We start from the raw sequence: 49017 nt of genomic DNA, 5'->3' as shown, positions 1-49017 counted from the left end.
AGGAGACCCTACACATTTGATTCGTCGAAACTTTGTTCAGTTTTCAAAGATCTACATTTTTAATGCCGCATCAATGCGACTTCTTAAGTTTATCACACTCGCAAAAGAAAGTCAAGAACTTTTTTGAAGCAACTTTATTTCTTTAAACGAGACAACTTTATCAGTTTACTTAATTATCAAGCAAAAGTCAAGAATTTTTTTTACATCCTGCAAATCAAATCTGAGTAAATGTGACAACGGATATTACTATACACGCACTTAAGACCTCCGTCAAGAACTTTTTTAAAAAAATTCTTTTTTTCAAAGCCAGCCAAAACAATTGTTCTTAAATATATCAAAAAGCTTCATCAGAAAAGTAATATTTTTTCCGGTGAAGCTCTTCATTTCTAGGACTTATCAAGAAGTACTATCGTACATTTCGCAGAAAAAGCATAAAATTAGTTGCGTAATGACAATTAAGTTATACATTGGATTTTTTTGTCAATTTTCCTTTTATTGTTCCGAAAAGCCATTTTAAATTTCGTCTAAGAACCTGAAAAAAGGTCAACGAACGTACAATATGGTTTGGCTCTACATATACACGAACAGCGCGCAAAACTTTCTTAGGATCCTTAGATGAAAACTTGTACATTCCATTATGTTTTGTTTGAATAGCGTAACGTGGGATCCACTTACCCTTAAACATAATAGATGCAATAACTAAATCTACTTCTTCCCATGGTATCTGTATAAACTTGTTTACATCACGATCATTATAAAACTCAAACCCTTTGTCACCTACCATAATTTTCCCGTAGTCACCTAAGCCCAAGTATGATGTAGCGTCAATTGCTAGATCAACTTTGGAATTAATTGATTCAACCATACCATCACCTCCTACGCTTTAACCTTTTACAGGTACTTTGGCAAAAATAAAAATCAGTTTAAAGAAGCCCTACGACATGTCCTACGACCCCAACAACAAAGATTCCGATGATAATGACGATTGGGGAAACTTTCTTTTTAAGGAGCCACATACAAAGGAAAGTCAAAAGTAGTGGAACTAATCCAGGTATTAAGGAATCAAGATTATCTTGTAAAGTTGTAACCTTAATTTTTGATAATGAAAGTCCACTAGCCTGTTGCTGCAAAGCTGATTGAATTCCTTTAGCACCTTTAGGAAGCTTGTCCCAATCAATATAAGCTCCTGCCTGCTGCTTGATCCTTGAAACGACGGGTGTAAACTTGATTGTTACCCAGCGCTCAATTAAGGCTGCAATAACAAACATACCCATCATTGAAGCAACTCTAGTAACACTCTGTAGCAAACCTCCAGATAAATCTTCTGTAATCTTACTACCTGCACGATAGCCGAATTCTTGTGTATACCACATAAATCCCCAACGAATAATGTTCCAAATAACAAAGAACAGGATCGGACCCAAAATATTGCCGCTAAGTGCAAGTGATGCTCCTAAAGCCCCTACGATAGGGCGAACAGTATACCAGAAAACAGGATCACCAACACCGGCAAGAGGACCCATCATTCCGACCTTAACCCCTTGAATTGCAACATCGTCAACAGGCGCTCCGTTAGCTCTCTCTTCTTCCAGTGCCAAAGTAACACCAATAACTGGTGAAGCTACATACGGATGAGTATTGAAAAATTCCAAATGCCTTTGATATGCAGCAATGCGATCTTCTTTCTTCTTATATAACTTATTAATGGCTGGAATCATCGAATAACACCAACCACCGTTTTGCATACGTTCATAGTTCCATGAACCTTGAATAAAAGTTGAACGCCATGCAACATGTAATCGATCACTTTTTGTTAAACTGACTTTCTTTTCTTGCATCTTGCTTACCCCCTTCGAATTTAATAGTCATCCAAGATATCGCCTAGTGGATCACCAGTGTTACCGTTACCACCATTGCCACTATTACCTGAACCACCCTTATCGAGTTGGAGGTACATCAAAGCAAGCGACAAGCCGACAGCACCAATAGCAATCAGCGTTAAGTCAGAAATTGCAGCTACGACAAAACCAATTGCAAAGAAAGGCCATACTTCACGCGAAGCCATCATATTGATAACCATTGCATAACCAACAGCAACGACCATTCCACCACCGATAGTCATCCCATCGCTCAACCAGCTTGGCATTGCATTAAGCAGATCACGAACGCTTGAAGCAGGGATGATCAGTAAGAGAGCAGCAGGAATCGCAATCCGCAACCCCTGTAGGCAAATACATACCATTTGCCAAAAATCAATTTTGCGAGAATTTCCTTGTGCAGCAGCAGCATCCATAAAATGAACAATAGCAACAGTAATCGTACGTACAATCATCGTTAAGAATAAACCTGCAACCGCCAATGGGATTGCAAAAGCAATAGCTGACCCTAAACCATGAGTCCCTTGACCACCTTGAACCAAAATAATTGCCGATGCAGTAGCAGCTAAAGCAATATCAGGAGCAACAGCAGCTCCAATATTCGCCCATCCTAAAGCGATCATTTGTAATGAACCGCCTAACATAATGCCAAGTGTCAAGTGACCAGTTACTAAACCTATTAGTGTGCAAGATACTAATGGCTGATGAAATTGGAATTCGTCCAAAATACCTTCCATTCCTGCAAAAAAAGCAACGATCACAACTAAAATCATTGATATAGCAGACATTTGATAATCCTCCTTTTTTAACTTTTATTACTTGTTTTCCGCAAGTCCTTGACGTGCCTTATTGATAATTTGATCCATATTTCCTTTAGAATCATCTGGAACCTTGCGAACATCAAACTTAACACCCAATTTTTCAAGTTCCTCAAAAGCTTTAACATCTTCACCATCTAAAGAAAGAACCTTGCTGACAGCAACTTTACCGACAGAATGTGCCATCGAACCAATATTAAGTTCTTTGATATCGACTCCAGCTTTAATAACAGTGAGTGCATCTTCGGGATTTTCAAAAAGAATTAAGGCTTTAGTATTTCCAAAACGAGTATCTTTTGCTACGTCAATCATTTTTTTGACTGGAATCACGTTAGCATGTACTCCAGGGGGCGCAGCCTCTACAATCATACTCTTACGAAGTTTGTCTTTGGCAACCTTATCGGAAACAACAATAATTCGATTAGGATTAGTTGACCTTGTCCAAGCTGTTGCGACTTGACCATGTAAAAGGCGTGAATCTACACGCGCCAAGACATATTTGATTTTGCCATCCCCAACCACTGTTCCAGGCGATAATGAGCCTTTAGGTTGATCGTCTTCTGATACAGTTTCCGTTTTCTTTTTTGGTTGAAGTCCTTCAGGTTTAACTTTTACACCATCTTTAGCGGTTTCAATAATATGTGCAGCAATTTCATGTGCCGATTCCATTGACAAACGAGATGCATATGCCTCGATTACCATTGGTAAGTTCATACCGGCAACAATTGCCCACTTATCTTTATGTGCCTCTAAAATGGTATTAGCTTGGTTGAAAGGCGTTCCACCCCACAAATCGATAAGAAATAGGACTTCATCTTTATTTTCAAAAGAATCAATCGCTTTTTCCATTTTAGCTCTTACATCATCCGGACCTTCGTTCGGCATTAAGGTGACAGCTTTAACATTGTCCTGTTCGCCAAAAATCATCGAAGCAGATTGGAAAATGCCTTCAGCAAAGCCACCATGGCTTGCTAGGATAATACCTACCATTGTTTAATACCTCCTATTATGAGAGTTTTTTGCTTTAGTTAACTGCTAAAGCATCCGATTTCACTGTCATTTTATGAAAATGACGCAAAATTACGGATTATTTCATCACGTCAAAAACTTTTCTCACCACCTTTCAGTGAATTCTTGAAAATGCACAGACAAGTTAAATTTACCAACTCAAAGTTCAGTCGTTTTTCACCAACCCTTTTTCCAAAAGTGATTTCCAAAGATTTTTTGAGCTGTCATTGGCAACCTTACGGACGTCAAGACGAATATTATGAGCATGAAGCCATATGAGAGCCTTTACATCTTTAGGCCCAACAGCGATTGTATCAGTAACCATGACTCTTGTGCTGTCGAAACTGATTGCACCAATATTAACCGAAGAGACTTTGATACCTCCTTCAACAAGACGCTTAGCATCAATGGGATCTTCAACTAAAATCATCGGCTTAACCGAAACAAAACGCAGGTCATGATAGATACGTATCATTTTTTCTACTGTGATAACATTTGCCCTGAGTCCAGGAGGCGCAGCCTGTATAATCAACGTTTTGCGCATCATGTCTTGAGCAACTCGATCTGAAACAACTAAAATTCGATTGACGCTAATCGCCTTCGCCCAATTAGTAGCAACCTGTCCATGCAGTAAACGACTGTCAATTCGCAACAAACGGACATCCATCACTATAACCACTCACCATCATTTCTATTGCAATGCAGATCTTTGAATTTAAAAATGTACCCACACTTTAGTATAAGCAATTTGCATGCCATTTTTTGTGTATCAGCTAAAAGCGCTATCATAAAGGGGCCCAGTGATTAAAAAATAATAAAAAGCAATACACTAAAAAGTGTATTACTTTTTTAGTGTATTGCTTTTTTCATTTTCTGTATTAAATAACTCAATAATGTAATAAGTTTCAACATCTGAGAGTCTAATATTCAGAGTCCCATCCAGCAGCTCATTTGCTTGTTTAATGATCGGATACAATTTATCCGATCTAACGGCAGATAAATTCTCCTTGTCAGCACTCATTTCCGCCCGTGTTAAATATCTTTCAAGTGCACCGGATAAGTGCATGATCAAGCTTATTCTGAAAGAATTCGATATTTGGAAACGACTGCGCTCCTGAATAAAGTCACAATAATCCCATAATATTTTAGTAATTTTTATAGGATTGATGAAAGTAAAATACTGACTGAGATATTTCTGAGTTGTTTCTTCAGTCAATTGCTCTGAATTCTCCAGCGAGTCCATATTATGCGTGCTACTATCATTTACTTGTTCTATTAAGCTGACGAAACTTTCTCCCCCACCTTGCAGCAAATTTTCTAATGAGATAAAAGGAACTGTAATTTGGGGCTTAATAATTCCCGTAGCCGCCACGATTTGATATTTTTGCTGCACCTCTGCAATTTTCTCTTTCATCCCGACAACAGAAATTGTGATGACCGTAATATCATCAATTAGATTATTAATTAAGATTTTATCCAATAATTCTTTGATTTTCTTGGCTGTACCTTCACCTGTGGAGCATATTGCAATTATGGCTTTGTTTTTTTGATGCGGAATCTCTGATAAATAATCAACTTTTTTCTGTACTTTTCCAAGCGTACGCGAATAACCTGCAAACTCGTGCAATTCCCGATAAACAGTATCAAGATCACTGTCAATTAAGGCTGTTTTACGCGCAGCTTCTAAAACCATTGCAGTTGTCACCATATCAATTGTTTTAACGTTTATATTAGTCTGTTCACTCAATTTGCTGCTAAAAGTACTAAGTGAACCCATGTCTACCAGCAATAGTACGCCGTTCCCCCGATCAATTTTTTTGACCTGTGCGGCGATCCCATTCAATGCAATTTTTGGGCTCATTTCAAGCGGCATATCATATGCGACAATATTATCTACAGACAGTAATTGTGAAACAACTTGAGCCATTGACGAAGCTGTGCTATTTCCATGAGCAGCGACTACAATTCCAACTTTTCCTGTCTTGGGCTCTGAACGCAAAGATACCAATAAAATCGCCATGTAGTATACTTCAGACCGCGGTATTGGGAAGCGATAATGCTCTTCAATCAATTCTTTGATTTTCCCCGCAATTTTTAATTCATTTGGATAATCATGCACCATGGATATTAAATCTGCCGACATATTGCGAAGTGCTTTGCCTGATTGAACTCTTTTAATAAATGAACTGATATGTAGGCTCATCGCATAGATAAAACTGTCCCTCAATGGATAATTTTCTTTTTCTTGCAGGAGTTGCTGGATTTTTTTTGTCAGATCGATAATTTCCTGGTCAACTATTTCATTCAAACTGTTAACAGTTTTATCCAACTTGCCTTGACGATAGAACGACTTAAAGTGCAGATTAATATCTGTCATTATAAAGTTATTGATCGAGGATTGATCCAATCCCTCATCTTTCAACAGCGCCGCTTTGTCTCCAATAATTTCGTACAAATTATACGGGAGTTCATAACTATCTATCTCTGTCATTCCACGATTAAAATCGGGTTTGATAATCATTACTGGTTCTAACAAACGTGTCAGCTTGCCAAGTTCATGCCGATTATTCGCCAAAAGCGATAAACCTTCCTTGATATTGGGCGGTAACTGGTTAAACTTCAAGCTAATTTCTTCCTTGTTCTGCATGCTATTTAAAAATCCCTGAGCACAAACTAGTTGCACATTAGATTTAAGCTGCCCGACATTCCCGTATGTGACACTTCCTAACAGAGCCTGGACCACATCTTCGCTTAAGCGAATATCCTTATGGATACGATTAGCTTCAAGCGTGAGCAAGTGCTGCAACAATTGCAGTTTCTCACGTGCGCTTCTTTGAACGAAGGCAGGCAGTTGAATTGTAACTGGAATTCTACGTACAAATGTCTGCAACAATGAACTCTCAGGATCTTCTGTCGTTGCACAAATCAATCTCACATCTGCATGATGCGTCTTAGCTGTTTCACCTAGGCGGCTGTATTTTCCATGATCCATGAAATAAAAAATCATTTCTTGCCCTTCCGGTGGTAACCGATGTACCTCGTCTAAAAAAAGCATTCCACCGTCAGCTTCTTGAATAAGGCCATCCTTATCTTCATCGGCCCCCGTAAATGCCCCCTTGACATATCCGAACAAATGCGACATCAGCAATTGTGGATTGTGAGCATAGTCTGCACAGTTAAAAGTTGTGAAACCCTTCTTTGCAATAATTTCTTTTGCTAAAGCGAAACGATACATATTGTTGGCAAAGTAAGTTTTTCCTGATCCAGTTGGGCCAATAATCAACGTATTCAACCCATGCGGTGGATAAAGCAGCGCTGCTTTCGCCTGTTCGGCCTGATTTTTCAAACTATCATGTGATCCGATCATATTTGCAAAAACATCACCTGTCCCTGTCATCTCTGAAAATAATTTGCCAGTTTCTGTAGCACTCGCAATTGCAGTACTGCCCGCAAAACCAATGGTTGGTTTCCGTTCCATGGACACAGCTTTCTTAATTTCATTTGCGCTGAGTATAAAATATCGAACTGGCCGGCCGTTCATTTTTTCAACCTTGCCTTCTCTAACAAGTAGGTTAAGCTCCTTGCTGACATTAGGCCGCAGAATCCCCAGCATTTCAGCAATTTCCTTAGTTGTTGCACTTTTTGACTTACCCGTTGTATACTTCTCCAAATATTTCAAAATTTTCTCACGCCTTGTCACACGCGTCACTCCCCCGTTCAGCCTTGTGTATCACCAGTGTATCACTTTCAGTCGAAGTAAGCGAATTCAAAGATACTTAAAAAATGTTCACCTTTGAATGTTAACAAAGACATTCATTCTAATAGATAATTATTTTTAATCAGCCAGTTTTGTAACCGATTTCTTCTTAACTTTAAGTGCTCAAGTTGGATACAATCGGTTATTAATTATTATTTTTAAGCTTTTTTTTAAAAAAAAATTTTTTTTAATTAAAATTTCCTTGTCTTCTCAGAAAATGCGTGCTATATTTCTATTGTTATCAACAATTAACTTTTTATTTTTTAATTAAAAAAGGAGAGGTTTTTTATGTTAAAAAAAATAATGGCTATCTCCGGGATCACCTTAAGTGCCTTACTTATGTTGAACCTCGGAACAGCCAAAGCAGACAACTCCAGTAATTCGAGTTCTTCGAGCACCTCTAGTCAAGCCGCAGCCAACAGTACACAAGCCACCTTTAAAGTGTCAGCTGGGGATGGAACTCCAAATAATCCTAACGGTCTTGCGCTTACAAGCGCACCCGGTTTCACTTTCAAAGATACAAACGTGAAAGACATCAGCAAAGGAACAGATATTGGCTTGAACAAAGCAGATGCCCCATTAACGATTGAAGATTATCGCGGCAGTAATGTAGCTAAAGGCTGGTCAGTCAGTGCTCAATTATCTCAATTCCAAAATAAAAGTGATCCTGATTCTAGTTTGACTGGTGTAATCACCTTCCAAGCTACAAGTCAAAACACTGCCGCTGCCAGCGATATCAACGGTGTTTCTATCGGAAACAATTATCAAGCAGTCTGGAATTCTGCCACAAATAACAAGGGGGTCAACACAGCAACTGCTACCACTGATACAACAAACACAAAGCTTCATTTTGACCCATCCGCTAACGTTAGCCCTGGAACCTACTCCGCCACTATAAATTGGACTTTAAACGATACCGCTTCAAATTAAGCAGTCTGCTAGCGATAGGTAAGAGCTAGGATAACCACACGGGTCCTAGCTTTTGTAGTCCCATCAGAATATTGCAATCAAAACTACCACCGAATATGTGAATCGTACAGGGAGAACAAGTGTTGAACACAAAAAAAAGACTTTTTACCATGATTTTATCTCTAATAACGTGCCTCATCCCAATAATATGGCTAAAAGTACCCACAGCTCATGCTGAGGGTGCCGGCTTTACTGTCACTGCTGTCACACCTGCTAATCAATTCGACAAAAATGCTTCCTATTTTGACTTAAAGGTCGTGCCAGGACAAACACAAAACATCAATGTTCAGATTCAGAATTTGACCAATGCTCAAAAAAAAATTACGGCTTATCCCAACACGGCTTACACCAGCAATGCTGGTGTTGAGGCGTATGATAAAAACAACCTCAAACATCTCAGCCGTGCGCCATTTTTCTTATCAGAGATATTAGGCCGCCCGCAAAAGATCATTTTAGCACCGCGTGAGAGTAAAACCTTGACGTTCACGCTTAAAATGCCGCAACAAAAATTCCGCGGCATACTTGAAGGTGCTTTGTATTTTCTAGACAATCAAACCTCAAACACACAGCAAACTAATCAAAAAGGCATGATCATTAAAAACCGCTATGCTTTAGCATTGGGAGTTGTCTTACGTGAGGATACCCAAGCAACTGTAGCCCCCAAGATGAAAATGAATAAAATTTCTGCTGGGATCGAAGACACAGCCAATTTCAGTGCAGCCACAAAAATCAATTTAGAAAATACACGCCCGGTAATGATAAAAAAATTAACCCTAACAGGTGAAATCTCTAAACTGGCAGGCAGCAAGGTTCTCTATCGTTCAACGCAGAAGAATCTTGGTATGGCACCCAACTCAAACTTTGATTATTCTATCAATTGGCATAATAAGGCAATGAAGTCTGGAAAATATCATATGCACGTCATTGCAACTTCAGGAAAATATAAATGGATTTTTGATCGCAATTTCACTATCACTCGTTCTGACGCAGGAAAGATCAATAAAAAAGCTAACATTAATCGTAACTGGACATGGTTGTGGATCTTGCTAGGTGTTTTACTCGTGCTCTTGGTTTTCATGCTCGCATTCTTTATCGGACGACGCTCAGCAAATAAAAAGTCAACTGAGGATTCACTTACTGCAAAAGAGCCCAAAAAATAAGTATCTCAAAAAATATTTTATTCTTTCAACATGTTCTTTCGCAGCCCACCTTAAGCTTATCTTGTAACATTTTTACTAGCAGTCGTGCTATAATCACATATTTTGAGGTGAAAAAAATGTTTGTTTGCAATTTGCACAAAAATAAAATAACGTATCTGATTATGTTTTTGTGTGCTTTTCTTTTCGCAAGCAGCAGTTTGTTCTGTGCACATGTTAGTGCGGACTCAGTTTGCGCAACTACCCCAGCTGGTGATCTTGATAAGGGCAAAGCTGGCTTCACTACTCAGCCGTATACTGTCTTGGAAAATGGTCAAACATACTTAAAATTTAACGTTGTCATCAGTTATCAAAATGTTAAGTTCAACAACAAAATTGATATCACAATTTTTACAGCCTATGATAATTTTCAGAATGCTACTTGGGTGACCGATCAAGCAAGTTACACACATAAAGAAAAGGGCGATTATTCAGAACTATCCTACACTGTGAACCTTTCAAAATACAAAGACAGCACTTGGCTAATGGACAGTATGCATAAAGGATATGTTGTCGGAGTGAACACTTACAATAATCCCTGGTGTCAACCAACAACTTACTATTCAAACAAACTTTCTGGGCAGGTTTCTTCTACCCAGATACATATAACATCTGCTCCCAACAGTATTTTTGCGTCAAATGACCAATACAATTCAGCTACCGCTCAAGTTATACCAGCCAACACCACGGATTCTGTTCAATGGTCTGCTTCATCAGCAAGCCTTGCTGGTCTCACTGCATCTTTTCTAAATAACGGTAAATCAGATGTTGATTCATCTGGCAAGGCCGTAACTAAATTCAATGTACCGTTTCAAAATCTTTTGACAAAAGTCAATACAGATCCAAAAAGTTATGGTTTCCCTCTCAGAATAAGCGCTCAAGCCGGTAATAACAGAGATAATAAGGACCTGTATATAGGTGGTTTAAAAGCTATTGAATGTTCTGAATCTGACATCCAATCAACCGGTTTGGTTAAAGATAATACTTGGCAAAATATTATCGACCAAAATGCGTTTTCACAGTTATTGAACAGCCTAAATAAGTCCAAACATTATTGGTATGCATGGTTCTACTGGCCAGAGAATGCCACTAGTCCTGCATACCTGGGACGTGTCTCTGGTGTAACTAACGCAGGCGGCATACTACAAAGCAGTTTAGCACCTGCGAACCTTACAATTAAAAATACAGGTGATAATAATTTTATTACCCAGGCAGTGAAGGCAACTAAAGACAGCAAACCCTTATCAATTCAGCTTGTCGTCTGCTCTAGCAGCTGTCAAAGTTGGCAGCCATGGAGTATTGCAGCAGCCTCAAATAGAGCACAAGTTAAAATTTCGCCAGCACCATCAGCACCTGAGCTGGTCAGTGTACCAGAAGCTTTTAATTTCGGTACTATTCCGGTAAGTGTTATCGCAAAGGGTGATTCAACAAAGAATTACACTGCGGAGGGGGAAGTATCTGTCAAAAATGCCAATCATTCATGGCAACTAACGGCTAATCAGACTCGTTCTTTCTCTGATATTGACGGCAATAATTTGAATGCTAACTTATCACTAAATGGCATTCAACTGGGAAAGGAGCCGCAAATCGTTTACTCTGGCAGCTCCACTACACCAGCTGCTTTTTCCGATACGATTCAGGGAAGGCTGCAGTTTCCAAGCGGTGCTCAGAATCAGTCCGTCAACGCTAATGAAAATTATAGTACAACAATTTCATGGAATCTGACGGTTACCGATCCCACGCTTCCCAGTGCCCATTAATCATATATTGGATACGGAAACTTCAGAACACCAGCTTTAAGCAAGGAGAGCTCTTCTATGAAAAAAAGCAACATGGTCATACTAGCTTGGCTGACCTTACTTTTTTACCTATCTATTAATCTAGCAACCGGACGGGCGGATAGCATCAGTCCAACCTTAAATTCAGAGGCCAACTTTACCGTCTATCCAGGAGACACAACTGACGCGGGTAGCGTACAACAAAAAAGTACGCAACCAGCTTCAAAATACTCGAATATACCGCAAAAGAGATCCTCCAACACAGGTTCATTAAAACTGAATGCGGTACCTAACTTAAATTTTGGCAAGATTAGCCTCAACACTATTTATAACGGCGCAAGGATTCACCTATATCGTGGTGACTCACGGAAAAATAACCCACTTACCGTCGCTGACTATCGCGGATATAGCGAGACACAGCGCGGCTGGAGTGTAAATGCTATTATCACTCCTCTTGTAAACGGTCCTTTTTCTATCGCTCCTACTGTCACGTTAAGGCTACGCTCTGATAACAAATATTATAAAACGGCCGGCTCAGTCACTTTGACAACTAAAACTACTACACCCGTTTTAACATCGTTGGAACTTCCAACCCACGGCGTTAAGTCAGTCACTATCTTGGCAGGGAATTCCTCTACTCTGAATTTTAATAGTTTAACTCGCAAACAAAGAAATAATTTTCAACCCGGAAAATATCACGGACGTATCATTTGGACACTCAACAACACTGCCAGTAATGATTGAGCCTCAGATTAATTTTCATTAACCGCCAGAAAGTAGCTTGATAAAATGACTATAAATTTAAAATCTTTTAAAAACCCACTATTTCTCATAATATTATTAACCCTTTTTTGCATTTTTCAAACAAAAGTGGTTTACGCTAAAGGAGCTACTACCAGCAACACCAATGCCCAGTTCTCTATTACGCCGCAATTTACCAACGGCCAAACTAATCTTCGACTAGGTTACTATCATATGCAAGTAAAAAAGGGGGGAAGCTACCGTCTGCGCGTCCGCATCTTCAATCACAATCAATATTCATCTGTTTATTTTCAAGCTCAACTGCGCAATGCTGCCACTACCACTCAAGGTCAAATTAACTATGCAGCTTCTCAACATCTCCACCATATTCCACGCAATTATAAGCCTTTGCCTATTTTAAGTATTAATGGGACAAAGAAAAGAATACTGGTTCAAGCTCATTCATATAAAAACGTGGTCTTCAAACTCAAAGTACCCACTGCAGGTTTCAGGGGAACAGTAGTTGGCGGAATCTATGTTACTCGACAGAATACCCCCACAGGTACCGCCCAGACAAAAGATTACGATGAAATTAACAACATTTTTTCAATGACGCTGCCCGTTTTTCTCTCACAAAACTTCAACTCAAAATATTCGCCCAAATTAGTGCTAAGTAAGATAAGTAGTACTTCTCGAAATAGCAGGCATGCCGTCTTGTCCGTTAAAGTTCTAAATACTTCCCCGGTTGTTTTTGGAGCCATGCGTTTAAACATCAAACTACTTTCTCAAAAAAAAGTTCTCTATAAGAAAAAGTTAACCAACCTTCAAATGGCACCTTATTCAAAACTCCCATTATCACTAAGATTGCTTAACACACCTAAATTAAAGGGAACATACTCACTGACCGTAGTAATACACTCGGGGAACTTCAATAAAAAAATAATTCAAAAATTCAAGATTGATGCACATGGAATTGTTCACTAATTAATTTGCTGCTGTATTTATTAGCATCCAAGTTACAGTTCCTATTTGTTTTTTTGCAGACAATTCTTTTTTACCGGGATCTAGCCGACTGCTTGTTAGCTTAGTCGTTGTCTTGCCTGACTTTGCAGATTCATGCATGACTTCAGCCGGTTCATTTGATATAGTTAGTTTTTCTTTAACGTCTTTTCCAGAACTTGTAGTATAAAACTTGACTTCACTATGGATTACCCCCGCATTTTTCGAAGACAGTTGAGCACAGATTGTCCAAGGTGTTGCCTCGTTTCCTCGATAGTCTTCAATTACCAGTTTTTTGTCAGAACTGCTCGCTGTTTTAAAAGTGCTTGAACGCTTACCAAAGCTTAGCACCCCTCCTGTTCCTTTTTCTCCCGTTGAAACAAAGTTAAGCTCGGGAGTAGAAGTCAATGACAGTCCCCCCGATGTAACAGTGAAGGAGATCGTTGACGTTGTGTCTGCCTTGACCGTTTCAGCAAACATAATATTTCTTAGAATTAGAGCCAGCATTAGTGCAACTGCATATCTTTTTCGCATATTACTTCCTCCATTCATTTTTAGATACTTTAAAAACCATGAACGAAATAGAATTATTATTGTGCTACTATCTTGATCTTTTATGATATGACCTGACATAATATCTGGAGCAATAAAACTTCTCTTACATAAATACTCTTTTCAATACGTAAATCGGACAAAAAAGCAAAAAATTAATACTCTTTCCTTAATTCATCTTGATTTTTGCCTTAGCCTCTGAACATGCTGTATCAAACTATACTTTCAATCAAAAACTCCACAGCAGGCGCTTTTAATTTAAAAATTTATTGATATTACAAAAAGCCTGTGAATCAGCCGTTTGTTCGACTATCCACAGGAAACTTTTTTCACTGTCTTTTAAATTAATTGCAAAAAAATAGCGCCTGCCTTCCGTCGCAGACGCTTCACCGTATAATAGAAACTTAAGTATAGCATTTGGTATGTTTAACTGTCAATATTTTTTGACATATAAATTTCAATTTTTTGCAAATATTGATTCATTTTAATTGCAATTTGACCAATTTTGATTATTATAATAATTGAAAGAAAAAAAGAAAGGATGTCTTTAATTATGGCAAATGAATTAACAAATCGTTTCAATAACTTGATGAAGCAAGATGATTTCTTCGGAAATCTAGGTCGTTCGTTCTTTGATTTTGACAATTCAGTTAATCGTGCCTTGAAGACGGACGTTAAGGAAACCGATAAAGCTTACGATGTTCAAATCGATGTCCCTGGAATTGACAAGAAAGATATTACCGTTGATTATCGTGATGGTGTTCTGTCAGTTAGTGCTAAACGTGATTCTTTCAGTGATAAAAGTGATGATAAGGGAAATGTAATCGCAAGCGAACGTAGTTACGGTCGCTTCGCACGTCAATACAGTTTACCGAATGTTGATGAAAATGGAATTAAGGCAAAATGTGAAGCTGGAGTTCTAAAACTCACTCTGCCTAAACTCGCAGAAGAAAAAGTTACTGGAAACCATATTGAAATCGAGTAAGTATCTTAAAAAAAGCGAAAAGCTGGAGCAAAGTGTGCCCCAGCTTTTTTTATATCTAAAATTCGTTTTATCATCAAATTAAACTGTTTAAATCCTTTAAAAAGTATGATATCATCCTAATATACCAACAATAGTTGTGCACAACATTTAAATTGTTCGTATAATATCAAGATGGAGGAATTGATGTTGAAAACAAATCGCTACGTTGTCGCGTTTGCAGGTGTTATGTTTCATTTAATGATTGGTTCTGTTTATGCTTGGAGCGTTTTTACCAATCCAATTGCAAAGCAGAATGGATGGACAGAATCTTCAGTCGCTATTGCATTTAGTATCGCTATTTTCTTCTTGGGAATGTCAGCTGCTTTTATGGGGAAAGTCGTTGAGAAAATTGGTCCTAGGCTAACAGGAACAATCGCTAGTTTTCTATATGGAACTGGAACTATTATGACTGGCTGGGCCATCCATCAAAACTCGATTTGGCTTTTATATCTCTCATATGGTGTCATCGGTGGCTTAGGTTTAGGTGCAGGATATGTTACTCCTGTCTCAACGATTATTAAGTGGTTCCCAGACAAGCGCGGTTTAGCAACAGGGTTGGCTATAATGGGATTTGGTTTTGCAGCAATGCTGACTGGTCCAGTTGCTCAACAGTTAATGGCTAGTGTCGGTCTTGAGCAAACGTTCTACTTGTTGGGAGCATTTTATTTTGTCATTATGTTGCTGGCAGCACAGTTTATTGTACGCCCCAATAAGGTACTACTGAGCGAAAATTCTAATATACCCTCTGTGGGCACACGCTTGACAAAAGGACCAGAACTGACCGCTAACCAAGCTCTTAAAACAAAATCCTTCGCTTTCCTATGGATAATGTTCTTTATTAATATTACCTGCGGAATCGGTCTGGTCTCAGCTGCATCTCCGATGGCTCAAAGCATGACTGGCATGTCCGTCGAAACAGCTGCAGTTATGGTCGGAATCATTGGCCTTTTTAATGGATTCGGACGTTTAATATGGGCAACATTGTCCGATTATATTGGACGCCCTGCTACTTTCAGTGCTATTTTCATTCTTGATATTGTGATGTTGTCAGCCATGCTCATCTTCAAGCTACCGCTTCTATTCGTAATTGCGTTGTGCTTGCTGATGTCTTGTTACGGGGCCGGTTTTTCTGTCATTCCAGCTTACCTAGGTGATGTTTTCGGCACTAAAGAATTAGGAGCAGTCCATGGTTACGTACTCACAGCATGGGCAGCAGCTGGGATTGTTGGTCCATTGTTATTGTCATTAACACATCAGCTGTTCCATAACTATACTTTGACATTGATTGCTTTTATTCTGATTGATTTATTAGCTCTGCTGATTTCATTCCTGATCCAGCGCGATTTCATTAAAGTCAGCAAATTAGTAAAAAATAAATCTTAAACAAACTTTTTAGTTTACAAAACAAATATTAAGGGTTAGGGCAAAGGCATGCCGCATTTCGCGTGGCGTAACTTTATCTTGATCCTATTTTTTGTTCTCCAACAATTTAATAATGAAATGCCCTGCTTCACTGCTGTAAAAAAATAAAGTTTCTTATTTTTTTCAAGAGCTTTTAGCGTATAGCTTTTTATCAGTCTGACTGATTTAGGACTGCTGACTTGCTACAATTTATTAATGCCATTATCATAGTGAATAATGAATAAGTTTGGTGCCATCAAGTTATTTTCATCACTGTGCTGGTTCATTTTTTTAGAAAGGATGATTGATCTATATGAAAATTGGTTTTATCGGAACAGGAGTTATGGGTGCTGCCATCATCAAAAACTTCATGGCTGCAGGTCATACGTTAACCGTTTTTAACCGAACTAAAAGCAAAGCAGATAAACTCATAGCTGCTGGCGCAACATGGGCGCCAAGTCCACGTGCAGTTGCTGCCCAAAGCGATGTCGTGTTCACGATGGTTGGCTTCCCGCAAGATGTCGAACAAGTTTATTTTGGAAAGGATGGCATTTTTGCCGGACTTAACAAGAACGCAACAGCAATTGATATGACAACTAGCCGCCCTAGCTTGGCAGCTAAGCTTGCCGCTTATGGAAGCAACCATAATTTCAATATCCTCGATGCGCCTGTTTCAGGAGGAGATATCGGAGCTAAGAACGCAACTTTAACAATTATGGTCGGCGGTGATGAAGAAACTTATCACACCATGCTGCCTTTATTTAAGGAGATCGGAAAAAAAACCAATTACTTTGGCCCTGCAGGTTCAGGTCAGCACGCCAAAATGGCAAATCAGATCATGATCGCAGGTACGATGACGGGGCTGACAGAGATGTTACTTTACACTCGCAAAGCTGGGCTCAATGAACAAAAAATCCTAGAGACGTTGTCGAGCGGTGGTGCAGATAACTGGAGCATGGATAACTATGTACCTCGCATTTTAAAAAACGACTATACTCCAGGTTTCTTTGCACGTCATTTTTTAAAAGATTTACGTATTGCACTTGAGGAAGCAGATCAAATGGGACTGGGCCTAAGAGCGACTACCGAGGCCAAGCGTCTCTACGAAATTATGGTGGACGTTAAAGGCTTAGGGGATCAGGGAACTCAAGGGTTAATCAATATTTATATTTAACTAGTAAATAATGATAGATGATCATGCTGTGCCTATCGTTTTAACTGCCAATAAGCTACACTTACGAACATCTTCCCAGCTCTCCTCGCTGCACAAGCACTTCAAAGTTAAGCAAAGAAAGATTTCTGTGCTGTATTAAAAAAGGACTGGCCCAAAATTCACGTTTTTGGGCCAGTCCTTTATTTTAACTTTGTATTACATGAAATAATTTGTTTCAATAGTCAAGTTTTTTTACCTAGTTGTGAGCCTATCATAAACAAACTAAGCTTATATTCACAGTTAAGTCTCCAAAACTAACGCCTATTCGGCTTATTGTCCTGATCTTAGCTTACCTTTTTAAAACTATAGTACTTCAAAACAAAAACTACACTGGTTTCTAATGATAGAGATCAAAACGTCCCTTAGCCAGCATCTCTTTGACACCACCTGTTTCGAGCAGCGATTTATCCATAATCATTTTTTTAACAAATGAAGCAGGGTATCCCTTGACAGCTGACTTGCCAACTAACCCAAAAGCATGTGTATTACCTATCGATGCTACCGAACCCAATGATTTGAAAGTAAACGGAGTTGTTGCCGCTCTATTAATCTGCGCGAGAATATTCCGAGCTGCATGTTCACCCATACTCAACGCAATTTGCGCTGTTGTTGGATAAGGACGATTATTTTCAGTATTCATAACCGCTGAAACATCCCCAATAATATAGACATTGCTAAAATCTGGATCTGTCAAATCCGCTGACACCATTACACGCCCACGACGTTGTGAAAAGCCTGATGCTTCCATAACTTTGCTGCCGCTGACACCAGTCGTCCAAATAATCGTTCTTGCAGTTAATTCTTTAGTTTCTCCAGTCTCTTTGTTTTCTTGATAAATAACAGTATTTGGTTTAATTTCTTTGATCGGTTTACCGGTCAAAAATTTAATTCCCCATTTTTTCAGAGTAGATATTCCATAATCTGCTAATTTTTCATCAAACATCGGCAACAAACGTGTTACTGCTTCGACACAATAGAACTCAAGTTTCTGCGGTTCGACCCCAGCTGCTGCAGCAAACCTTTTGCGGTTGTCCTCCAAAGCACCCAATAATTCAATCCCAGTAAAGCCTGCACCACAGACAACAATCTTTAAATCATCTTGGTTCTTAGTTTTAGTATAATCCTTCATCTGCTGCATAATATGCTGATAGACGTTTTCTGCTGAAACAACATCAACCATCTCTAAAGCATTTTCTGCAACTCCCGCTATCCCAAAGGACTCTGATCTAAAGCCTAATGAAACTATTAGATAATCATATGCTAAACTTTTTCCGTTAGTTAATTGAACTTTTTGTTTCGTACGATCAATCAACTTTACTTCAGCTTGTTCAAAAGTAGTCGATGCCTTAACAACGTCTGCGATTGGGAATGTTATTTTTCCCTTTGGCTGTGTTCCAGCTGCAACTTCATGCAGATCTGTCGCCTCGTAGTGATACTTATTACGATCCACTAACGTGATATGAAAATCACCTTTATTAGCTTGCAAACGACGTAAGGCTTTCAAGCCTGCATATCCTGCCCCTAAAATAACGATTTCCTTCATTACCAATACATCTCCTTAGTTATTTAAATAAATGGTATATAAATCATAAACGATACTGTCTGACTCAACGCACCCACAGCTAATATCCGAATCGCACAAACAAAAGTCTTGCTCTTATTTTGCTCCTTCAAAAAAACAGCTATTTGTTTAATAATGAAGGGAAGCGTGAGTAGTGATAACAGCACTGTCCACGGCGCAATTTTAAAACCAACGGAAGCAATAATTGCAAGAATAGCTATAATATTCATTACGCTGAATAATTGTAATGATTGCGACTTTCCAAGATAATGAACAAGTGTATAGCGGTTATTCTTTTCATCTTCATCAAGGTCGCAAATATTGTTCGCTAGCATTAAATTTGAGATCCACAATGTGTTGGGCAAAGAAATAAGCAAAATCTTCGCTAAAGTCTCTACGTCCCAAGTAAAAACCTGATATGTATTAATATAAACACATATTAACGTTATCATAAATCCCATGGTTGGCCCAGAAAAAAGCTCACCCAACGGCAAGCTAGAAAGCGGTCGTGGGCCAGAGGAATAGAAAATCCCCACCAAATAGCACAGTCCTCCCATGACAAGCAGCGGCCACCCAACAACGTATGCCAAAATGAAACCGATCACTGCAGACACACTGATCATCACGGCCATCAACGTAAAAATTAGTTTAAGCGATAAATGTTCACGTCCAATAATGTTCGTTTTTCGCTTATACTCGTGCGTTTCGGTAGCATGTCGATAATCATTGTAATTATCTAAAATATCAACTGACATATTGAAAATAAACATTGCTGCAAAAAAAAGTATCAAAAGCCCTAGATGAACTGAACGATAATTGAACCAACTATAACAAGCACCTAGTAAAAAGGGGAAAACACTTGCTGTCTTGGCTTTAATTTCGACCAGTTCCAAGAATATTGGAATTGTCAATCTCTACTCCTCCTGTTTTAGTTTTTATACATAAACTAGCTAATATGGTTTAATATGGTGTAAAATATATCATGTCTATTACGAGTTGGAAAGGAATTCAATATGCTAGATCTATGGAACCACTACCCAATAATTGCGCGCAAGCTTGAAGCCGTAAATTCACTAATAAATCAACGACTTACTACCCAAAATAGTGATATTCAAAACCTGCTGGCAGCTTGTGCACAGAAACAGGGCAAATTGTTACGGCCTGGATTATTTCTACTATTTTCACAATTAGGAGATCCACAGCAGCAAGACGAAACGCAGTTGTTTAAAATAGCTGCCTCTCTCGAGTTGCTTCATCGAGCTTCACTAATTCATGATGACATTATTGATGACTCGCCTCTTAGGCATGGAACTATCACTATTCAAGCAAACTATGGCAAGGATGTTGCCGTCTATGCCGGTGACTTGTTGTTCACCGTCTTCTTTCAAATACTGATCGAAACGATGAATGGCACACCATATATGGAATACAATGCATCTTCAATGAAAAAATTGCTTTTGGGCGAATTAAGTCAAATGCATGCACGTTTCAACAAAACTCAAACAATTGATGAATACTTAGAAAACATTAAGGGAAAAACCGCTGCTTTATTTAAACTCGCCTGTACTGAAGGAGCACACTTTGGACATGCTGATAAAAACACTGTCACATTAGCCGCCCAAATAGGTGAAAACATTGGAATTTCCTTCCAGATATTCGATGATATTCTAGATTATGATTCAAACATAAAAATTCTAAAAAAACCAGTGCTCGAAGATATTGGTCAAGGCGTCTATACTTCACCACTGCTTTTTGCAATTGCTAACCATCCAGAGAAATTCGCACCTTATCTCGATAAAAAGCAAGATATCACTCCACAAGAGACAAAACAGGTCGCAAAACTGGTACATAAATACGATGGCATAAGTCAGGCAAAACAGCTAGCTCAAACTTATACCGAAAAAGCACTATCAGATATTGATCAACTTCCCCACAGCGAAACAACTAACAAAATTCGTAAAATTGCGCTTGTGTTACTTAAACGAAGCTTTTAATTAGAATTAAAATGACAATTGTTTCATTATGGGGCAACATTCCAACTCAGGCGGGGGCACAACCATATATTTTGGTTCAGCCCTACTTTTTCTGTGTTGTAATAGCTGCATCAACCTGCCGCAGTAATCCTTACTTTTTTCGGCACATTTCTTAATTCAGCGCGCAAGTTTATATTGATCCTCCCTGATCAATTGCCAGCAATTTGCGATAATGCTTATTGTTCTGAGCTAATTCTTGTGGGCTTCCGCTTATTTGCAGACGCCCATTCTCAAGAAAGACAACCTGATCCATCAGTGCTAGGCCCTGCAGATGATGAGTTATCCAAATCAAGGTCTTACCCTGCAATTCCTTGACAAATGTTTCGATGACCTCTTGTTCCGTTAGTGGATCGAGACTCACTGTAGGTTCATCTAGAATAATGATCGGCACATCTTTTAGGAGAATGCGCGCAAGTGCTAAGCGATGCCGTTCCCCGCCAGAAAAGCGCAATCCTGCTTCGTCGACAAGGGTATCAAGTTTATCAGGCAATTTTAAAACTAGTTTTTTCAGCCCTACCCGTTCTAAAACATCCCAAAGGTTCTGCTCAGATGCACTTTCATTGCCTATACTGAGATTATTCCGAATCGATGTGTTAAACAGATATGGTGCTTGGTGGATCACCCCAATGTAATTACTGATCTCATCTCCAAATTTATACGTTTCTTTCTGATTCAAGCACACCGTGCCTTCAGTCGGAATCAAATCACCTCGTATCAAATTAGCTAGCGTACTCTTCCCAGAACCGCTTTTACCTAAAATTGCAATCTTTTCACCACCAGTAATCTCTAAATCAAGATTCTTGATAAGTACTTTGCTGCTATCCGTGTACTTGAATTTTAAATGTTTGATTTCCACGCTATAAGGAGCAGTTACTTCCTCTGCATTTTTTTCTGTATCAAGCTTTCTTTTTGCTTGTTTATCTTGAAGATGATTAAGCCTGCTAAGGGAATCCTGATAGATATTAGTTTCCTGTGCAGCATCCGACAGGGGCGCAAAAGCATCGATCAAGGGGAAAATAGCGAGTACAAAAGCAGCAATCCAGTTGGCTTGCCCACCGTGACTGCCTGGAAAGTATTGACTTGTCCAGATTAAAAGCGCAATCGCAATCACACAAAAAACAAGTTGTGCTAAAAAATTCCGCTTATGATCGAAGTCTCTGATAGTCTGGGTAACCTCTTGAAACTTTTGTTCAAAAAGTATATGCCGGTCTGCGTATTCCAAACTGCGTTGACTGAAGATCCAATCAGAAATCCCCAAAACATTATCAGTTAACTCTGTATACAATATATTGCGCATTTGTTTTTGTTGTTCTTGTCTTGCGCCATTGATGATAATAGACCAGATGGGGAGCAAAATGATTAGGACCGCAAACAATAGCAGCATCACCAGTGCAAACCATAATGAGAAATAACCCAATCCGATAACAATAAAAATATACAGTAGCCAAGCAATTACTGTTGGAAAGACCGTTCTTAAATATAAATTTTGAATGTGGTTAATATCCTCAGACAGCAACCCTAAAATATTTCCAGTCTGATAATCATTTTTAAAAAACACTGCATCCTTTTCTAAAACATTATATAATTTAAGTCTCAGTTCAGAAGTTAATTTAAGCACCCAATTATGACTCGTCAAACGTTCTAAATACTTAAAAACTGGTCTGCCTATTCCAAAAGCACGAGTCAAAACAATTGGCACATATACTAGCAAGATATTTTCAGGAAGCGAGGCCGAACGACTTATCAGGTAACCAGAGTTAAACATCAGCGCCCCTGCGCAAAAAAAAGTAATAAAGCCCAAGGCTAAAGCCCAAAACAGAGATTTTCGATACTTGCCTAAAAAAGGTTTTACCCAGCTGTCGGTCCTAAATATTTTAAATATCCTCATCTCAAAGCCTCCCCACTGAACTGCTCAAATGTACAAATGAACCGTTTTTTTCTTTCAAATTTTCTAGTGCTCCTTGTTCAGCTATCTTTCCATGATCCATCACAACAACTTGGTCCATTTCTTGCATCCAGTGTAATCGATGTGTCGCAAAGAAAACTAGATGTCCTTCCATCAAGGGGAGCATTCTTTCCTTCAACTCAACTTCCGTTTCAATATCCAAATGAGCTGTTGGCTCATCAAACAAGAGTATCTTGCGCTTTTTATCAAGAAAAGCTCTTGCTAAAGCGATACGCTGTGCTTGCCCACCACTTAAAGAGCGCGATCCCTCTCCAATAATTGTATCTATCCCTTGATCTAGCTCGCTCACTAACTGTTCAAGGCCTACTACCCTAACCGCTTCATCTATCTGTTCCACTGTTGCATTCGGTTGATAGAAAGCAATATTATCTCGCAGCGTCGCTCTAAAGATATATGGATTTTGCGGAATATAAATTATTTGTTTTTGCCAATCATTCTGTGAAAAAGATGGTATCTCAATTCCGTTTAAACTGATCTGACCAGCTTTCGGTATCAAAAAGCCGCTCAGAAGATTGATCAGTGTTGATTTACCTGAACCACTCAACCCAATAATTCCAATTTTTTGATAGCCCTTTACCGTTAATGAAACTTCTGATATTGCCGGTTCGTCTTCATAGCTAAAAGCTAAATCATGAACTTTCAAACAGCTTTGTGAACTCCAGATTGGCAGAGCCTGCTGCTTTACTTGCTCTTCTTTGATAGCCAATATTTCACTGATTGCACTCATCGAATTCTTGCCATTAAGAGTTGCATGATAATCGCTCGAAAAATCACGAATAGGCAAAAAATACTCTGGGCTTAAGATTAAAACTGTCAAAGCTGGATAAAGCAGCATATGCCCATCTATCAACCTCAATCCCAACATAACAGCTACAACTGCAATTGATAAAGTTGTGAAGAAATCCAAGGCAAAAGTCGACAGAATCGCTATCTTTAATGTATTAAGCGTTGCCTTACGAAATCGTTCACTGGTTTTAAAAATACTTTTTCCGTATTTTTTACTCAGCCCAAAAAATTTCAATGTGTCAATTCCTCTCAAGGAATCGACAAAATGGTTAGAAAGAAGTTGATACGTCTTGTATTGACGATCAGCTTTCGATTGTGCTGCATAGCCTAAAACAATCATAAAAATAATAATGACAGGAAAAATAATCAATAAAAATGCAGCTGATTTCCAATCAAAAAAGACAATACTCAATAAAACAACCCACGGAATAATCATCAGATTGACAATCTTAGACAAAATAAGATGAAGATAATTTTCAACCTGATCAATGCCTTCAAGAAGCATTGTGATCACATTACCCGTTCCATTTTGCTGAATAACTCGCGGCCCCACACGAAAAACCTTTGTTAATAATTGCTTGCGTAATAAACTAGCTTGCTCAGCTGCATACCTGTCAAGTATCCTTTCTCTAAAAAAGATGACCACATGTCGGGTACAAAAACAAACTGCAAAAAGAAGTATCCTCGCTAGTTGGTTGTTTAAAGGCTGTCCATTCCAAAGCCCTACAATTGCTGCAGCTAAAAAACACGCTTGCCCTACAATCGCAAATGCCTGCAATAAGGTCATACTTATCAGTAAAAATAATATCTTTTTGATGTTTGGAAACTTCAAAATGTTTTTATCGATCATTCCTAATACTCCGTATATCGATCATGTCCGATTCGTTTTCTAAAAATATAATATGTCCACGCAATGTACGCCAAAACAAAAGGCAAGAACGTCAACGCAATATAACTCATTACTTTTAATGTGTAAGGGCTAGAAGAAGCATTGGTGATCAGCAAATCGTACTTGCGTGTGATCGAACTGATCATTACACGTGGAAAGAGTCCTGTAAACAATAGCGCCACTAAAGAAATAAGTGTCAAGCCGCTCGCCAAAAAAGAAACAATTTCCTTTCCCATCATCACAGCAGTATTCGCAACCAACGTTAAAACCACAATCACTGCTAATAGTATGAGAGTTGAGATCAGATGAAGGCTAAAAAAGTCTGTTCTTAAATATAGCAAAACTGCAAAAGCTACTAAGCCAATATACAGAATACCATATAAAAATTTAGCATAATTTTTAGCACGGTCACGGATTGGTCCAAGTGTTTTTAACGCAATGTAGTTTAATCCATGCAGATAACTTAACAATGTTAGTGCGACACCTCCGACAACTGAAAATAAATTAAAATAATCTGTAAAACCAGCTGCCATATTCCCGTTTTCATCGATTGGCATCCCTTGGATCATACTAATAAACAAAATTCCAAAAAAGAAGGGCACGATAAAACTTCCAAGTGCAAGTGTCCAGTTCCAGATGTTTTTCTGTCTAGCTGCTACTCGCTGTCTAAATTCAAATGAGACCCCGCGGATAATCAGGCCTACAAGAATAATAAACAAAATTAGATAGTATCCGCTAAACAGCGCTGAATACCAAAAAGGATAAGATGCAAACATCGCTCCGCCAGCCGTTATCAGCCAAACCTCGTTTCCATCCCAAACAGGGCCAATCGTTGCTACCAACTGATCTTTTTCCTTTTCATCATGTGCCAATGTTTGAAGTGACATACCCACTCCAAAATCAAATCCTTCTAGGAAGAAAAAACCTGCAAACAGCACTCCTATCAGAACAAACCAGAGAAGTTGTAGTGAACTCATTATTCAAACGCCTCCTTGTCAAAAGGATCTGACGATGTTTTTTGATCTTGGTGCAGCATCTTTTCTTCATAATCCGGTCCCATTTTCAACTCACGAACTATTAAAGCAACCATCGTTGCTGCCAAACCAAAGAATAATAAGAAATAAACAATATTTGAAATCAAAAGTGAAGCAACAGAAACATTAGGTGAAACACTTTGTTTAATTGTAAATAATCCATAAACGGTCCACGGGTATCTTCCAAGCTCAGTCACCAGCCAACCAGCAGTATTCGCTAAAAATGGTGCAAAAGTACATAATCCCAATATCCATAGCATCCATTTCTGACGATACAATAGCTGATTTTTCTTGCTAGTGAAAAACAAACCTAAGATGGCAACCAGCAGCATTAACATTCCAAATCCAGCCATAATTCTAAAACTCCAAAAAAGGGTATTCACTGGCGGATAATAATTTCGCTGACCATATTTTTTAACTAACTGCTTATTAATATTATTCATTCCCTGAATCGAACCGGAAAGCTTATCATAAGCTAAAATGCTCAGCACATAAGGAACTTCAACACCAAAAACACGTTTATGCTGGTTTTCATTTGCCCATGCAATCAAAGTCAATGCTGCCGGATCAGTTGTATCATCATATTCTCCTTCAGCGGCCGCAAACTTCATGGGTTGCTCTCTGACTAGGGCTTTCATCTGCAAATCTCCGGCCATTACCACTGCCAACGAACCAAATAAAGTTATCCAAAGACCGATTCTCATCGATTTTTTGTAAAAATCCGGTTCATTAATTTTACGTCTCAGTAACTGAAAAGCTGACAGCCCAGCAAGGATCATCCCACCCATTGTGATCGCTCCCGCAATAACATGTGAAAATTCATACCATAGCTGAGAATTAGTCAATAAGGCACCAAAATCTGTCATTACCGCATGGCCGTCCTTAATCGTATATCCGGTTGGATGCTGCATAAAACTATTCGCTGCCAATATCCAAAATGCTGAAACCGATGAAGCAAAGGTTACTAGCCAGAAAAAAACCACATGCAGTTTAGGGCTAACCATCTTCCATGTAAATATCCATAAACCTAGGAAAGTCGATTCCATAAAAAAAGCTAGTAATGCTTCAACAGCAAGAGGTGCACCGAAAATATCACCGACAAACCTTGAATAATCAGACCAGTTCATTCCAAATTGAAATTCTTGAATGATTCCAGTAACAACTCCTACTGCAAAACTTAACAAAAAAATGTTTCCCCAGAATTTTGTCATTCTGAGATACTGTTTCTTTTTAGTAACAACATACATTGTTTCCATAATTGCAACGACTAAAGCCATTCCGATTGAGAATGGAACAAAAAAGAAATGAAAGATAGTCGTCATTGCAAACTGAAAACGAGCTAATGTAACAATGCTCATTTTTTACTCCCCCCTCCAGTTCTTAACTATGTAGCAAAAAAATATTATTATATTTTCCGCAACTTAAAAGTAATCCTCAATACCCTAAATATACTACTCTGACGGCTAAAAACCAATCTTACAACCCAATAAATATTGTAAAAAACCTATTTTTTTATTCTTTTTTAATCAACTTAGTTTTGCCTCTGAATACGAAAAAGATCCATGCCAGATTTCTCAAAGAAATTTGGCATGGATCTTTTTAAAAATTTTTATACCTAACTCATTTATTCAACAGTTACACTTTTAGCAAGATTACGTGGCTTATCAACATCATATCCACGTTGCAAACTTGTATAGTATGCTAACAATTGACAAGGTATGATCGCTAACAATGGTGTCAACAAAGGATGTACCTCCGGCAGAACAATTTGATCGCCAGCTACTGCCAGTTGACGGCTCGCAATATAAATCACGCGTGCTCCACGTGCAAGTACTTCTTGTGTATTACTACGTGTATGTTTAGCAGTCTTTTCATCAGTAATGATTGCAATAACAGGTGTATCCTTCTCAATCAATGCAATTGTTCCGTGTTTTAATTCACCGGAAGCAAAACCTTCTGTTTGCACATAAGATACTTCTTTAAGCTTAAGAGCAGCCTCTTGTGCAATATCATAATCGATTGAGCGACCAATATAGAAGGCATTGCGTGTTGTTGCCAGCACATCTTTAGCGATCTCTTCGATCTCTGCTTTCCCATCAACCAGTGCCTGCATCCCATTAGCAACGAACGTTAATTCTTTGGCAACGTCAAATTCCTTAGCTTTATCTATGTCTTTCCTTTCACCCATCGCTTTAGCCAAAATAGCTTCTAAAGCAATCTGACCCGTGTAGGCTTTTGTTGAAGCAACTGCAATCTCTGGTCCTGCATACAACAAAAGCGTATATGTAGCCTCACGTGATAGCGTTGAATTGGCAACATTTGTTATTGTTAAACTTGGGTAACCCCATTCATTAACCTGTGAAAGTACTTGGCGACTATCAGCTGTTTCACCACTTTGAGTTAAGAAAATAAAGAATGGGCGTTCTGCCAACAAAGGTGGATTATATGCAAATTCAGATGCAACGTGAACCTCTGTTGGTGTATTAGTAACTCTCTCAAATAATTCCTTTCCAACTAAACCTGCGTGGTAACTTGTACCTGCAGCAACAATATATAAACGCTGTGCTTGGTTAAGGCCTTTGAGAAGTTTTTCATCAATCTTGATCGAACCATCATCCGCAATGTAATGCTCTATTAAATTGCGCATAACACCTGGTTGTTCATCGATTTCTTTCAGCATGTAGTATGGATATGCGCCTTTCTCAGCTTCAGATGCATCTGTATCAACATGGAAAGGTTTACGGTTGATTTGATTGCCCTCCATATTTTCAATTGTGACACTTTGTGGCTTAACAACGACTATTTCACCATCTACAAGTTCTACAAAGTCATGCGTCTGATCAAGCATTGCAATTGCATCACTGCAGACAACGTTAAAGCCGTCCCCTACTCCAATGAGTAACGGGCTTTTGTTCTTAGCCACATATAATGTATCCGGTTCCTTATGGTCAACCAATAAGAACGAATAAGATGAGCTGTCATCAATCAATGTCAGTGTCTTTTTAAAAGCTTCTTTTGTAGAAAGTCCTTCTTGTGCAAACTTAGCAATCAACTGAACAACGACCTCAGTATCAGTATCACTAACGAATGTAACGTCAGCTAAATATTCTTCCTTTAATTGTGCAAAGTTTCCGATAACTCCGTTGTGAACAAGATAGTAACGGCCATCAGCTGACACGTGCGGATGTGCGTTTTCTTTACTAGGAACACCATGAGTTGCCCAACGTGTATGACCGATCCCCGTTGTCCCATGAACATCAGGTGTTATCTCTTTCTTAAGGTCAGCAATACGTCCTTTTTCTTTAACCAAGTATTCCTTACCATTTTGGTCATTTACATAAATACCAGCAGAATCATATCCGCGATATTCAAGACGCCCCAAACCATTCAACAAAATGTTAACCGCATTTTCTTTTCCTGTAACTCCAACTATACCGCACATAAAAAGAACCGACCTTTCGCTTTTATTAGCATCAATTTTTAAATTTCAATCATAATTGGTATAGATGTTTAAAATCTATTAACCAATTCATTAACCACCAATAAATATAACCTAGACACAGTTAAGTGTCAATAGAAAATATAAATGGTATAGTCATTTTAAAAAAATTAAATTGCTGAGATATGCCCCTTTTGGCCGGCGTTCAAGAAAAGGCCTCTTCAAATCTCAAGCTTAATCTTTCAAGCCAATCAAAAAAGCTTGATAAAATTCGTTTGCGAATTTTATCGAGCCTTTTTTTAAATCATATTCAAACCAACCTGAGTTCATTTCTTATATGTTCGATACTAAGTGTTCACTGCTTCTCTTTACAAATTAATTTTATACCTGATACTCTTTGGCAGCTTTTTTATAAGATTGTATTACCTCTTGAATTAGGCCTTCATCCTTCAGCCCAGTTGTTTCTTTTACAATATCCTCGATTGGACGTTCCTTCAACATTTTCTGCAGCTTTCGACTTTCATCATCTTTTGATTCATCGAAGGTGTAAATCATCCCCACAGTTTCCAAAAGTGCTGTATAAGAAAGGCCACGCTCTTTGGACTCCCTAATTGGGCGAATGAAACGTTCATCAAAGCCGAGCTTTCTAATCGGTGTCCGCCCCACACGCGCAATATCATCGGAAAGGTACGGATTCTGGAAACGTCCGATAATTTTATTTTGATAAGCTTCATGTTTAGAACGATCAAAATTCCATTTGTTGATCAAGAGGTCTCCGGTCTCTTTCAAGACTTTCTTCAACTGTGCAAGCACCGCGCTGTCTTTAATAGCTGAGCCAATATCTTCATAGCCACGATATTTTCCTGTGTAGGCAACTGTCGCGTGCCCTGTATTAACAGAGAAGAGCTTACGCTCAATGTATGGCTCCAAATCCGGTGCGTATTCCACACTCTTCAACTTCAAATCCGGGTTGGCCATTTGATGTTCATCAACGACCCATTCCTTGAAAGGTTCAACTGAAACAAAAAGCGGATCTTCATGTTTCTGAAGAGGAACAATTCTATCAACAGCGGCATTCGGGAAACCGATGTTTTTGTCTGCAAATTCTTTGCTTTCAGCATCTAAATGACTGTAGACATCCTTTTTCAAGGATTGGCTGCCTCCAATCATGTTCTCACATGCGATCACATCAAGTTTTGCTGTTTTCCCTTCCTCTTTACGTGCTTTAATACCATCTGCGATCAATGGTGCAATGAACTTCAAGATCTTAGGCCCGATCGCTGTCGTAACTAAATCTGTCTCTGCAATTGCTGCAACTACAGCCTTAGGATCCTTGCTATTATTTATCCCACAAACATTGCTTACTTGAATTTTTTTATGTGATTCATCAGCAAGCTCAATTGTATAAGTTTTCTTATCATTCAATGCATCGATAATCTGTTCGTTGACATCGACAAAAGTAATTTCGAATCCATTTGCTGCTAAAGTTTCACCAATGAATCCACGTCCTATATTGCCTGCTCCAAAATGTACATCTTTCATTATTTATCAACCTCTTTTAATAAATTAATTATTTCTTCTGCTGACTGCGCATCAGCAAGTTTAACAACGTTATTTACATCACTGCAAAACAATGCTATCTGCGACAATAATTCCAAATGTTCACCATTCAAACCTGCGATTCCAAAAACGATCGTTACAATGTTTTCATCCCCGTTACCGGAAAAATCAACACCCATTGGGACCTGAACAACTGAGATGCCCGTTTTTTTGATATACTTTTTACCGCTATCGGTCCCATGTGGAATTGCAATAAAATTACCCATGTAAGTCGAGACATCTGCATTACGTGCTAGCATTGAGTCGATATATTCCGGAGCTGCATATCCATTGTCTACCAATAATTTACCAGCCAAACGAATAGCTTCTTCTTTTGTAGCTACATGCTGATCCAACAATATCATGTTCTCTTGTAAATCCATACTTTCATCATCTCTTTCTCTTAAAATCAAGTTGTTCCATAAACTGTGCTGCTACTAAATTTTTTATATTATCTAAATCACCGTTTTCAAAAATTTCTGTGTACCGGTTATTCATCACAATGGCACTACTGATCGTTCCCATTAAACTATTTTGAAATTCAGACATTGGGGCTGGTCCTATCATTAACAAAATACGTTTAACATGAATAGAATTTTGATCCATTGCTTTCATTACGACCGGCTTCTCTAACTCGTAGACTGAGAAAAACGGACTTAAAACACTTTTGTCTGTAGCATGTACAAGTGAAATGCTTGCATTAGGAATACCTACTGGAGCGGCCTTGACACGTTTGAGCATCTCACGCACGATTTGCTGCCGATCTTTTACAATTGTTGCTGGTACTTCATTCAAGATCCGCACCAGCAGATCTCTTAGTCTTTCATCGTCATTACTAAGATGTTCTAAACAGATATGGTCAATTAGCTGCTTGCTCTCGCTCACCATGTCGAACAATGATGTCAACCGTTTCTGCCCTTCTTCAAGCCTGATGGCTTTACCTTCTCTAACCGTCTTACGCTTATACTCCAGATCAAACTTGCTAATGAACTTTTTAATTCTCGCTATCTCATCACCAACCAACAAAGGACTGACAATATGATAGTTCCAGTCAAAACCAGGCAAGTTCAACGTTGAGAGAATGACATCATAGTGGTTAGGATGAATTTCATTCAGCTGTGACACCTTAGCAATCTTTATCTCGGCAAGTTCTGGAATTTCTCTACGCAATCTGCTTTTTAGAATACTTGCTGTCCCGATTCCATTGGGACAAATAACTAAAGCCGATAAATAATTACTTCTGGTACTGGCATAGCTATTAGCAAAGTATAGTAGGATCAGCTGTTCTTCGGTTTCAGTAAAATCGTAATTTCTAAAAATCTTGGATAATGCACTTTGTAATATATGATAAAGATCCGCATATTGAACACTAACATTATTCAGCACTTTGATGCGCGTATTAGGCAGCTTCACGCCTTCATTATGCAATAAGAAAGTCATGTGTTTGACTAACCGTGAAAACAATTCAGTGTCACGGCTGAAATTCCAATGAAAAGTTTCTGATACATCTTGAATTAACTGCTTTACGTTAAAGGAAATTTGGAAATCATAATTATCAGCCCAATCTCCCTTTACCAATTTGTAATCTAATCCCTTTATCTGAATCGCAATAAAATCAATTTCACTGGTTGTTATCTTTTCTTTTATCTTTCCATCAAAGTTTTCCAAGATTTCCAAGGCACGCTGGCGATATTTGAAAAGATCACCCACATCAACAACCTTATATTTCTTAATTGTGTTATTTGCCATTCTTACCACAGAGATCGCGATTATTAAAATCAACTGAACCTCTTGAACATCCGAGTTCCGTTCCAATCTAGAACCTGTCGCTTGTTTCAATGCCTTTGCACAAGCTAACAAAATATCTTTTGGAAAAAGCTTTAAGAAGAAATTCTGTGGGTGGTGATCGCCTTTTAGGTTCAGGTATTCAAAAAATTCATATTCATTGATCTCACTTGTCAAAATGCCACATAGGATCAGTCTGATCTGTGTTTCTTGTCCCACCGCTTCAATTCCAACAGCTTTTCTAGATACCACATTAACTTGGTACTCCCTTAGGGCTGCTGCAACAATTTTCAAATCTCGTTGAATTGTACCTTCACTGACATCCAAAGAAACTGCTAATGAGAAAATTTTTAACGGTTCATCACTCAACAACAGCAAACATGCAAGTGCATCCTGCCGTTGTTTTGCTGTTAAATCCATTCGCTCACTTTGTCCTTGTAATTCAGTTTGCAGGTTCCCTAAAGCATTCGCTGAACCATCCAAGCGATAAAGGCCATTTGCATTTTGGACGCTCACTCCGTGTTGTTGCAAGTACAGTTTTAATTCCGAAAATTCCCGATAAACTGTCCTGCGGCTAACATGCAGCGAATTTTCAATAGCAGACATAGCTATTCCATTATCAGATTCACAGAGTCTCAGCAAAATTTTTTTTTGGCGGTCTGATAATAAAATCAACTAAATCATTCCTTTGGTTTTCAGCCTAAATGTTCAACAATGTAGTCATAATCTTTAGAATTCAACAAATCTTCGACACTTACTATCTGAACTTCAGTATAACGCAATTTCAGATTTTTTTCCGCTTCCGGTGTCACAACAACAAGATGTGCTTTGCTGTCTTCTAATTCATCAATTCCTAGGTTCTTGACCGGCGTTTTCTTTCCCTCTTTCTTCAAACGATCCTTAAATAGTGAAGTTGCCATTGTAGAAGATCCAACTTTTTGATCATGATGAATAAAGTCAACTTCCTTAACAGCTGCATAATCAATCGTATCAATCTTGTGATTTGCTTTTCCGTCATCCTTAGTCTGTTTCTCAGTTTGACTTCCAGCAGGTGCAATTTGTTTTACAGTCTTCAAATTGATTACAACTTCATCGTACTTAGGACTGCTCAAGAAATTACCAACAGAGATATGCATTGCATTCGGCGTTTTTTGTGAAGCCCGATCGGCTAATTCATCTTGTGTGATGACCAGCAATCCTTGTTCATCTTTCAATCTGCTAATTGCTGTATTTGTTACAGGTATGTCCTTGATTCCAGCCTTTTTGACTTTATCCCGTAGCAACGAAGCTCCCATTGCAGAAGATCCCATACCGGCATCGCATGCAAAGATAACTTTCTTAACATCTGCGTAATCCTGAACTGAACGTTCTGCATCTTCTGCAGATGGCATACCACCCTTTGATTCGGACTTCATTTGATCCATTTGTGCTTGCTTCTCAGCCAGATCCGTGTCTCCGTCCGACTTATCAGCTTTCAAGATAATCGATGCAACAATGAATGAAACAATTGCGGCAACCGCAACACCAGTTAGAATACGTAAATAATTTCCCTTCGGTGTCATCAAGAGAATGGCAATAATTGAACCTGGTGAAGCCGCAGCTTTAATACCTGTATTTAACAGTGAAAATGTAAAGGTTCCACTGACACCACCAGCCATAGCAGCCAAAATCAATGCAGGTTTCATTAAAACATATGGGAAATAGATTTCATGGATACCACCAAAGAATTGGATAATAGCTGCCCCAGGAGCAGACGCTTTAGCGGTTCCCTTGCCAAAAATCATAAATGCTATAAGAATTCCGATCCCTGGTCCAGGATTTGATTCAAGTAGGAACAAAACTGATTTGCCTGAGGTTGATGCCTGCTGAATTCCTAATGGAACCAAAATTCCGTTCCCAATAGCGTTATTTAAGAAAAGTACTTTAGCCGGTTCGATAAAGATGTTAGCCAATGGCAGCATATGAATTGAGATAATCCAATCAACTCCACGGCTCATAAAATTGCTTCCGGCTGTTACAAGTGGGTTTACAACGAAAACCCCAAAAATTGCTAAAACCATTCCGAGAATACCACTCGAGAAGTTATTGTATATCATCTCAAAGCCGGATTTGATCTTGTCTTGAAAAAGTTGATCAAACTTTTTAATACACCAACCACCTAATGGTCCCATGATCATTGCACCGATAAACATTGGCACGCTTGATCCGACAATCACACCCATGGCAGCAACTGCTCCGACAACCGCGCCTCGTTCTTCATAAACCATCCGTCCACCAACATATGCAATGAGCAATGGAATCAGATAATTGAGCATTGGCGTTATCATCTTAGCAATCTGTGCATTTGGGAACCATCCTTGTGCCATAAAAATAGCTGTGACTAGGCCCCAAGCAATAACTGCTGCGATGTTAGGCATAATCATTCCACTAAGACTGGTTCCTAGTTTTTGTATCTTAGTCTTTATTGAAGACTTCTTAGGAACTGTTTTTGTAGCTTCCATTTGAGTAACCTCCCTTTATTTCAATTCCAATTATAGAAATTAATGTAAGTGTTTACAATACTTACTAGACAACATTTAGGCACGACTGTCAGTGCCACCATTAATGAAAAAATTCACAAGCCAATAAAAAACTATATTTTGGATAGTTTAGATATAATTTCAGCTGTCTCTATGCCTCTGAATATCCTAACTATTGATAGACTTCGTTTTAATTTAAATGCAAATACTCAAGCTCTTGTTTCAAGTGTGTCAATTCGATCTGCCCCAGAGCCGATGTTTGTGCAACTGCTGCAAAAATTAAAGCTGATCCAAAAATTCCTCCAGCAAGCCTTGAAATTTTACCTAGGTTTCCCATTGATATTGTAATTAGCGGTGTTGGCAGTTTTGACGGAAATTCTTTCGCCGCTTGAAGTAAAGTTAAGACATCAGTCCTTGAGTTCAGCATAACTGCTATTTTTACAACATCTGCTCCCAGACCAATCATCCTGTGCAAGTGCATTATAACTTCTTCTTTACTTGGAGTCTTCTCAAAATCATGATTACTCATGATTACGATCGTCCCTTTCTTATGTGCTGTCTTCACGAATTCTCGTATCCTGCGCTTGTTATGATACAGTTCAATGTCAACCGCATCACCTATCTTTTTCTCAATAATTCCATACAAGGTTTTAAAATAATCATTCTCGCTTAACGCCATCTTCCCACTCTCACCTTTTGTCCTGAAGGTAATTAATAATCCAGTTTCTCTCAAAATTTCACGCAGGCTAGGTGCTCCAATTTGCACTTTTTCAGTGTTCAAAACATACTTAAAACAATCAATTCACCACTCAATCAGATCTGGTTGTTGTTTCATAATCGCATGTGATTGTTCTATATTATCTTCCACCGTTTTTTCTCGTGATCGAAACTGCAATTTTAGTTCCGCCACTTCCTAAAACGAGTTTTCGAATTTGAACTGTTTTTATCTTGAAGGATTTCCCTATTGTTCAAAAAATTGCCTATTAAATTTAATGTAATTTTATCCATAGTTAAGGCTATCATTCATGCGGGTCTTGGGATGGTAAACAGCAAAATAATTAGCCTTCACCCATGGCGCTAGTTACTCTAAAGTTTTTTGAAATAGTTTTTTTACAGTAACGAATTTGTGGTGAACCATTGTTATGTTTAATATTTTTTAATATAAAATTTAATCCGTAAATAATCAATGATATTCCTAAACACATATTAAACAAGCAGATGGTTTGTAATTCTGAGCTGGAGAAGTCATTATGAAATTAGATTATAGAAAGGGGAATGAACCATATGCCTTATAAAGCAGTAAATCCTTTTAACGGAAAAACAATCCACGAATTTGCGGATGCCACTGATACTGAAGTTGATCAAGCTTTAGAAAAAGCCGAGCGTTTTTACCGCGCGGCTAAAAAACAACCACTCTCTGAAAGAGCTGAACAGCTTGAAAAACTAGCACACGAGTTCGCAACCCATAATGAAAAATATGCACGTCTCTTAACAACCAACATGGGAAAGTTAATCTCTCAATCACGTTCTGAAGTAAAGAAAAACGTCGAATTTGCAATGTATTATGTTAAAAATGGTGCCCGAGCTCTTCAACCGATTCAGTATAATAATGTTCCCGGTAAAGAAGCACACGTCGAATTTAGTTCAATTGGAACAATCATGTCTGTGGAACCTTGGAACTTTCCTTACACCCAGATCATGCGGGTCTTCGCTCCGAACTTCATCATTGGGAACCCAGTCATTTTAAAGCACGCCAGTATTGTCCCAGAATGCGCTCAAGCATTCGAAGATGCTTGCAAGATCGCAGGTATTTCCGAGGGAGCCTTTAAAAATCTCTTCGTTAACTATGATCAAGTTGATCGCATAATTGCAGATTCAAGAGTACAAGGAGTTGCCTTGACTGGTTCTGAGAATGCCGGCCGCAAAATTGCCTCAGCAGCTGGAAAGAACCTCAAGAAGTCGACGATGGAACTTGGCGGAACTGATGTCTTCATTGTTTTAAACGATGCAGATCTAGAAAAAGCTGTTGAAGGTGCTGCAGCAGCACGTTTGAATAACTCTGGTCAAGTATGCACGGCCGCTAAGCGTTATATTGTCCAAAGCGGTATCTATGCCGATTTTCTTGCGGGTATCATCGATGAATTTTCAAAACGTAAACTAGGCGACCCACTTGATGAACGTACAACACTTGGGCCATTGTCATCTAAGCGCGCACAGCAGAACCTTCACAAACAAGTAAGTAAAATTCTCGCAGGAGGTGCTCAAATTCTTTGGGGGGATCCGGAATTGCCGCAGGGACCAGGCGCTTTATTTAACCCTCTCATTATTTCAGGTATAACTCCCGATAACCCAATGTATGATACTGAACTGTTCGGTCCAGTTGCACAGGTCTATAAGGCTGATACAGAGAGTGACATATTAAAGATTGCCAATAATTCGAACTATGGCTTAGGAGGTGCTGTTTATTCAAAAGATACTGCCCATGCTAAAGAAATTGCTTCTCAAATTGAAACAGGTCAAGTTGCTATCAACCAACCTCTGTCCTCTTATCCTGAATTACCCTTTGGCGGGGTTAAAAATTCCGGTTATGGCCGTGAATTGAGCGATATGGGCATTCGTGAGTTTGTAAATGCCAAAACAGTTTTAAATTAAGCTTACCTCTTCACCTATTTAAATCAAAAAAGCTGCGGGATGCACAAATGTGAACCGCAGCTTTTTGTATACGCATATGATCTTTTAAAACTAACAAAATAAATTTGTTTATTTTTGAAGCTCGTTGAATGCTAACGCAAAATTTCCTAAAGTAGCTGAACCATTGTTTTCGACCCTCGGCATGCGAATATAATTTTCTAAATCATCAATTTCGATGTAACCATTATTCAGCTTTTCAAAATCACGTCTTACTTTTTTAAGTAATCTTTCGCTAATAACTCCACCGCCAAAAATAATATTGTCAGGACGGAGAATCAATGTCTGTTGGATAGCCGCTTGAGCAATGTAGTACGACAATACATCCCAAATTTTATCGTCTAAGGCAACTTTTTCACCTGCAATACCTGTTCTGGCTTTAATTGAAGGACCTGCCGCTAATCCTTCCAAACAGTCTTTATGAAATGGGCAGATTCCTTCAAAGTCTACATCTGCGGGATGTCTTTTTAAGTAAACATGGCCCATCTCAGGATGCCCCTTAGTTCCGAGAATTTCTCCGTCAATAACTGCTCCACCGCCAACTCCGGTTCCAATCGTCAAGTACACTAATGACTTGATTTTTTCGTTAAAAAGCTGTGCAACTGTATATTCGCCAAAAGCTGATCCATTGACATCTGTCGTAAAAAAGATTGGAATCTCCAAAGCTTTCTTTAGCAAACCCACAAAATCAACATTTTTCCAGCCTGGTTTAGGAGTATTTGTAATAAACCCATATGTTTTACTTGTGTATTGCACGTCAATAGGTCCAAAAGATGCAACAGATAAAGCATCTATTTTAAACCGTTTAAAGTATTCAATCGTTTTACCTAAGGTTTCCTCTGGAGTCGTGGTTGGGAATTTAATACTGTCCTTGATTCGATAGTCTTCATTGCCTACTGCACAGACAAACTTAGTCCCACCTGCTTCGACACTGCCTAATAGCATTCTACAAGCACCTCTTTCAAATTTTAAAAATTCATTTTTACTTATTCAAATTACAGATAAGCATATCATAACAACTTCACGTATCCAATTTCAAATTTTAATTGTCTTTTGTGATACTTCATTTTGCTCTATTCTATCTGCTAGCTGTACTAGGGGTTCCAGTTCACCTGTAGCTGTATAAGGCCGCTTCCTTCGGAATTAATCGCTACGCTCGAATAAAAACATAGCTATCTCACGATCAACTTCTCCATTCTCATGCAGCATACTGTGATAGGCTGTTAGCGGACTCCCTTTAATTACCTTAGCTCGATAATCTTTAACATAAGGCTTGACGATTTTTTCTAAATAAAGATCCTTATTCAGCGGAATGCCACCATCAGTTTTCTGACCCCAGATGTTGCCTGCAATATTCAAAATACTCAATTCTGGATCTAATTTCTTTCCGCTTTCTTTAAGTCCAGGAAAGGTCGTCGCAATGTTCACAAATTTAATAACCTGCGGTGCCTGTGATTTCTTAGAAGTTTTGTTGATCAGATAATCATAAACAATGTTTCCGCCGCTCGAATGACCTACCAAATTAACTCTGGGAACATTATACTTTCGTTTCAGCTCAATTAGCACTTTGCCTAATTGAACGGCTTCAACCTGCTCGTTACGATTATTTTCAAATAGCACTTGGATAAGAGGATTTTTAGACTTCAAAGATGCTTTTTGATTAAAATGGATTTTGCCATCTGCGCTTACATGAATAATCATTGTTTTCGTTCCCAACCCGTAGTGATCTAATCGAAAAATCATTCCACCAAAAGACACCCGATTGCCCATATAACCTGGAATAAAAAGCGTTGGAGTTCCAGTCCTTTGTATCTTGGTTCCGCGAAGAAAGCTTGCTTGTCGTGCCTGCCACATTCCACCTAAAAATAGGATTGCTAAGCAGGCTCCGATGCATCGTTTTACTATCTTCTTCTCTTTTTTCATTTCTTAAAATCACTTCTTTGACTATGAATACACTTTATCATACACTTCAAGAAGATATGTTACAAAATCATGCCTTTAACCTTAAGCACAGTGGTTTTATCTTTAGCTGTCTGTCACTATAAACATAAACAAGAGAGCTCGCGATTTATTGCGAGCTCTCTTGTTTATGACCATCTATTTTTCAGTGCTTATCATCTTTAACATATTCGTAAGAAAAAGTAATCAGATCGCCGCTACTTTCTCACAAGCACTCACCAACTGCTCTAATGTCTGACTTCCAAAAATTACATCACCATTATTAATAATGGTTGCTGGAACACTCATAATATGCTTTTCATTCCTTAATTCTGGGAACATTTGCAGATCAATCATCTCAGCAGAAATGTTAGGATTGAGAGCTGCCATATGCTGACAGGCGGCCACAACATCTGGGCAGAAGTGACAAGTCAGCGCGATCCCTACCTCAATCTTAGCTTTCGGTAAAGCCTTGATGCGTTCTGCCAGTTCCGGCTCAACCTCTTGCCCTGGCCCCGCAACATTGTAAAGTGCCAACACCAGCGAATTCAGCTCGTGACCAGTCGGGATCCCACTAAAAATGATTTCTAAAGGATTCTGTTCAGCATCTAAAATACTTAATGCTGGCAGCCGTTGATTATCTGGATCTGTCACATTTTTAAGTTCATAGTGAATATGCTTATCAAGTTCAGCAAACTCCTTAGAAAAGGCTCCCAGTTCCTGACTTTTAGCACTACCATCATCTAAATGCAGTAAGGTAACGTTCGCGGTCAACTTGCTAAAAATACCTCGCAGTTGCTGCCGCATCTCGGGATTAAACCACTGTCCCTGATGCATAGACTGCTTTTCTGTTTTTGTGGCTAGATTAGTTGTTTGTCCCAAAGGTTTCTTTACTTGTTTTTGTTTCTCCGTTACAGGATGAATGGGAATATTAAGCCGCTGCTTTTGTTCAGTAACATAATGTTCAGCAGCTGTAGCTGCGCTTGCTCCATCTGAAGCAGCCGTAACAATCTGGCGAAGAGGCTTAGCTACAACATCACCGGCCGCAAAAACACCCTTTCTGCTTGTTGCTTGGCAAGCATCGACCTTGATATATCCGTGTTCATCACATTCAACATGATCAGAAAAGCCTGCCGTAGCGGGCTGCGTTCCCACATAAACAAACACTCCAAATGTTTCTTCACCCGCCGGTACGTGATAAGCAGTCGTCTCCTCAGTCTCATTATTGATAAAACGTGCACTTGTCAAATAGTTGTCACCGTCTACTGACACCAGTTCTGTATTAAATTTAACATCCACTTTAGGATTATTTAAAGCCCGAGCTGCTGTTAAAGGCGCACAGGTAAATTCAGATTCACGTACAATTACAGTCACATGACGAGCATACCTCGTTAAATAATCAGCTTCTTCTGCCGCAGCGTACCCTCCACCAACAACAAAAACCTGTTTTCCACTGAATAATTCTCCGTCACATGTTGAACAATATGCAACTCCGCGTCCTTTAAATTCATCTTCACCTTGAAATCCTAATTTTCTCGGTTTAGCTCCTGTCGCTAAAATAACACTACGACAATAGTAATCTTTTCTACTTCCGTGCACGATTTTAACATCTCCATCAAAATCGTATGCATCTATATTGTCACGCGTTATTTCAGCGCCAAAGTACACTGCTTGCTCCTGCATTTTATTCATCAATGCCGTACCGTCAATTTTTTCAACAGCAGGATAGTTCCATACAACAGAAGTCGTTGTAACTTGGCCCCCAACTTGATCATTCTCAATAATCAATGTGTCCAAGGTTGCTCTTCCGGCATAAATTCCTGCGGATAAGCCTGCTGGTCCAGCCCCAACAATGACTGTGTCATAAATATGTTCTTCTGTCATCCTCATCGTCTCGCTTTACTATATTTTTCCGACCAAATCAAGACTTGGTGTAATGGTGTCTTCACCTGGATGCCAATTAGCTGGGCAAACTTTGTCTCCATGTTCTGCAACGAATTGTGCTGCTTCAAGCGTCCGCAGTATTTCACTTGCATTACGTCCGATACCCATGTCATTGATCGTATAAGATTTGATCTTACCTTCAGGATCAATAATAAATACGGCTCGGAATGCTTGACCAGCTTCTTCATCTAATACATCAAGAAAACGTGCTAATTTTCCAGCCGGATCAGCCAGCATCGGATATTGGACTTTACCTATTGTATCGGTTGCTTCAGCCCATGCCTTATGTACAAATTCGCTATCTTCTGAGACGGAGAAGACTTCCGCATTAGCTTTTTTGAATTCTTCATAATGATCTTGCAAATCACCCAATTCTGTTGGACAAACAAATGAAAAATCAGCTGGATAGAAGAAGAAAACTGCCCATTTCCCTAACACATCTGCTTTGGTTACCTCTTTCGTTTCACCTTGCTGATAGGCATTGACCTTAAAATCTGCTAATTCCTGATTGATAAAATTCATAAAAACATCCTCCTTATTTAATTGTTTAGAATAATTCTAAAACCATAACTAGTATAATTCATTTAAACGTAAAAGAAAATACATTTTGCAAAATATTTTTTAAACTTATAAAACAGCACAATTTATAGAAAAATTTCTTTGCATGTGTTAATTAAATATTGTGAAGATTCGGCATAATTATTTTACACTCGCAGCCATTTTAATTGCTGTTTTAAAATTATGTGCACTTAACTTAAAAACCGTTTTTTCATCCTGCCAGATTATATTCTGATTACGCTGTCCATCCTGATTGCCTACCTCAAAAGAAACTTGCCCGTATAATCTTGGCACGGGCAACATATGTTCCTCTAACAAACTAACTATTTGCTTCGACATCTGTTCAAGCTTCTCGCCTTGAAGAGCCGTAGCATGAACTCCAAATGACCAGTTTCCTTCATTCCAATTCAGATAACGCTGTCCCGCTCCAGCATCTAGATAGCCCTGAATATTATGTCCTAAACTCACAGTTGGCAGTCCTTTAAAGTCAGCGGTACTTCGATGCTCTATCTGTTGGGCCGCCTCTTCAGTAGTACTATAGGTTCTTTTGGTAAATTCGGCATATGGAATTTCATGCGCAACATTATCATCATTAAAATTCTTTGCCTTTTTCCCAACACTATAAAAAATTGCGTAATTATTTACATCTCCGGTATAACGTATATTCAATCTGTTGCTTCCATTGTTCAAACCGTCAGTAGTGGGCAACATCCCACCCCGCAGTACATTACGCAATTTACGGTTGAAGACAGCTATTCTCGCTGTCTGTTCTGAAAAATCTTTCCCAGACTTAGTAGTAGAAGCCCTCTTCTGAGAACTTCGTTGCTTATCAGACTTGTTTTCCAGCTCCGTTTTGGTACTGTTTTTAGTATTCCTCTTCTTTGTCTGTGAGGCACAGCCAGTAATCAGCAGACTGCTTGCGGCGAGTATGGCTATCGCACACTTTCTCATGATTAAGCCCCTCTCAAAATCGATTTTCATCGTAAGCGTACAACATTTTAGCTACGAGTAACAAACAATAACCGACTTAAACTTAAATTTTTCTGAGCACTTCAACTTCTGTTCCAACAAAAAATATAAATACTGCAAAAAGGCTTGACAAGATGAAATTTACAGTCTAAGATACAGTCAATAATTAAATTTGAGTGAGAAAAACGTTGATTAGGAAAGTAGTTTATGTGAATCAGCTTAGAGAGCCATCGTTTGGTGCAAGATGGACTGGATAGGATAAACGAAAATCACCTATGAGTTGTGCATTGAAATCTTTAATAGTAACTTGCACTGGTTGCCACCATTATCAGGCCAGCAAATTGATAAATTGATAGTTTGTGTGAGGTATTTTCAGCAATGAAAATATAAAATGAGGTGGTAACGCGTTTTGACGCCCTCTAATTCAAAGAGAAAAATAGTCTTTGAATTAGAGGGCGTTTTTTTATTCGAATTTAGCTTAATTTAAGTGAGGTGAGGACGTATGAAAGGCGAAAGCGGTATTAAAAGCTCTGACGAAAGCGATATTCAGATTATTAAAATAAATTTTTTCCAAAAATTAACGTACAGTCCTCACATTAGTGGGCATAGATAACAAAGATGAGGACTATCTCAATTGTCAAAAAATATAAAAACAATAAACGGGGGTAGATTCATCATGACACAACAAACAACTACATTATCAAAAACTGAAGAAAAATTTGCACAGGAGCTTTTTAACGCTTACTCATCAAGAAAACCGCTTAAAGAAAATGAATGGAACAATCAAGTAACAGACGCAGATACAGCATACCGCGTCCAAGAACGTTTAACTGAATTAAAGAATGAAGAAGTTGGCGGCTATAAGGTATCCTTGACAAGTGCTGAAACTCAGAAGATGTTTGATTCCGATTCTCCACTATATGGAGCACAAGTAGCCAGCCATTTCCTAAAAGCTCCTGTTGCTGTGAAACTACAGGATTTAATGGAACCACTAGTTGAAGTGGAACTTGAATTCCGGGCAAAAGAAGATCTCTCAGCGTCTGATTCACTTGAAGAATTGATGAATAAAACAACAGTTGCCGGTGGACTTGAAGTTCCAGATTCACGTTTTAAAGATTGGTTTCCAACCCTTTCTAAGTATATGGTGATGTCAGATGCAGCTGTAGGCGGCCTGGTAGTCTATGGTAAGGAATATAATACGAATGAAGTGTTTTCTTCAGTAACTGAGCTTGCAGAAGTAAAATGCGAACTGCATCACGATGGAAAAAAGGTAAAAGATGGTGTTTCATCTGAAGTTTTGGGTAATCCTCTCAAATCCCTTCATTGGCTCGTTGAAAAACTTGAATCGCAAAACAAAAAATTCACGGCTGGACAAATGGTTTCATCTGGAACGTTCGTTCTGCCGCCGAAACTAACAGCTGGAAAATGGGATGTATCATTCAGTCATGGTTTAGGCACCGTTGAATTAAAAGTTGCGAAATAACCACTTGTACTTGTACTACTTTGAACGCATAGAGAGTGTGGCATAAGCCGGTAAGTTTTGGGTACTGACGTGAGATTACGAACATAGCACACCTTTTTGCTATAAGTAATTCGAAGCTAGACAGAAACTTTGACTTATGAATACATTTATACGGGATCAAAAGAAAACTAGATCAAAATTTAACTTTTGACCTAGTTTTCTTTTTTGTTGCCAACTGAAAATTCATTAATATTTTTTTAAAAATAAATTAAATAGTTAGTTAATTTTCCTTTAAGCGAACATAAAACAACTAACTAAAATTGTTTATCAGTGTTAAATGAAGTATGATAATACAGTGAAATCAATTTTTAATGTATGAAGGAGATTTTTTATGTTTGATATTATCAAAGCTATAATATTAGGAATAGTTGAAGGTGTCACTGAATTCTTACCTATTAGTTCAACAGGACATCTTGTCTTAGTTGATCAGTTCATCAAGTTAGAGCAATCATCTCAATTCATCGATATGTTTAACGTTGTTATCCAGCTTGGAGCAATTATGGCAGTCGTTGTTATTTATTTTCACAAGTTAAACCCTTGGTCACCTCAGAAAAATACACTTGAAAAGAAAAACACTTGGACACTTTGGAAGAAAGTAATAATCGCCGTTCTTCCATCCGCAATTATTGGCTTGCCACTAAATGATTGGATGGATGAACATTTGATGAACTGGTTCGTTGTGTCTATGGCCCTTATTGTATATGGTGTATTATTCATTCTTATTGAAAATCGTAATCGGAACATTGAGCCTAAATATGCTGATTTAAACACTTTATCTTATAAAACAGCAATTGCAATTGGTCTTTTTCAGATTCTTTCACTCGTTCCCGGTACATCACGTTCAGGTTCAACCATTTTAGGTGGAATTACCATTGGAACCTCCCGTTATGTAGCGACTGAGTTCTCATTCTTCCTTGCAATTCCAACTATGTTTGGTGCTTCTCTTCTCAAACTTTATAAATTTTTCAAACATGGTGGATCCTTAGCAGGATTACCAGGACTCGTTCTTGCAGTTGGTGTAATTGTTTCTTTCGTTGTAGCATACATATCAATCCGTTTCTTGCTAAACTATGTTAAGAAAAATGACTTCAAAGCCTTTGGATGGTATCGTATTATTTTGGGTATCATTGTCATTGGGTATTTTGCACTGGTTCATTAAGACTATAAAAGCTTATATTCTAATTCTACGAATCACTCATGTTTGTAATTCTCAGATAGTGCTCAAAACCAGTCTAACGACGGTTGACACACTTCCAAAATATTTTTAATATCAGCAAATACTAGAATTAGCTCTAGAAACTCTTTATTCCGAGTTCCTAGAACTAATTTTTTTGTCCCACATAGAAACGTCACTCTTAAACACTTTTGCTTTTAGCTGCATCCTCCATTTCAATTACAACACCCGCATGGCTTGAAATTCTTGGTGTCAAATTTCCTTCAAAATAAATACGACTAGAGACTATTGGCTGGGCAGGGTACGCTAGAATATAGTCAATTCGTTTGCCAATTTGACTATCTTGCCAACCTCTGACTGCTCCACGAACGGTCAGTCCATCGCCACGCGAAAGCGCAGCTGCGTAAGTATCTTGAAAATGTTCACAAATCTTTGTATACCCTAATATGTTGCTTTCTGCATCGAGGTTAAAATCTCCCATCAAAAAAAGCACATCATTTTTCCTAATCGATTTTACCCATGTCATTGCCTTGCTCCATTCGCGCAGAAACTGGTTATATTGCTCATTGAAATGGACATTAACAAGTGTCCATCCATTTTTTAAATTGACAGCGATTCCTTTTCTTCTATTCTGATCATTATACTCAAAATTTTCTGTTAGTAGCTCCGTTTTTACTGTCGTAATTGGAATTTTTGAAAAAATGGCTAATCCTTCATCGAAAGTATTATCAATTTCATGCGCGGCCGTCCAAGTCCAAGAAAAATTATTTTTAATTTTTTGTAGTTTTTTTTGAAGGAGCAAGGCAAAATTTTCCGATCTGATAGGAATTTCAGCAAACTCATCTCCCATAAACCGCATCCGCTTCAAACAAACAGCATCAACTATTCTCCCGATTCGCGCTTGCCTCACATCCTGCAAACAAAATGAAGTGATTTTCTCACTAACAATCAGATCAACAATTGCATCAATCTGCTGCTTTGTATCACATTCATTTGAAGTATGACAATTCAATGTTAATATCTTCATACTTTGATCGCCCTCCCTAACAAGGAATCTTACTACATAAATAAAACGCTTTCAAGAAAGATATATATCCACCTTATTTTAAATTACGTATTTAAACCTTTTTAACCACTCCAAATGGATTTTTTATATTTATTAATCAATAAAAAAGCTAAGATTTCTTGTGTTACTATAGAATAGTGTAATAACAAAATTGTTTATTCTTTAAATTACTACAAAATTGAGAGCGAGGTTATCCTTCTTGCACAAAAAAACTATTTTCACATTCTTATTTTCCATCAGCTTGATAGCCTTTGTTTGTTTGATTGGTGTTTCACCTGCTAAAGCTGCAGAAAAAACTTATCAAATTGGAACAGACGTGACTTACCCACCATTTGAATTTGCAAATTCAAATAATAAATATGTTGGTATCGATATTGATCTGATGAAAGCTATTGCTAAAACTGAAGATTTCAAAGTTAATATAAAGGCCATCGGCTTCAACGCTGCTGTCCAGTCAATGCAGTCTGGTCAAATTGATGGTGTAATGGCAGGAATGGCGATCACCCCTGAGAGACAAGAAAAGTTTGACTTTTCAGATCCTTATTACAAGACAGGCTTTGTAATGGCTGTTGCTAAAAAAAGTCATATACAAAACTTTAACCAATTGCGTGGAAAAAGGGTCGCTCTGAAAACTGGAACTGCTGCAGCAACCTACGCTGAAACATTGAAATCAAAATACGGTTTTAAGACTGTTATTTTCGATGATTCTGATAATATGTATAATGACGTTACCACAGGCAATTCAGTTGCGTGCTTTGAAGACAATCCTGTCATGCAGTACGCTATCAAAACCGGGCTTAAACTAAAAATTGTGACTAAGCCCGCTCAAGGAGGCCATTATGGTTTTGCAGTAATGAAAGGCCATAATCAAGAATTGCTCTCCAAGTTCAATACTGGGTTGAAAAAATTGAAAAAAAATGGTCAATATAACAAAATCATTAATAAGTATCTAGATAGCTCTGCTACAAAAAAGCAGCAAAAAGAAAACTCTACAGCGCAAAAGAGTAACCATACCTTTATTGGCTTACTAAAACAGAATAAAAATACCTTACTGACTGGACTCGGGAAAACAATCGAGTTAACGCTTGTCTCTATTATTTGTGCTACTCTTTTTGGAATTTTGCTTGGTCTCTTAGGTGTCATACCCAGCAAACTTGCCCAAGGCACATCAGTTACACTTATTTACATTCTCCGGGGATTGCCATTGCTAGTCTTAGCCTTATTTATCTATAATGGCATCCCAAGTTTGACTGGGACAAAGATCTCTGCTTTCACAGCCGGTATTATCACACTATCGCTAAACGAAGGTGCTTATACTGCCGCCTTTGTCAAGGGCGGCATTGAAGCTGTAGACACGGGTCAAATGGAAGCTGCAAGAAGTCTGGGGCTATCTTTCGGTAAATCCATGCGTAAGATCATTCTACCCCAGGGGCTTAGGATGATGATCCCTTCTTTCATCAATCAGTTCATCATTACGCTTAAGGATACTTCAATTCTTTCAATAATCGGCATTCTTGAATTAACACAAACTGGTAAAATAATTATTGCGCGCAACCTTGAAGGCTTTAGGATCTGGACAATCATTGCAATAATTTATCTATTACTCATTACCATCCTGACATGGCTCTCGAAATTAATCGAACATAAAATCAATAAATAACCACAAATTAAAAAACTGCTGCAAACAGATGAGATTAGGGAAACGATCTAGGTCTTATCTGCCTGCAGCAGTTTTTTTATGTTTATTTTTATTTGTTTTTATCTGGACGAGCCATTAAGACGTCACATGCAGCATTACGTGTAATGTAAGAAGCTACAGATCCAACAACTAAACGCTCAATGAAGTTCTTTCCTGTTGACCCTACGACGATCAGATCATTTCGATATTCAGGCTGAAAATCATCCACAACCACAATTTTGGGATTTCCAAAACGTAAATGGACATTGACCTGTTCTTCTGCAAGACCATCCTTTATCAGGGATTGTTTTAGTTTATGCATATATTCTTCGTTAGCCTGTTCAATCTTATAAACACGCTCACCATCTAATGCAATTCCTGCTCCGCCATATTCAAGTGAGTTTAAATCAAGTACTCGTAACACATCTAATTTCGTATGATTACGTTTAACTATTTCCACAGCTTTTTTTAAAGCAGCTTCGGCACCCTTAGAACCATCAACCGCCGCCAGAACACGTTCATACTTTTGAGCCATC

Annotated in this window: 39 protein-coding genes and 1 other annotated feature; of the genes, 13 read left to right on the top strand and 26 right to left on the bottom strand. The window is 38.5% G+C overall.

Annotation, left to right across the window (positions count from 1 at the left end):
• Nucleotides 1-460: 460 nt before the first annotated feature.
• The 6 genes from FC19_RS06680 to FC19_RS06655 all read right to left on the bottom strand — a co-directional run bounded on the left by FC19_RS06680 (nt 461) and on the right by FC19_RS06655 (nt 7403).
• Nucleotides 461-865 (bottom strand): DUF956 family protein, encoded by a 405-nt coding sequence (locus FC19_RS06680; protein WP_057876211.1) that lies wholly within the window; start codon nt 863-865, stop codon nt 461-463.
• A 58-nt stretch (nt 866-923) separates the two neighbouring features.
• Entirely contained in the window at nt 924-1838 is a 915-nt protein-coding gene (locus tag FC19_RS06675) for a PTS system mannose/fructose/sorbose family transporter subunit IID (RefSeq protein ID WP_057876210.1), read from the bottom strand.
• A 20-nt stretch (nt 1839-1858) separates the two neighbouring features.
• Entirely contained in the window at nt 1859-2665 is an 807-nt protein-coding gene (locus FC19_RS06670) for a PTS mannose/fructose/sorbose transporter subunit IIC (RefSeq protein WP_057876209.1), read from the bottom strand.
• A 27-nt stretch (nt 2666-2692) separates the two neighbouring features.
• Nucleotides 2693-3685 carry a mannose/fructose/sorbose PTS transporter subunit IIA gene (locus FC19_RS06665; RefSeq protein ID WP_057876208.1) on the bottom strand — a complete coding sequence of 331 codons (993 nt, stop codon included), beginning with the start codon at nt 3683-3685 and terminating at the stop codon, nt 2693-2695.
• A gap of 184 nt (nt 3686-3869) precedes the next feature.
• Nucleotides 3870-4370 carry a PTS sugar transporter subunit IIB gene (locus FC19_RS06660; RefSeq protein ID WP_057876207.1) on the bottom strand — a complete coding sequence of 167 codons (501 nt, stop codon included), beginning with the start codon at nt 4368-4370 and terminating at the stop codon, nt 3870-3872.
• A 174-nt stretch (nt 4371-4544) separates the two neighbouring features.
• Complete coding sequence (locus tag FC19_RS06655; RefSeq protein WP_057876206.1) at nt 4545-7403, bottom strand: sigma-54-dependent transcriptional regulator; 2859 nt, start codon at nt 7401-7403, stop codon at nt 4545-4547.
• A gap of 345 nt (nt 7404-7748) precedes the next feature.
• On the opposite strand from FC19_RS06655, the gene FC19_RS06650 reads away from it, so the two are divergent.
• The 5 genes from FC19_RS06650 to FC19_RS06630 all read left to right on the top strand — a co-directional run bounded on the left by FC19_RS06650 (nt 7749) and on the right by FC19_RS06630 (nt 13128).
• A complete protein-coding gene (locus FC19_RS06650) occupies nt 7749-8390 on the top strand; it encodes a WxL domain-containing protein (protein WP_057876205.1) in 642 nt (213 codons plus the stop codon).
• A 122-nt stretch (nt 8391-8512) separates the two neighbouring features.
• The gene (locus tag FC19_RS06645; protein ID WP_057876204.1) at nt 8513-9589 is read left to right on the top strand and encodes a WxLIP family cell surface protein; all 1077 of its coding nucleotides are present in this window, start codon (nt 8513-8515) and stop codon (nt 9587-9589) included.
• A gap of 116 nt (nt 9590-9705) precedes the next feature.
• A complete protein-coding gene (locus FC19_RS06640) occupies nt 9706-11385 on the top strand; it encodes a hypothetical protein (protein ID WP_057876203.1) in 1680 nt (559 codons plus the stop codon).
• 57 nt (nt 11386-11442) lie between these two features.
• Nucleotides 11443-12147, top strand: a complete 705-nt coding sequence (locus tag FC19_RS06635; RefSeq protein WP_057876202.1) for a WxL domain-containing protein — start codon at nt 11443-11445, stop codon at nt 12145-12147.
• A gap of 126 nt (nt 12148-12273) precedes the next feature.
• Nucleotides 12274-13128 carry a WxL protein host-binding domain-containing protein gene (locus FC19_RS06630; protein WP_162261189.1) on the top strand — a complete coding sequence of 285 codons (855 nt, stop codon included), beginning with the start codon at nt 12274-12276 and terminating at the stop codon, nt 13126-13128.
• Here FC19_RS06630 and FC19_RS06625 read toward each other — a convergent pair whose 3' ends face one another.
• Entirely contained in the window at nt 13129-13677 is a 549-nt protein-coding gene (locus tag FC19_RS06625) for a hypothetical protein (protein WP_057876200.1), read from the bottom strand.
• A 571-nt stretch (nt 13678-14248) separates the two neighbouring features.
• On the opposite strand from FC19_RS06625, the gene FC19_RS06620 reads away from it, so the two are divergent.
• From FC19_RS06620 to FC19_RS06610, 3 genes are all read left to right on the top strand, one after another.
• A complete protein-coding gene (locus tag FC19_RS06620) occupies nt 14249-14680 on the top strand; it encodes an Hsp20/alpha crystallin family protein (protein ID WP_057876199.1) in 432 nt (143 codons plus the stop codon).
• A gap of 186 nt (nt 14681-14866) precedes the next feature.
• Nucleotides 14867-16102: an L-lactate MFS transporter gene (locus tag FC19_RS06615; RefSeq protein ID WP_057876222.1), complete on the top strand. Its 1236-nt coding sequence runs from the start codon at nt 14867-14869 to the stop codon at nt 16100-16102.
• 331 nt (nt 16103-16433) lie between these two features.
• Nucleotides 16434-17294: an NAD(P)-dependent oxidoreductase gene (locus FC19_RS06610; protein ID WP_057876198.1), complete on the top strand. Its 861-nt coding sequence runs from the start codon at nt 16434-16436 to the stop codon at nt 17292-17294.
• A 376-nt stretch (nt 17295-17670) separates the two neighbouring features.
• Here FC19_RS06610 and FC19_RS06605 read toward each other — a convergent pair whose 3' ends face one another.
• On the bottom strand, nt 17671-18876 hold the full coding sequence (locus FC19_RS06605; protein ID WP_057876197.1) for an NAD(P)/FAD-dependent oxidoreductase: 1206 nt from the start codon (nt 18874-18876) through the stop codon (nt 17671-17673).
• Between the two features lie 23 nt (nt 18877-18899).
• Nucleotides 18900-19805: a prenyltransferase gene (locus FC19_RS06600; RefSeq protein ID WP_057876196.1), complete on the bottom strand. Its 906-nt coding sequence runs from the start codon at nt 19803-19805 to the stop codon at nt 18900-18902.
• Between the two features lie 102 nt (nt 19806-19907).
• Here FC19_RS06600 and FC19_RS06595 point away from each other — a divergent pair, with 102 nt between their 5' ends.
• On the top strand, nt 19908-20888 hold the full coding sequence (locus FC19_RS06595; protein ID WP_057876195.1) for a polyprenyl synthetase family protein: 981 nt from the start codon (nt 19908-19910) through the stop codon (nt 20886-20888).
• 169 nt (nt 20889-21057) lie between these two features.
• Here the strand turns inward: FC19_RS06595 and cydC are convergent, their stop codons facing one another.
• The 10 genes from cydC to aroD all read right to left on the bottom strand — a co-directional run bounded on the left by cydC (nt 21058) and on the right by aroD (nt 35746).
• A complete protein-coding gene (gene cydC / locus FC19_RS06590; protein WP_057876194.1) occupies nt 21058-22815 on the bottom strand; it encodes a thiol reductant ABC exporter subunit CydC in 1758 nt (585 codons plus the stop codon).
• 1 nt (nt 22816) lies between these two features.
• A complete protein-coding gene (cydD, locus tag FC19_RS06585; protein ID WP_057876193.1) occupies nt 22817-24529 on the bottom strand; it encodes a thiol reductant ABC exporter subunit CydD in 1713 nt (570 codons plus the stop codon).
• Between the two features lie 2 nt (nt 24530-24531).
• On the bottom strand, nt 24532-25545 hold the full coding sequence (gene cydB, locus FC19_RS06580; protein WP_057876192.1) for a cytochrome d ubiquinol oxidase subunit II: 1014 nt from the start codon (nt 25543-25545) through the stop codon (nt 24532-24534).
• Nucleotides 25545-26960: a cytochrome ubiquinol oxidase subunit I gene (locus FC19_RS06575; protein WP_057876191.1), complete on the bottom strand. Its 1416-nt coding sequence runs from the start codon at nt 26958-26960 to the stop codon at nt 25545-25547. Before FC19_RS06575 ends, cydB begins: the two co-directional genes overlap by 1 nt.
• Before the next feature lie 266 nt (nt 26961-27226).
• A complete protein-coding gene (gene glmS, locus FC19_RS06570) occupies nt 27227-29044 on the bottom strand; it encodes a glutamine--fructose-6-phosphate transaminase (isomerizing) (RefSeq protein WP_057876190.1) in 1818 nt (605 codons plus the stop codon).
• Between the two features lie 378 nt (nt 29045-29422).
• Complete coding sequence (locus FC19_RS06565) at nt 29423-30583, bottom strand: mannitol-1-phosphate 5-dehydrogenase (RefSeq protein ID WP_057876189.1); 1161 nt, start codon at nt 30581-30583, stop codon at nt 29423-29425.
• Nucleotides 30583-31023 (bottom strand): PTS mannitol transporter subunit IIA, encoded by a 441-nt coding sequence (locus FC19_RS06560; protein ID WP_057876188.1) that lies wholly within the window; start codon nt 31021-31023, stop codon nt 30583-30585. The genes FC19_RS06565 and FC19_RS06560 overlap by 1 nt, the downstream gene beginning before the upstream one ends.
• A gap of 7 nt (nt 31024-31030) precedes the next feature.
• Nucleotides 31031-33031: a BglG family transcription antiterminator gene (locus FC19_RS06555; RefSeq protein WP_235809337.1), complete on the bottom strand. Its 2001-nt coding sequence runs from the start codon at nt 33029-33031 to the stop codon at nt 31031-31033.
• Nucleotides 33032-33120: 89 nt separating this feature from the next.
• Entirely contained in the window at nt 33121-34926 is a 1806-nt protein-coding gene (locus FC19_RS06550; RefSeq protein WP_057876186.1) for a PTS mannitol transporter subunit IIBC, read from the bottom strand.
• A gap of 208 nt (nt 34927-35134) precedes the next feature.
• Nucleotides 35135-35746 carry a type I 3-dehydroquinate dehydratase gene (gene aroD / locus FC19_RS06545; protein WP_083488392.1) on the bottom strand — a complete coding sequence of 204 codons (612 nt, stop codon included), beginning with the start codon at nt 35744-35746 and terminating at the stop codon, nt 35135-35137.
• A gap of 482 nt (nt 35747-36228) precedes the next feature.
• On the opposite strand from aroD, the gene FC19_RS06540 reads away from it, so the two are divergent.
• Nucleotides 36229-37596, top strand: a complete 1368-nt coding sequence (locus FC19_RS06540; RefSeq protein WP_057876185.1) for an NAD-dependent succinate-semialdehyde dehydrogenase — start codon at nt 36229-36231, stop codon at nt 37594-37596.
• A 108-nt stretch (nt 37597-37704) separates the two neighbouring features.
• Here FC19_RS06540 and scrK read toward each other — a convergent pair whose 3' ends face one another.
• From scrK to FC19_RS06515, 5 genes are all read right to left on the bottom strand, one after another.
• Nucleotides 37705-38577, bottom strand: a complete 873-nt coding sequence (gene scrK / locus FC19_RS06535) for a fructokinase ScrK (RefSeq protein ID WP_057876184.1) — start codon at nt 38575-38577, stop codon at nt 37705-37707.
• 198 nt (nt 38578-38775) lie between these two features.
• Nucleotides 38776-39555 (bottom strand): alpha/beta hydrolase, encoded by a 780-nt coding sequence (locus FC19_RS06530; RefSeq protein WP_057876183.1) that lies wholly within the window; start codon nt 39553-39555, stop codon nt 38776-38778.
• Between the two features lie 222 nt (nt 39556-39777).
• Complete coding sequence (locus FC19_RS06525) at nt 39778-41454, bottom strand: FAD-dependent oxidoreductase (RefSeq protein ID WP_057876182.1); 1677 nt, start codon at nt 41452-41454, stop codon at nt 39778-39780.
• Nucleotides 41455-41472: 18 nt separating this feature from the next.
• Nucleotides 41473-42036: an alkyl hydroperoxide reductase subunit C gene (gene ahpC, locus FC19_RS06520; RefSeq protein WP_057876181.1), complete on the bottom strand. Its 564-nt coding sequence runs from the start codon at nt 42034-42036 to the stop codon at nt 41473-41475.
• Between the two features lie 177 nt (nt 42037-42213).
• Complete coding sequence (locus FC19_RS06515; RefSeq protein WP_057876180.1) at nt 42214-43023, bottom strand: hypothetical protein; 810 nt, start codon at nt 43021-43023, stop codon at nt 42214-42216.
• Nucleotides 43024-43220: 197 nt separating this feature from the next.
• Nucleotides 43221-43464 (top strand) — a binding site (T-box leader).
• 250 nt (nt 43465-43714) lie between these two features.
• Here FC19_RS06515 and FC19_RS06510 point away from each other — a divergent pair.
• Both FC19_RS06510 and FC19_RS06505 read left to right on the top strand, forming a co-directional pair.
• A complete protein-coding gene (locus FC19_RS06510) occupies nt 43715-44524 on the top strand; it encodes a 2-keto-4-pentenoate hydratase (RefSeq protein WP_420805495.1) in 810 nt (269 codons plus the stop codon).
• A gap of 370 nt (nt 44525-44894) precedes the next feature.
• The gene (locus tag FC19_RS06505) at nt 44895-45722 is read left to right on the top strand and encodes an undecaprenyl-diphosphate phosphatase (protein ID WP_057876178.1); all 828 of its coding nucleotides are present in this window, start codon (nt 44895-44897) and stop codon (nt 45720-45722) included.
• Nucleotides 45723-45918: 196 nt separating this feature from the next.
• Here FC19_RS06505 and FC19_RS06500 read toward each other — a convergent pair whose 3' ends face one another.
• Nucleotides 45919-46764, bottom strand: coding sequence for an endonuclease/exonuclease/phosphatase family protein (locus tag FC19_RS06500; RefSeq protein WP_057876177.1), 846 nt, complete (start codon nt 46762-46764; stop codon nt 45919-45921).
• Between the two features lie 274 nt (nt 46765-47038).
• Between FC19_RS06500 and FC19_RS06495 the strand changes: the two genes are divergently transcribed.
• A complete protein-coding gene (locus FC19_RS06495) occupies nt 47039-48463 on the top strand; it encodes an amino acid ABC transporter substrate-binding protein/permease (protein ID WP_057876221.1) in 1425 nt (474 codons plus the stop codon).
• A gap of 88 nt (nt 48464-48551) precedes the next feature.
• Here the strand turns inward: FC19_RS06495 and FC19_RS06490 are convergent, their stop codons facing one another.
• On the bottom strand, nt 48552-49016 hold the full coding sequence (locus tag FC19_RS06490) for a universal stress protein (RefSeq protein WP_057876176.1): 465 nt from the start codon (nt 49014-49016) through the stop codon (nt 48552-48554).
• Nucleotide 49017: the final 1 nt, after the last annotated feature.

Source organism: Liquorilactobacillus aquaticus DSM 21051, assembly GCF_001436755.1.
Taxonomy (GTDB): domain Bacteria; phylum Bacillota; class Bacilli; order Lactobacillales; family Lactobacillaceae; genus Liquorilactobacillus; species Liquorilactobacillus aquaticus.
This window is presented reverse-complemented; position numbering and strand designations above follow the sequence as displayed.

What these genes read in the sequence shown, in the direction of transcription:
- FC19_RS06560 (WP_057876188.1), bottom strand. Translation starts at nt 31,023, where the DNA reads ATGGATTTACAAGAGAACATGATATTGTTGGATCAGCATGTAGCTACA.
- cydB (WP_057876192.1), bottom strand. Translation starts at nt 25,545, where the DNA reads ATGAGTTCACTACAACTTCTCTGGTTTGTTCTGATAGGAGTGCTGTTT.
- FC19_RS06515 (WP_057876180.1), bottom strand. Translation starts at nt 43,023, where the DNA reads ATGAGAAAGTGTGCGATAGCCATACTCGCCGCAAGCAGTCTGCTGATT.
- FC19_RS06540 (WP_057876185.1), top strand. Translation starts at nt 36,229, where the DNA reads ATGCCTTATAAAGCAGTAAATCCTTTTAACGGAAAAACAATCCACGAA.
- scrK (WP_057876184.1), bottom strand. Translation starts at nt 38,577, where the DNA reads ATGCTATTAGGCAGTGTCGAAGCAGGTGGGACTAAGTTTGTCTGTGCA.
- FC19_RS06500 (WP_057876177.1), bottom strand. Translation starts at nt 46,764, where the DNA reads ATGAAGATATTAACATTGAATTGTCATACTTCAAATGAATGTGATACA.
- FC19_RS06620 (WP_057876199.1), top strand. Translation starts at nt 14,249, where the DNA reads ATGGCAAATGAATTAACAAATCGTTTCAATAACTTGATGAAGCAAGAT.
- FC19_RS06550 (WP_057876186.1), bottom strand. Translation starts at nt 34,926, where the DNA reads ATGGAAGCTACAAAAACAGTTCCTAAGAAGTCTTCAATAAAGACTAAG.
- FC19_RS06640 (WP_057876203.1), top strand. Translation starts at nt 9,706, where the DNA reads ATGTTTGTTTGCAATTTGCACAAAAATAAAATAACGTATCTGATTATG.
- FC19_RS06575 (WP_057876191.1), bottom strand. Translation starts at nt 26,960, where the DNA reads ATGAGCATTGTTACATTAGCTCGTTTTCAGTTTGCAATGACGACTATC.
- cydD (WP_057876193.1), bottom strand. Translation starts at nt 24,529, where the DNA reads ATGATCGATAAAAACATTTTGAAGTTTCCAAACATCAAAAAGATATTA.
- FC19_RS06660 (WP_057876207.1), bottom strand. Translation starts at nt 4,370, where the DNA reads ATGGATGTCCGTTTGTTGCGAATTGACAGTCGTTTACTGCATGGACAG.
- FC19_RS06525 (WP_057876182.1), bottom strand. Translation starts at nt 41,454, where the DNA reads ATGACAGAAGAACATATTTATGACACAGTCATTGTTGGGGCTGGACCA.
- FC19_RS06555 (WP_235809337.1), bottom strand. Translation starts at nt 33,031, where the DNA reads ATGTCTGCTATTGAAAATTCGCTGCATGTTAGCCGCAGGACAGTTTAT.
- FC19_RS06610 (WP_057876198.1), top strand. Translation starts at nt 16,434, where the DNA reads ATGAAAATTGGTTTTATCGGAACAGGAGTTATGGGTGCTGCCATCATC.
- FC19_RS06665 (WP_057876208.1), bottom strand. Translation starts at nt 3,685, where the DNA reads ATGGTAGGTATTATCCTAGCAAGCCATGGTGGCTTTGCTGAAGGCATT.
- FC19_RS06675 (WP_057876210.1), bottom strand. Translation starts at nt 1,838, where the DNA reads ATGCAAGAAAAGAAAGTCAGTTTAACAAAAAGTGATCGATTACATGTT.
- FC19_RS06670 (WP_057876209.1), bottom strand. Translation starts at nt 2,665, where the DNA reads ATGTCTGCTATATCAATGATTTTAGTTGTGATCGTTGCTTTTTTTGCA.
- FC19_RS06505 (WP_057876178.1), top strand. Translation starts at nt 44,895, where the DNA reads ATGTTTGATATTATCAAAGCTATAATATTAGGAATAGTTGAAGGTGTC.
- FC19_RS06530 (WP_057876183.1), bottom strand. Translation starts at nt 39,555, where the DNA reads ATGAAAAAAGAGAAGAAGATAGTAAAACGATGCATCGGAGCCTGCTTA.
- ahpC (WP_057876181.1), bottom strand. Translation starts at nt 42,036, where the DNA reads ATGAATTTTATCAATCAGGAATTAGCAGATTTTAAGGTCAATGCCTAT.
- cydC (WP_057876194.1), bottom strand. Translation starts at nt 22,815, where the DNA reads ATGAGGATATTTAAAATATTTAGGACCGACAGCTGGGTAAAACCTTTT.
- FC19_RS06680 (WP_057876211.1), bottom strand. Translation starts at nt 865, where the DNA reads ATGGTTGAATCAATTAATTCCAAAGTTGATCTAGCAATTGACGCTACA.
- FC19_RS06595 (WP_057876195.1), top strand. Translation starts at nt 19,908, where the DNA reads ATGCTAGATCTATGGAACCACTACCCAATAATTGCGCGCAAGCTTGAA.
- glmS (WP_057876190.1), bottom strand. Translation starts at nt 29,044, where the DNA reads ATGTGCGGTATAGTTGGAGTTACAGGAAAAGAAAATGCGGTTAACATT.
- FC19_RS06625 (WP_057876200.1), bottom strand. Translation starts at nt 13,677, where the DNA reads ATGCGAAAAAGATATGCAGTTGCACTAATGCTGGCTCTAATTCTAAGA.
- FC19_RS06605 (WP_057876197.1), bottom strand. Translation starts at nt 18,876, where the DNA reads ATGAAGGAAATCGTTATTTTAGGGGCAGGATATGCAGGCTTGAAAGCC.
- FC19_RS06490 (WP_057876176.1), bottom strand. Translation starts at nt 49,016, where the DNA reads ATGGCTCAAAAGTATGAACGTGTTCTGGCGGCGGTTGATGGTTCTAAG.
- FC19_RS06635 (WP_057876202.1), top strand. Translation starts at nt 11,443, where the DNA reads ATGAAAAAAAGCAACATGGTCATACTAGCTTGGCTGACCTTACTTTTT.
- FC19_RS06650 (WP_057876205.1), top strand. Translation starts at nt 7,749, where the DNA reads ATGTTAAAAAAAATAATGGCTATCTCCGGGATCACCTTAAGTGCCTTA.
- FC19_RS06565 (WP_057876189.1), bottom strand. Translation starts at nt 30,583, where the DNA reads ATGAAAGATGTACATTTTGGAGCAGGCAATATAGGACGTGGATTCATT.